The organism is Cohnella sp. LGH, from assembly GCF_017671885.1.
In the GTDB taxonomy this organism is placed as follows: Bacteria; Bacillota; Bacilli; order Paenibacillales; family Paenibacillaceae; genus Cohnella; species Cohnella phaseoli.
Map to the genome: position 1 here is coordinate 2,819,092 of NZ_CP072117.1, position 57,671 is coordinate 2,876,762.

54 protein-coding genes (2 of these 54 only partly in view) are annotated in these 57,671 nt (G+C 55.8%); 36 read left to right on the top strand and 18 right to left on the bottom strand.

What is annotated here, in order from left to right:
- Window positions 1-194: the 5' portion of a helix-turn-helix domain-containing protein gene (locus tag J4772_RS11805; RefSeq protein WP_116061027.1), read on the bottom strand. The gene continues 154 nt to the left of window position 1, outside the view; only the first 194 of its 348 coding nucleotides appear in the window; its start codon is at window positions 192-194; its stop codon lies off the left edge, out of view.
- Window positions 195-339: 145 nt separating this feature from the next.
- On the opposite strand from J4772_RS11805, the gene J4772_RS11810 reads away from it, so the two are divergent.
- The 8 genes from J4772_RS11810 (at window position 340) to J4772_RS11845 (ending at window position 9,715) form a co-directional block, all read left to right on the top strand.
- Window positions 340-609, top strand: a complete 270-nt coding sequence (locus tag J4772_RS11810) for a hypothetical protein (protein WP_209075356.1) — start codon at window positions 340-342, stop codon at window positions 607-609.
- A 147-nt stretch (window positions 610-756) separates the two neighbouring features.
- Window positions 757-2,013: a serpin family protein gene (locus tag J4772_RS11815; protein ID WP_209075357.1), complete on the top strand. Its 1,257-nt coding sequence runs from the start codon at window positions 757-759 to the stop codon at window positions 2,011-2,013.
- 191 nt (window positions 2,014-2,204) lie between these two features.
- Window positions 2,205-3,716, top strand: coding sequence for an MFS transporter (locus tag J4772_RS11820; protein WP_209075358.1), 1,512 nt, complete (start codon window positions 2,205-2,207; stop codon window positions 3,714-3,716).
- Window positions 3,717-3,817: 101 nt separating this feature from the next.
- Window positions 3,818-4,429: an acyl-CoA-like ligand-binding transcription factor gene (locus J4772_RS11825; RefSeq protein ID WP_209075359.1), complete on the top strand. Its 612-nt coding sequence runs from the start codon at window positions 3,818-3,820 to the stop codon at window positions 4,427-4,429.
- Window positions 4,430-4,510: 81 nt separating this feature from the next.
- Window positions 4,511-4,861 (top strand): metal-sensitive transcriptional regulator, encoded by a 351-nt coding sequence (locus J4772_RS11830; protein ID WP_116061032.1) that lies wholly within the window; start codon window positions 4,511-4,513, stop codon window positions 4,859-4,861.
- Between the two features lie 339 nt (window positions 4,862-5,200).
- Window positions 5,201-5,404: a cation transporter gene (locus J4772_RS11835; RefSeq protein ID WP_209075360.1), complete on the top strand. Its 204-nt coding sequence runs from the start codon at window positions 5,201-5,203 to the stop codon at window positions 5,402-5,404.
- 28 nt (window positions 5,405-5,432) lie between these two features.
- Window positions 5,433-7,874 carry a heavy metal translocating P-type ATPase gene (locus J4772_RS11840; protein ID WP_209075361.1) on the top strand — a complete coding sequence of 814 codons (2,442 nt, stop codon included), beginning with the start codon at window positions 5,433-5,435 and terminating at the stop codon, window positions 7,872-7,874.
- A gap of 146 nt (window positions 7,875-8,020) precedes the next feature.
- Window positions 8,021-9,715 (top strand): methyl-accepting chemotaxis protein, encoded by a 1,695-nt coding sequence (locus J4772_RS11845; RefSeq protein WP_209075362.1) that lies wholly within the window; start codon window positions 8,021-8,023, stop codon window positions 9,713-9,715.
- Between the two features lie 161 nt (window positions 9,716-9,876).
- Here J4772_RS11845 and J4772_RS11850 read toward each other — a convergent pair whose 3' ends face one another.
- From J4772_RS11850 to J4772_RS11860, 3 genes are all read right to left on the bottom strand, one after another.
- Window positions 9,877-10,827 (bottom strand): substrate-binding domain-containing protein, encoded by a 951-nt coding sequence (locus J4772_RS11850; protein WP_209075363.1) that lies wholly within the window; start codon window positions 10,825-10,827, stop codon window positions 9,877-9,879.
- 102 nt (window positions 10,828-10,929) lie between these two features.
- A complete protein-coding gene (locus tag J4772_RS11855) occupies window positions 10,930-11,691 on the bottom strand; it encodes an MBL fold metallo-hydrolase (protein ID WP_209075364.1) in 762 nt (253 codons plus the stop codon).
- A 228-nt stretch (window positions 11,692-11,919) separates the two neighbouring features.
- Window positions 11,920-12,741, bottom strand: a complete 822-nt coding sequence (locus J4772_RS11860; RefSeq protein ID WP_209075365.1) for a helix-turn-helix domain-containing protein — start codon at window positions 12,739-12,741, stop codon at window positions 11,920-11,922.
- A 169-nt stretch (window positions 12,742-12,910) separates the two neighbouring features.
- On the opposite strand from J4772_RS11860, the gene J4772_RS11865 reads away from it, so the two are divergent.
- The 5 genes from J4772_RS11865 to J4772_RS11885 all read left to right on the top strand — a co-directional run bounded on the left by J4772_RS11865 (window position 12,911) and on the right by J4772_RS11885 (window position 18,803).
- Window positions 12,911-13,741: a phytanoyl-CoA dioxygenase family protein gene (locus tag J4772_RS11865; protein WP_116061039.1), complete on the top strand. Its 831-nt coding sequence runs from the start codon at window positions 12,911-12,913 to the stop codon at window positions 13,739-13,741.
- Window positions 13,742-13,877: 136 nt separating this feature from the next.
- Window positions 13,878-14,579 (top strand): response regulator transcription factor, encoded by a 702-nt coding sequence (locus J4772_RS11870; protein ID WP_181917662.1) that lies wholly within the window; start codon window positions 13,878-13,880, stop codon window positions 14,577-14,579.
- The gene (locus J4772_RS11875; RefSeq protein WP_209075366.1) at window positions 14,573-16,195 is read left to right on the top strand and encodes a sensor histidine kinase; all 1,623 of its coding nucleotides are present in this window, start codon (window positions 14,573-14,575) and stop codon (window positions 16,193-16,195) included. Before J4772_RS11870 ends, J4772_RS11875 begins: the two co-directional genes overlap by 7 nt.
- A gap of 101 nt (window positions 16,196-16,296) precedes the next feature.
- Window positions 16,297-17,430, top strand: coding sequence for a TolB family protein (locus J4772_RS11880; RefSeq protein WP_209075367.1), 1,134 nt, complete (start codon window positions 16,297-16,299; stop codon window positions 17,428-17,430).
- A gap of 110 nt (window positions 17,431-17,540) precedes the next feature.
- Window positions 17,541-18,803 (top strand): FAD-binding protein, encoded by a 1,263-nt coding sequence (locus J4772_RS11885; protein WP_209075368.1) that lies wholly within the window; start codon window positions 17,541-17,543, stop codon window positions 18,801-18,803.
- Between the two features lie 223 nt (window positions 18,804-19,026).
- On the opposite strand, the gene J4772_RS11890 is transcribed toward J4772_RS11885, so the two are convergent.
- A complete protein-coding gene (locus J4772_RS11890) occupies window positions 19,027-19,965 on the bottom strand; it encodes an aldo/keto reductase family protein (protein WP_209075369.1) in 939 nt (312 codons plus the stop codon).
- 148 nt (window positions 19,966-20,113) lie between these two features.
- Here J4772_RS11890 and J4772_RS11895 point away from each other — a divergent pair, with 148 nt between their 5' ends.
- From J4772_RS11895 to J4772_RS11905, 3 genes are all read left to right on the top strand, one after another.
- Entirely contained in the window at window positions 20,114-20,458 is a 345-nt protein-coding gene (locus J4772_RS11895; RefSeq protein ID WP_116061045.1) for a winged helix-turn-helix transcriptional regulator, read from the top strand.
- Window positions 20,459-20,562: 104 nt separating this feature from the next.
- A complete protein-coding gene (locus tag J4772_RS11900; RefSeq protein WP_209075370.1) occupies window positions 20,563-21,033 on the top strand; it encodes a DinB family protein in 471 nt (156 codons plus the stop codon).
- A gap of 16 nt (window positions 21,034-21,049) precedes the next feature.
- On the top strand, window positions 21,050-21,577 hold the full coding sequence (locus J4772_RS11905) for a DinB family protein (protein WP_209075371.1): 528 nt from the start codon (window positions 21,050-21,052) through the stop codon (window positions 21,575-21,577).
- Between the two features lie 95 nt (window positions 21,578-21,672).
- Here the strand turns inward: J4772_RS11905 and J4772_RS11910 are convergent, their stop codons facing one another.
- Window positions 21,673-22,095 carry a hypothetical protein gene (locus J4772_RS11910; RefSeq protein WP_209075372.1) on the bottom strand — a complete coding sequence of 141 codons (423 nt, stop codon included), beginning with the start codon at window positions 22,093-22,095 and terminating at the stop codon, window positions 21,673-21,675.
- A 366-nt stretch (window positions 22,096-22,461) separates the two neighbouring features.
- Between J4772_RS11910 and modA the strand changes: the two genes are divergently transcribed.
- The 3 genes from modA (at window position 22,462) to J4772_RS11925 (ending at window position 25,619) form a co-directional block, all read left to right on the top strand.
- Window positions 22,462-23,265: a molybdate ABC transporter substrate-binding protein gene (modA, locus tag J4772_RS11915; RefSeq protein ID WP_209075373.1), complete on the top strand. Its 804-nt coding sequence runs from the start codon at window positions 22,462-22,464 to the stop codon at window positions 23,263-23,265.
- The gene (gene modB / locus J4772_RS11920) at window positions 23,262-23,933 is read left to right on the top strand and encodes a molybdate ABC transporter permease subunit (protein ID WP_116061049.1); all 672 of its coding nucleotides are present in this window, start codon (window positions 23,262-23,264) and stop codon (window positions 23,931-23,933) included. Before modA ends, modB begins: the two co-directional genes overlap by 4 nt.
- Before the next feature lie 171 nt (window positions 23,934-24,104).
- Window positions 24,105-25,619, top strand: a complete 1,515-nt coding sequence (locus J4772_RS11925) for a nitrate/nitrite transporter (protein ID WP_209075374.1) — start codon at window positions 24,105-24,107, stop codon at window positions 25,617-25,619.
- Window positions 25,620-25,754: 135 nt separating this feature from the next.
- Here J4772_RS11925 and J4772_RS11930 read toward each other — a convergent pair whose 3' ends face one another.
- From J4772_RS11930 to J4772_RS11950, 5 genes are read right to left on the bottom strand one after another with little or no spacing between them, the layout of a single operon-like run.
- Window positions 25,755-26,057: a metal-sulfur cluster assembly factor gene (locus tag J4772_RS11930; RefSeq protein ID WP_209075375.1), complete on the bottom strand. Its 303-nt coding sequence runs from the start codon at window positions 26,055-26,057 to the stop codon at window positions 25,755-25,757.
- Between the two features lie 23 nt (window positions 26,058-26,080).
- On the bottom strand, window positions 26,081-27,313 hold the full coding sequence (locus J4772_RS11935; RefSeq protein WP_209075376.1) for a heme-copper oxidase family protein: 1,233 nt from the start codon (window positions 27,311-27,313) through the stop codon (window positions 26,081-26,083).
- A gap of 13 nt (window positions 27,314-27,326) precedes the next feature.
- Entirely contained in the window at window positions 27,327-27,878 is a 552-nt protein-coding gene (locus J4772_RS11940) for a DUF2249 domain-containing protein (RefSeq protein ID WP_209075377.1), read from the bottom strand.
- A gap of 6 nt (window positions 27,879-27,884) precedes the next feature.
- Window positions 27,885-28,223 (bottom strand): hypothetical protein, encoded by a 339-nt coding sequence (locus tag J4772_RS11945; RefSeq protein ID WP_209075378.1) that lies wholly within the window; start codon window positions 28,221-28,223, stop codon window positions 27,885-27,887.
- A complete protein-coding gene (locus J4772_RS11950; RefSeq protein WP_116061056.1) occupies window positions 28,223-28,456 on the bottom strand; it encodes a DUF2249 domain-containing protein in 234 nt (77 codons plus the stop codon). The genes J4772_RS11945 and J4772_RS11950 overlap by 1 nt, the downstream gene beginning before the upstream one ends.
- A gap of 214 nt (window positions 28,457-28,670) precedes the next feature.
- On the opposite strand from J4772_RS11950, the gene moaA reads away from it, so the two are divergent.
- The 5 genes from moaA (at window position 28,671) to narI (ending at window position 36,209) form a co-directional block, all read left to right on the top strand.
- Window positions 28,671-29,675, top strand: coding sequence for a GTP 3',8-cyclase MoaA (gene moaA, locus J4772_RS11955; RefSeq protein WP_209075379.1), 1,005 nt, complete (start codon window positions 28,671-28,673; stop codon window positions 29,673-29,675).
- Window positions 29,676-29,804: 129 nt separating this feature from the next.
- A complete protein-coding gene (locus J4772_RS11960) occupies window positions 29,805-33,494 on the top strand; it encodes a nitrate reductase subunit alpha (protein ID WP_209075380.1) in 3,690 nt (1,229 codons plus the stop codon).
- The gene (gene narH, locus J4772_RS11965) at window positions 33,484-34,953 is read left to right on the top strand and encodes a nitrate reductase subunit beta (RefSeq protein WP_209075381.1); all 1,470 of its coding nucleotides are present in this window, start codon (window positions 33,484-33,486) and stop codon (window positions 34,951-34,953) included. The genes J4772_RS11960 and narH overlap by 11 nt, the downstream gene beginning before the upstream one ends.
- A 17-nt stretch (window positions 34,954-34,970) precedes the next feature.
- Complete coding sequence (narJ, locus tag J4772_RS11970; protein ID WP_209075382.1) at window positions 34,971-35,537, top strand: nitrate reductase molybdenum cofactor assembly chaperone; 567 nt, start codon at window positions 34,971-34,973, stop codon at window positions 35,535-35,537.
- Window positions 35,538-35,540: 3 nt separating this feature from the next.
- Entirely contained in the window at window positions 35,541-36,209 is a 669-nt protein-coding gene (narI, locus tag J4772_RS11975; protein WP_209075383.1) for a respiratory nitrate reductase subunit gamma, read from the top strand.
- A gap of 210 nt (window positions 36,210-36,419) precedes the next feature.
- Here narI and J4772_RS11980 read toward each other — a convergent pair whose 3' ends face one another.
- Window positions 36,420-37,142: a Crp/Fnr family transcriptional regulator gene (locus J4772_RS11980; protein ID WP_247741075.1), complete on the bottom strand. Its 723-nt coding sequence runs from the start codon at window positions 37,140-37,142 to the stop codon at window positions 36,420-36,422.
- Window positions 37,143-37,320: 178 nt separating this feature from the next.
- Between J4772_RS11980 and ric the strand changes: the two genes are divergently transcribed.
- Complete coding sequence (gene ric / locus J4772_RS11985; RefSeq protein WP_209075384.1) at window positions 37,321-38,034, top strand: iron-sulfur cluster repair di-iron protein; 714 nt, start codon at window positions 37,321-37,323, stop codon at window positions 38,032-38,034.
- A gap of 20 nt (window positions 38,035-38,054) precedes the next feature.
- On the opposite strand, the gene J4772_RS11990 is transcribed toward ric, so the two are convergent.
- Complete coding sequence (locus tag J4772_RS11990; protein WP_209075385.1) at window positions 38,055-38,750, bottom strand: Crp/Fnr family transcriptional regulator; 696 nt, start codon at window positions 38,748-38,750, stop codon at window positions 38,055-38,057.
- Between the two features lie 261 nt (window positions 38,751-39,011).
- Here J4772_RS11990 and J4772_RS11995 point away from each other — a divergent pair, with 261 nt between their 5' ends.
- Window positions 39,012-39,671 carry a molybdenum cofactor guanylyltransferase gene (locus J4772_RS11995; protein WP_209075386.1) on the top strand — a complete coding sequence of 220 codons (660 nt, stop codon included), beginning with the start codon at window positions 39,012-39,014 and terminating at the stop codon, window positions 39,669-39,671.
- 13 nt (window positions 39,672-39,684) lie between these two features.
- The gene (locus J4772_RS12000) at window positions 39,685-40,419 is read left to right on the top strand and encodes a YwiC-like family protein (RefSeq protein WP_209075387.1); all 735 of its coding nucleotides are present in this window, start codon (window positions 39,685-39,687) and stop codon (window positions 40,417-40,419) included.
- A 65-nt stretch (window positions 40,420-40,484) separates the two neighbouring features.
- Here the strand turns inward: J4772_RS12000 and nrdD are convergent, their stop codons facing one another.
- Together nrdD and J4772_RS12010 are read right to left on the bottom strand one after the other, a co-directional pair.
- Window positions 40,485-42,413 carry an anaerobic ribonucleoside-triphosphate reductase gene (nrdD, locus tag J4772_RS12005; RefSeq protein WP_209075388.1) on the bottom strand — a complete coding sequence of 643 codons (1,929 nt, stop codon included), beginning with the start codon at window positions 42,411-42,413 and terminating at the stop codon, window positions 40,485-40,487.
- Window positions 42,414-42,428: 15 nt separating this feature from the next.
- Window positions 42,429-43,115: a 4Fe-4S cluster-binding domain-containing protein gene (locus J4772_RS12010; protein WP_116061067.1), complete on the bottom strand. Its 687-nt coding sequence runs from the start codon at window positions 43,113-43,115 to the stop codon at window positions 42,429-42,431.
- A gap of 259 nt (window positions 43,116-43,374) precedes the next feature.
- Between J4772_RS12010 and J4772_RS12015 the strand changes: the two genes are divergently transcribed.
- Window positions 43,375-45,075, top strand: coding sequence for a methyl-accepting chemotaxis protein (locus J4772_RS12015; RefSeq protein WP_209075389.1), 1,701 nt, complete (start codon window positions 43,375-43,377; stop codon window positions 45,073-45,075).
- A gap of 527 nt (window positions 45,076-45,602) precedes the next feature.
- Here the strand turns inward: J4772_RS12015 and J4772_RS12020 are convergent.
- Window positions 45,603-46,028, bottom strand: coding sequence for a YlbF/YmcA family competence regulator (locus tag J4772_RS12020; protein ID WP_116061069.1), 426 nt, complete (start codon window positions 46,026-46,028; stop codon window positions 45,603-45,605).
- Between the two features lie 244 nt (window positions 46,029-46,272).
- Here J4772_RS12020 and J4772_RS12025 point away from each other — a divergent pair, with 244 nt between their 5' ends.
- From J4772_RS12025 to J4772_RS12035, 3 genes are all read left to right on the top strand, one after another.
- Window positions 46,273-47,379, top strand: a complete 1,107-nt coding sequence (locus J4772_RS12025) for a TIGR04053 family radical SAM/SPASM domain-containing protein (protein WP_209075390.1) — start codon at window positions 46,273-46,275, stop codon at window positions 47,377-47,379.
- Window positions 47,380-47,415: 36 nt separating this feature from the next.
- Window positions 47,416-48,849, top strand: a complete 1,434-nt coding sequence (hemG, locus tag J4772_RS12030) for a protoporphyrinogen oxidase (protein ID WP_209075391.1) — start codon at window positions 47,416-47,418, stop codon at window positions 48,847-48,849.
- A gap of 73 nt (window positions 48,850-48,922) precedes the next feature.
- Complete coding sequence (locus tag J4772_RS12035; protein WP_209075392.1) at window positions 48,923-49,480, top strand: DUF309 domain-containing protein; 558 nt, start codon at window positions 48,923-48,925, stop codon at window positions 49,478-49,480.
- On the opposite strand, the gene J4772_RS12040 is transcribed toward J4772_RS12035, so the two are convergent.
- Together J4772_RS12040 and J4772_RS12045 are read right to left on the bottom strand one after the other, a co-directional pair.
- Window positions 49,443-50,024 (bottom strand): beta-class carbonic anhydrase, encoded by a 582-nt coding sequence (locus tag J4772_RS12040; protein ID WP_209075393.1) that lies wholly within the window; start codon window positions 50,022-50,024, stop codon window positions 49,443-49,445. The genes J4772_RS12035 and J4772_RS12040 overlap by 38 nt on opposite strands.
- A gap of 2 nt (window positions 50,025-50,026) precedes the next feature.
- Window positions 50,027-50,362: an iron-sulfur cluster biosynthesis family protein gene (locus tag J4772_RS12045; protein WP_209075394.1), complete on the bottom strand. Its 336-nt coding sequence runs from the start codon at window positions 50,360-50,362 to the stop codon at window positions 50,027-50,029.
- A 103-nt stretch (window positions 50,363-50,465) separates the two neighbouring features.
- Between J4772_RS12045 and J4772_RS12050 the strand changes: the two genes are divergently transcribed.
- The 5 genes from J4772_RS12050 to J4772_RS12070 all read left to right on the top strand — a co-directional run.
- The gene (locus J4772_RS12050; protein ID WP_116061074.1) at window positions 50,466-51,995 is read left to right on the top strand and encodes a carboxypeptidase M32; all 1,530 of its coding nucleotides are present in this window, start codon (window positions 50,466-50,468) and stop codon (window positions 51,993-51,995) included.
- Window positions 51,996-52,203: 208 nt separating this feature from the next.
- Window positions 52,204-52,767 carry an outer spore coat protein CotE gene (locus tag J4772_RS12055; protein WP_116061075.1) on the top strand — a complete coding sequence of 188 codons (564 nt, stop codon included), beginning with the start codon at window positions 52,204-52,206 and terminating at the stop codon, window positions 52,765-52,767.
- A gap of 189 nt (window positions 52,768-52,956) precedes the next feature.
- Window positions 52,957-54,390, top strand: a complete 1,434-nt coding sequence (locus tag J4772_RS12060) for a putative amidoligase domain-containing protein (protein WP_209075395.1) — start codon at window positions 52,957-52,959, stop codon at window positions 54,388-54,390.
- Window positions 54,391-54,706: 316 nt separating this feature from the next.
- Window positions 54,707-57,382: a DNA mismatch repair protein MutS gene (gene mutS / locus J4772_RS12065; RefSeq protein ID WP_209075396.1), complete on the top strand. Its 2,676-nt coding sequence runs from the start codon at window positions 54,707-54,709 to the stop codon at window positions 57,380-57,382.
- Window positions 57,379-57,671: the 5' end (the start) of a S41 family peptidase gene (locus tag J4772_RS12070; RefSeq protein ID WP_181917665.1), read on the top strand. The gene runs 1,135 nt beyond the window's last position; only the first 293 of its 1,428 coding nucleotides appear in the window; it begins with the start codon at window positions 57,379-57,381; its stop codon lies beyond the right edge, outside the window. The genes mutS and J4772_RS12070 overlap by 4 nt, the downstream gene beginning before the upstream one ends.

A 57,671-nucleotide genomic window follows, 5' to 3' on the forward strand; every position in this document is an offset into this window, starting at 1 on the left:
GATCCTTCAATGATATAATCGAGCGAAACGTCGAAGAAGGCGGCAAGCTTGATCAGAGTTTCATAGACCGGCTGTCTATTGTTAATCTCGTAATGGCTGTATGCGGAGCGCGTAATGCCGATATGGCGCGCCACTTCTTCTTGCGAGATTTTGCGCTGCAGCCGCAGCTTGCGCAATCTGTCTCCCATCGTCATTCGTCATATCTCCTTGATCGGAATTAAATGAACCTAAATTTAATTTATGATACAAAATGTATCATGTCAAGAGGAAGGGAAACGTTTTCTTAAGAAAATAGCTTTATTGATAGGTTTAATGAAACATTGCAGGGGAGGTGACGGTATGAAAACAACGATAATTAGCGCAACTATGACCCGGGACGAGGACAACGGTTACGTCGGACTGATCCGCTTCACAATCGAAAATCACAAACAAGGCTACGAAGTGACGATTCAGAGCGACAACGGTAAAAACAATTGGAGCTATGCGCTGAACTTTAGCGACGGAGCAGGCAGCGAAGAGGAGATACAAGTGGTGGACGAATGGTTGGAGGAGGACGACGCATTCTTCGAACAATTCGTTATTGCCGCTAAAAGCGCTTATCGCGAATAATCGCAGTACCGTAACAAGGGCTGTCGGCCGCGCATCTGAAAATGTGCGGGACGGCTCTTTCTTCTTTATTGAGCGCCGTAATTTTCCTGAACTGCAACTTCTTGCTTCCATTCAACGTCCTGTTGAGTAAGAAAGGGGGAGCGAGCAATGCGCAAAACAGCAATAGGCATAGGATTGGCGGCCGTATTGGCCTGCTCGGGCTGCGGCAATCGGGACGAAGGGGCCAGCCCGGAGGTGAAAAGCGAACGGAAGGCGAGTGCCTATACGGCTCAAGATGTCGACCCGGCTCTTGTGCAGGCGTCCAATGGCTTCGGAATGTCCTTGATGGAGAAACTGATGGCCGAGACGCCTGGCGAGAACGTGCTGCTGTCGCCTTTAAGCCTATCGTCCGCGCTGTCGCTGGTTGCGACGGGAGGCGAAGGGAAAACCGAAGAAGAGATGAGGGGGGCGTTAGGTCTCAGAGAGAAAACCAAAGACGAGATCGGAGCGGGCTACCGGGTACTGGTCGATTTGCTAAGCCATCCGGGCGAAGACGGCGTGGAGATGAATGTTGCCAGCTCCTTGTGGCTGAAGGAAGGCAAGCCGTTTCTCGATACCTTCGTTAACAGAAGCCGCAACGACTTTAGAGCGGAAGTCAGTCGAGTTAATTTTGCCGAGCCGCAAACGCTTGAAACGATGAACGAATGGGCGAAGGAAGCGACCGCCGGCCGAATCGAGCGTTTGCTGGAAGGCGTAGAAGCGGATGCGGCGATGTACGTTCTGAATGCGGTTTACTTTAACGGGGCATGGACGAAGCCGTTTAGCGCCGAGAAGACGACGGACGGGCAGTTCCATATTTCCGACGGAGAGACCGTTCCCGCGAAGATGATGGCCAACGGCGGCTATTATCCGTATGCGCAGAAGGAAGAGTACGAAGCAATCCGTCTTCCTTACGGCAAACGCGAATCAGCGTATATGACGATCCTGCTGCCGAGCAAAGACGTCTCGTTGTCCAAAGTAGCGGCTATGCTGGCCGCGGATCCCGACTTGCTTACAGAGGAATACGAAGTCCGCAAGGGAAGCATAGAAATTCCAAAGCTCCGTCTGGAGTATTCGACCAATGCGACGGACGCGCTGCGGCAGGCAGGGATCATCGAGGCGCTTGAACCGACGCGGGCGGATTTCTCGGCGATGGCCCCGGAGCCGCCGAACTTGTTCATCAGCAAGGTTACGCATCGTGCGACCCTCAGCGTGGATGAGCAGGGCACCGAGGCGGCAGCGGCGACCGTAATCGAGATGATGGCAGGGGCGGCGCCTGCCGACGACCCGTTCCAGATGAAGGTCGACAGGCCGTTTATCGCCGCGATCGTAGATCGCGCCACAGGCTGTATTTTGTTTGCCGGTGCGGTATCGGACCTCGGATGAGCTCGATCAATTGAGATAGGAAGAACTGTTTTGTCGATCTTCGCAAGAGGATCGCGGAATAGTTCTTTTTTTTGTCTAGCGCTGCGGAAATTCAATCGCACAAAGTGACATTAAATATATATTGACAGTTACTATCAAAAGATATTATATTTCATTATATTGAAAGTAACGCGAAGGAGGCGGTTGGTAAAATGGGAGGAAATAGGAATCGAAAGTGGTGGGTACTCGGATCGCTGACATTCGGCATATTGGCGATCTCGCTGGATATGACGATTTTGAATGTCGCTTTGCCGACCTTGGCAGAGGAGCTGCAGGCTTCGACAGGCGCTCTGCAGTGGATTATTGATTCATACACGCTGGTGCTGGCAGCGATTCTGCTGCCGGCGGGTATGCTGGGGGACCGATATGGGCGCAAAAAGTTTTTGCTGGCAGCGCTTATCGTCTTCGGATTGGCTTCCGCAGGCTGCGCTTTGGCGGATTCTTCTGCTCAACTGATTGCGATGAGATGTTTGTTGGGTCTGGGCGCCGCCTTCATTATGCCTCTGTCGATGTCGATTTTGCCTGTCCTGTTCGAAGGCGAGGAGAGGACTAAGGCGATGATGATCTGGACGATGGCGAACATGTTCGGCATTCCGATCGGACCGATTCTCGGCGGCTGGCTGCTAAAGCATTACGACTGGGGTTCGGTCTTCCTGATCAATCTGCCGCTTGTAGCGGTTGCATTGTTGGCCGTCGGCATGCTTCTGCCGGAATCGCGCAGCTCGTCGGCGCGACGCCCCGACTTCCCGGGCATTCTTACATCGAGCTTAGGTCTTGGGGGATTTACTTACGGCATTATTCGTGCCGGCGAGACAAGCTGGTCGGATCCGCTGGCGTTGCTGGCAATCGCGGCGGGACTGGCGTTGTTGCTTGTATTCGTTTTGTGGCAACAGAGGGCTTCGCAGCCGCTTATCGAACTCGACTTGTTTCGCTCCTCCCGTTTTACGTGGGGGGCCATACTCTCGACGATGGCCAACTTCGCGATGTTCGGAATCATTTTCGCTGTGCCGCAATTTTTCCAGGCGGTGCAGGGCGCCGATCCGCTGACTACCGGCCTCAGGCTTCTGCCTTTGATTGGCGGTGTCATTCTCGGAGCCAAGGCGGCTCAAAGCTTGTTGGCACGAGCGGGAACCCGCGCGATGATCGCTTGCGGCTTTGCTGCGTTAACGGCCGGACTTGCCGTCGGCGCGCTGACGACGGCGGACAGCGGATTCGGCTTTGCAGCGGTATGGACGACGGTAGCGGGTATCGGACTAGGCATGGCTTTGCCGACTTCGATGGATGCTGCATTGGGCGAGCTCACGGCGGAGAGAAGCGGCGTAGGCTCGGCTTTGATTACGGCGCTGCGCCAGTTCGGCGGCTCGCTGGGGGTCGCGCTGCTTGGCGCGGCGCTGAATGCAACGTACCGATCGCGGTTGGCGCTCGGCGATCTTCCGGAGGCGGCTGTGGAGAAGGCTCAGAAAAGCGTTGCGGCCGGGATGGCTGCAGCCCGGGCGGTCGGCTCCGAGCGGCTGCTGCAATCCGTCAAACATTCGTTTACGGGCGGGATGGGGGTCATGCTTGGTTTATGCGGCGGCATCACGGTGCTGGGAATCGCAATGGCCCTTGCGTTTTTGCCGAAACGAAGCGCGCGTCTCAGCACTTCTCGGGAACGGAGCGTCTGAAAGGTTGCACGACCGGGCGGCCTTAAGATTTGCTCGTCCTCCTGAAAATGGATACACTTATAAGAAAGCTTTGCGAGTGGACCGGGAGAGGAGACGGAACAGTGAAAGCGACAGATTCGGCCAAGCTGGGGCTTCGGGAGCGGAAAAAACTCAAGACAAGGGCCGCGATCCAGCATAATGCGATCCGGTTATTTCTTGAACAGGGTTATCACGAGACGACTGTAGAGCAGATTGCGGAGGCTGCGGAAGTTTCGCCAAGCACGTTTTTCCGCTATTTTCAGACGAAGGAAGCGCTTGTGCTGGAGGACGATTTCGATCCGATGCTGGTTGAGCTTTACAAGAGCCAACCGCGGGACGTTCATCCGATTCAAGCTTATCTGAACGTCATCAAAGAAAGCAAAGCGCGGATTTCGGCCGAAGCCAGGCAGGAGATACGGACCCGAATGGAGATAGTGGCCAAGGTGCCCGAACTGCAAGCGGCCTTGATGGGTCAGATGAACATTACGCTCGATTTGTTCGCAGAACTGGTTGCCGAAAGGCTGGAGAAAGGGAAGGACGATCTGGCCGCGCTGGCGATCGCGGGCGCGATGGTCGGAATCGTCATGGGGGCGAACGCCTATTTCTTGCGGCAGCCAGGCGTCGATTTTATCGATGCGATCGAGTCGGCAGTGGAACAATATTGCCGGGAAACATTGGGGATCAAGCAGGGTTAACGGAGGCGTCCGCTTGCGGACCGTTTACAATCATAGGGGATGGGAGTATATTAGTAAGAAAGGGCGAGGAGGGCGATCCGCATGAACATATCAATGGAAGAGCATCAGAATGGCTCGGAGCAAGGAGCGGAATGCTGTTCGGACGGGAGCTCGGGTCGCAAAAGCCATCACTCCGACAAAGTCAAAAACAGCCTGCTTAGCCGCTTGAACCGGATTGAAGGCCAAGTGCGCGGCATCAAAGGATTGATCGAGAAGGATACGTATTGCGACGACGTGTTAAACCAGATTGCTTCCATTCAATCGGCTTTGAACGGAGTGGGGAAGCTGCTGTTTGAAAATCATATGAAAAGCTGTGTCGTAGAGCGAATTCAAGAAGGCGACATGGACGTCATCAACGAATTGATGACGACGATGAATAAAATGATGAAGTAAGCAAACGGGGCTGAGCTACAAGGCAACCAAGCTTCCGGAAAAGATGATCGATGAACAAGGTACAAGGGGATGTACCTCCTTCCGATGCAATACGCTCCTGAAATGGGAAAGGAAACCCAGGACAAGGTCATTCAGGAGCGCATGAGGCATCTACAGGGGTACACCCCTTGTTTATTTATTGGTCAGCTCAAGCAACTCTACTTATGGGACAAACCCCTTTTGTTGATGGTACCAAGGTCATCATCGACATTTTTTCAAAAATGGTGTTGACTAAATATAGGGTAGAGGGGTATACTAAGTTCAAGAAAAACAAACACAAACGAAAGGTTGATGAACTTTATGGCTACAACAACATTAAAAGTCGAAGGCATGAGCTGCCAGCACTGCGTAAACTCGGTCGAGGGCGTTCTGAAGGAGATCGGAGCCGAAGGCAAAGTCGACCTGAAAAACGGTTCTGTGGAAGTTTCCTATAACGAAGGCAGCACGACAATCGAAAAAATCAAAGCGGCGATCGAAGATCAAGGATACGACGTAAAATCTTAATCAGCTGCGGATCAAGGAGTGAGCGACAGTGGAAACGACCGCGACAAGCGAAACCAAACAAACGTCTTGGCAGATTGCCGGCATGACCTGCGCCGCATGCGCCAATCGGATCGAGAAGGGGCTCGGCAAGCTGGATGGCGTCTCCGCTGCCAACGTCAATTTTGCGCTGGAGCAGGCGAGCGTGACATACGATCCGGAGAAGATCGGCGTCGACCGCATGGAGGAGACGATTCGCAAGCTCGGCTACGATACGGTTCAGGAGGTCGCGCAGTTCAAGCTGGAAGGCATGACCTGTGCGGCGTGCGCCAACCGAATCGAGAAAGGGCTGGCGAAGCTTCCGGGCGTGACCGGCGTTTCCGTCAACTTCGCGCTGGAATCGGCCCGCGTGGAATTCAACCCGGGCACCGTCTCGATCGGCGATATGCAAAGCAAGGTCAAGCAGCTCGGCTATCAGGCGCTTGTTCGCCAAGACGATGAGAATGCGGAAGCCAGACGGGCGAAGGAAACTCGCAAGCAGCTCAATAAGCTGATCTTGTCGGCCGTTCTTTCGCTGCCCCTGCTGTGGACCATGGTCGCCCACTTTTCGTTCACTTCCTGGATCTATTTGCCGAAGCTGTTCATGGAGCCTTGGTTCCAGCTTTTGCTTGCGACACCGGTTCAGTTCTATGTCGGCAAACAATTTTACGTCGGAGCGTTCAAGGCGCTTCGAAGCGGCAGTGCGAACATGGATGTGCTAGTAGCGCTGGGCACTTCGGCCGCCTATTTCTATAGCTTGTACTTAACGATCGATTGGTATGTCGCAAGCGGGATGCAGCATCACGGTCCGGCGCTGTACTACGAGACGAGCGCAATTCTGATCACCCTCGTGATTATGGGCAAGCTGCTGGAGTCTCGCGCCAAGGGCCGCACGTCGGAGGCGATCAAGTCGCTGATGGGGCTGCAAGCCAAGACGGCGCTTGTCGTTCGCGACGGCCAGGAGATGACCGTACCGGTTGAAGAGGTGCAGATGGGAGATATCGTTCTCGTTCGTCCGGGAGAAAAAATTCCGGTCGACGGGGAAGTGCTGGAAGGCGTATCTTCCGTAGACGAGTCGATGCTTACCGGAGAGAGCTTGCCGATTGAGAAGAGGGTCGGGGACTCGGTTATCGGCGCTACGATCAACAAAAACGGGGCCCTCCGAGTGAAGGCGACCAGAGTCGGCAAAGATACGGCTCTTGCCCAGATCATCAAAGTCGTCGAGGAGGCTCAAGGCTCCAAAGCGCCGATCCAACGGGTGGCGGACGTCATTTCGGGCATCTTCGTGCCGATCGTCGTCGGAATCGCCGTCGTTGCCTTCCTGGTCTGGTACTTCTTCGTCGCTCCCGGCGATTTCGCCGAGGCGTTGGAGAAGGCGATTGCGATTCTGGTTATCGCCTGCCCGTGCGCGCTTGGGTTGGCGACACCGACTTCCATTATGGCCGGCTCGGGTCGCGCCGCGGAGCTGGGCATCCTGTTCAAGGGCGGAGAGCATCTGGAGCAGACGCATAAAATCGACACCGTCGTTCTCGATAAAACGGGGACGGTGACGAACGGCAAGCCGGAGCTGACCGATGTGATCGCCGTTGGCGACGAAACGGAATTTCTCCGTCTTGTCGGAGCGGCGGAGCTTCAGTCCGAGCATCCGCTTGCGGAAGCGATCGTTGCCGGCATCCAGCAGAAAAATATCCGCATCGCCGCTGCCGAATCCTTCGAAGCGATTCCCGGATACGGCGTTGAGGCTGCGGCGCAAGGAAAACGGCTGCTTGTCGGAACGCGAAGATTGATGGAGCGCTTTAATATTGACGCAAGCGTTGCGTACGAGGCAATGTCCGCGCTGGAGGAGTCCGGCAAGACGGCGATGCTTGTGGCGGTGGATGATCGTTACGCAGGAATGGTCGCGGTAGCCGACACGGTCAAGCCGACGTCGGGAGAAGCCGTTCGTAGACTGAGGGAGCAAGGCATAGAGGTCATCATGATTACGGGAGACAACGAACGGACGGCCAAAGCCATTGCCGCCCAGGTCGGCATCGATCGCGTATTGGCGGAGGTGCTGCCCGAAGGGAAGGCGGAGGAAGTGCGCAAGCTGCAAGCCGAGGGCAAAAAGGTGGCGATGGTCGGAGACGGTATCAACGACGCTCCCGCGCTGGCGACGGCGGACATCGGAATGGCGATCGGCACCGGAACGGACGTGGCGATGGAAGCGGCCGACGTTACGCTGATGCGCGGAGATTTGTCCAGCATTGCGGATGCGATCTATATGAGTCGCAAGACGATGAGCAACATCCGGCAAAATCTATTCTGGGCGCTCGGCTACAATACGCTGGGCATTCCGATCGCGGCGATCGGCCTGCTGGCCCCGTGGGTAGCGGGAGCGGCGATGGCGTTAAGCTCGGTGTCGGTCGTGCTGAACGCGCTGCGCTTGCAGCGGGTCAAAATTAAACGTACCTCATGATCGTCAGAGGCGGCTGGAAAAATTTAATTGCCGCCTCTATCCCTCATTTTTACAATTTAAGGATTATTTCTAATAGTGTTTTGAGATTCTCCCTTCTATGATATCAATATGCAAAGCATAGGATATTTGTCGCGGGGGGAACTTTGATGAGATCGGTCAGAACAAAGCTGTTGGGATCATTCGCAATCGTATTGGGATTCGTGTTTGCGTTTGGTTGGGCAGGGCTGTCGCAAATTAAGCAAGTAAGCAACTATACGGACGAGGTCACCGATCAATGGCTGTTCGGGACGGAAGCCATCCTGCAGACGAACTTGAAGATTGAGCGCTTCCTCAGCAATTACTATCAGATACAGACCATAAAAGACGACGCGGAGCAATCGAAGCAGCTCGCCGATGCGAGAGCATTGCTCGTAACCGCGATTGAGGAAGATATCCAAAAATACGAGAGTACGATATCGGGAGAGCAGGACCAAGTTCATTACCAGGCGCTGGTTCAGGCGTGGAACCAGTTTCAGAGCGATCTGGCCAAGACGGCCGACCCCAGCGCTACCCAAGAAGAAGCCGCTGCAGCAATGGACACCGTATCCAAGTCCTTCGACTTATTAAAGACCCAAATCCAAAATCTTGTCGAGTTTAACCATGAAGGGGCCGTCAACAGCAAGAATGAAAGCGAATCGGTGTATGAAGCAACGTCCAGCGTTCTGTTCTTTCTGGGCATCGGCATTCTGATCGTCGTAGGCGTGCTCGCATGGCTGCTGATTGTCAACCTGACACGGCCGCTCAAAGCGACAACTGCGGTGATGAATAGAATCGCCGCCGGAGATCTTCGGGTCGACTTGCTTCGAAACAATCGTCGGGACGAGTTCGGCGTCATGATGGAGTCGGTAAATAAAACGCTGCTTGCGCTGAGGGACTCAACTCGGCGGATGCAGGAAGCCTCGACTTCGGTGGCGACGGCGTCAGTGCAGCTCAATGCAAGCTCCGAGCAAAATTCGGAAGCGGCCCGGCACGTATCGGAATCGATCAGCCAGGTAGCCGCCGACTCGGAGAAGCAAGCGAATACGGCTGCGGAGAGCGGACGGGTGATCGATGAAATGGCGGATGGCGTTCAAAGAATCGCGGAGACGACTGGAGAAGTGTCAGAGCTGTCTCAGCAGGCGGCGCAGCAAGCGAACAACGGCTCCGCCAAAATTCTCGAAGTGTCCGAACGTATTCAACGTTTGTCCGAAACAGTCGAGCAGGCCGGCGCAACGATCAAGCAGCTAGAAGAGCAATCGGCGAGGATCGGCAATATTTCCGGTTTGATCGGTGAGATCGCATACCGTACCAATCTGCTTGCGCTGAACGCGGGGATCGAAGCGGCCAGAGCGGGAGAGCACGGCAAGGGCTTTGCTGTTGTGGCGGGCGAGGTGCGTAAGCTCGCATCGCAGAGCGACGAATCCTCCAAGGGCATTATGGAGCTGATCGCCGAGATTCAGAAGGACACGCTCTTAGCCGCGGAGGCGATGAGGTTGAGCTTGCAGGAAGTGCAGGAGGGCGTCCTTGCCGTAGAGCATGCCGAGCAGGCGTTCCAAGAGATCGTCGTTTCGACGGGAGAGGTATCCACCCGAATTCAAGAAGCCGCTGCCGCTGCGGAACAGCTCGCCGCCAGCTCGGAAGAAGTTGCTGCCTCGATTTCCAGCATGGGACATACCGCCCGGCAGACGGCCGGCATGTCCCAGCAAGTGGCGGCTACGACGGAGGAGCAACTCGCATCGAGCGAAGAGATGACGCGTTCCTCGCAGACGCTGTCGGACATCGCCAATGATTTGCAGCAATTGGTACGGAAGTTTACGGTTTAGAGCGATAGAGTACGAAGAGGCTGTCTTAATAGTAGGTAAGCTCACTTAAGGCACAGCTCACTTGACCAGATCAGCGCGAAAATGAAGAAATGGCGACTGTAGGGATTTCATCCCTGAGTCGCCATTTCTTCATTTCGTCCCGCTAACACTTTAATACGCATTCACGTTTCCAGCAAAATGGTGCCGGTCGCCGACAGATCGTAGCCTTGAATCGCACGGAGCTCGTTTAAGTAAGCTTCGGACTTTAAGATGTCCAAAACCGCTTCGATCCAGCGAGTGTTGTCGGGAGATTTTCTCATTACGAGATCGTAACGCTCGCGAATCAGCGGTATAAAAGCGACGCTGCCTACGATAGCCGCCGCTTTTTCGATGCCGATGCCGACGTCCGCTTCACCCAGTCCAACTTTACCTGCTACGGCCAGATGATTGGATTCGATCGTGTTGTATCCGAGCAAGGAAGAAGGGGCGATCCGATGCAGGCGCAGCTGTTCGTCCAGCAGCACTCTAGCGCCCGAGCCGATCTCGCGGTTGACGAGGCGCAGGCCGGGCTTTTCTAGATCCTGCCAGCCTTTAAGGCCGAACGGATTGCCTTGCCGCACGTAAAACCCGGCTTGCCTGGCAAGCAGGTTAACGACAATGTAAGAGGACCCCACCAGAATTTTACGGATATACGGCAAATTATATTCTCCCGTATCCCCGTCAAGCAGATGAGTGCTGACCAGATCGGCCTGTCCCTGATACAGCGAGATCAAGCTGTCGAGCGATCCGGCGAAGGAACGCAAGGCTCGAAAACCGGCGGCCTGTTTCTCGATATGTTTCGATAAAATATCGAGGCTCATATCTTGCCCCGTAATAACAAGAGGACGGACGCCCGCGAGCTCTTTCGTCGCAGAACGAATGTGGGGAGGCTCGTCGGTCGAAGCGGCAGAGAGCCCGACGCCCCCCTTGGACTGTCGCTTGTAGGCTTCCAGATCCGTTGCGTCCACTCGCATCTGTTTGCCTACCCGATAGGCAGGGAGCTTGCCTTTTTTGATCAGGTCGTAGACGGTTAGCTTTGATATTTTCAACAATTGGGCGATTTCTTCGGTCGTATAGGATTGATCGCTCGGCATTTTCCGCGCAGGCCTCCCGTAAGGGCATGATTCACTTATTGTAACATACGGGAGCACAGCACGGTCTTCGGTTCTTGTACAAGGTAGGGGACCGGCTCGCCGTTAATTCCCCTCCGATTGCGCGAGCTTCAGCAGATTCTGCCGTACGTTTCCTTGGTACAGACCGCCGTGATAGCAGACGACCGTCGTAATTTCATAGTCGAGCAGCTTGGTCAACGAATGTCTCGCGAGCTCCGGATCAAGCGTTGTAACCGGGTCCGGTTCGCATAGCTCGCCCGCATCGTTTACCGTTAAAGCGTCGGCTGCAATTAGCGTTTTGCTGGCGCGGTGATACAGACTGAGATGTCCCGGCGTATGACCGGGGGTTGCGATGACAACGATGCCGCCGCAGATGGGCAGCTCTTGACCGTCCTCAAGAGTTTCATGAACGGGAGAGCTTGGCGGGTGCTCGAGCGAATGCCGAAACGCCTGTTTCCACTGGTCGGATACGTTCGCTGGAAGAGAGTTGACGGCTTGCTCAATCGCTTCGGGCGTTATTCTAAGCAGACGAAGGTTACCTTCAATGTAGGGTTTCTCGAACGGGCTGGACATGACCGCGATCTTACCCTCGGAACGTCGGACAAGAACGGGCAGCGAGCCGATATGATCGATGTCTTGGTGAGAGAGGATGATCCGACTTAGGCCGGAAGAGGGAAGGGCGTATTTCTCAAGCTCGGCGCCGATTAAATCGGCTTGGCCGGGATACCCCGTGTCGACGAGAACGGCCACATGTTCGTCCCATAGCAGAACGGGATAAATCGTGTTTGGCTTGCCCATAATGACGGCGGTTAGTTCAATTACAGCGATTCCTGGCGATAAAAGCATCGGTTGACTCCTCCTCGTTATCGCTCCGCATTCGCCTTTGCCGTGAACCGGCTTGCGAATGGCGGGTACTCGTAAAGATAACAGAGGAAAAGAGTCATGTAAATAGTATAAATAAATATCATAACACAATAATAATTATTTGTCAAGGTATAAAATCCATAGAAACAAAATGTAGCGGTCGAAACGCGTCGAAGCCTGATCCTCACCGGATGAACGGCGCTTTTTCGCTCAGTGCAAGCTTTTACGGCGATAAATAAGGGGCGATACGCCGGAGTGGCGCTTAAACGTTCGAGAGAAATGAAATTCGTCGTAAAAACCGAGTGCATTCGCAATTTCCTTGACCGACATACTTGTCGTTTCGAGTGAAACCTTTGCAGAAGCCAGCTTAAGCTCCAACATATAGCGATGAGGAGATTTGCCGGTCATTTCGCGAAATCGCTGAAAAAAAGCGGTGCGCGACAACCCGGATCCCAGGACGATCTCGTCGATTCGCAGCGTCATGCCGATGTTGCGGTGCATCAGGTGAAGCGCTTCGTCCAGCTCCGGATAACGGGTGCCATGGCCTCCGTACCGTTCCTGCGCGAGAAGCAGCATGATTTCCTGAAGGCGAAGATGCGCGCTGTAGCGGAAACCGGCAGGCTGGACGATTAACCCGTCAATCAAGCTTTCGCACAGACGGACGATCTCGGGCATTTTCCCCGTTATCATCGTCTCGCCGAGCGGCAGCTCCAAATGGCGGGCCATTCCGCTGTCGCGAAAGTCGATAAAGTAAAACCTCCAATCATCGTTCTCGCAGCGATAGGAGCATGGAATGTCAGGCTCAACAATGACGACGGTGCCGGCGGCAAGCTCGACCGCGCCCGAAGGAAGCTCAATTCGGCCCTGTCCCGCGAACGTCACGAACATGCCCGAATCCGGAAAACCGCGCGGATGGCGAGGTTGATAGGCGTCGTTAGCCTGGACTTTCCAGATCGAGCGAAATCGGCATTCCGGGAGCTCTTCCCTATCTTCCAATGCGTAGGGGATATCCATGTATGGTTTATGGTTCATGCGACGATCCGCTCCCTTTGATGTTCGATTATACATGTTAATTCGAATTATTGGTGTTTTATTTTATTTGTCTTGTATGATTATACATGTAATAAACACGGCGATCCATGGCTGGCGAACGCTCGGCCCCCTACAATGGAAGCATCAACCTTGAAGGAGTGCTGGATCTATGATGGTGAAAGTCGGCAATCGCGAGCTGGAATTGGGAGGAGAACATTTAACGTCATTAAGAAGCTCGAACGAGCTGTTGGGGGATATCGAGGCGCTGCGAGGACGGTTGGCGGAAGACGGCTATTTGCTGTTGAGGGATTTTCATGATCGGGATCAGGTGATGAAGGCGAGAAAGCGCATTTTGGAGAAAATGGATCGGATGGGCAAGCTTGATCGGGACACGCTGCTGGAGGAGGGTTACATGGCGGACGGCAGCAAAACGATTTTTATGGGGGGAACGAACGAGGATTTGCCGGAGCTGCTTGAAGTGCTGAATGGCGAACGCATCATGCGCTTTTTCGACGAGCTGCTCGGAGAGCAATCGCTGACCTATCATTACAAATGGTTGCGAGCGGTCGGCAAGGGGGATTTCACAGGTGCGCATTACGACATCGTTTATATGGGCAGAGGAACGCACAATTTGTACACCGTCTGGTCGCCGCTAGGCGATATCGATTATGCGATGGGCGGTCTGGCGATCTGTCTCGATTCCCATAACTTCGAGGAACTAAAGCGATCGTACGGCATGAAGGATTCGGATCGAGACGCTATCGGCCTCGGCCACTATACGGACGACCCGCTGCTTGTAACGGAGAAATTCGGCGGCAAGTGGGCGACTACGGAATATGGTGCCGGCGACGTCTTGATCTTCGGTATGTTCCTGATGCACTGCTCGCTCGAAAATACGACCAACCAATACCGTCTTAGCGTCGATACCCGATATCAGTCGGCAAGCGAGAAAGTCGACGAGCGCTGGATCGGAAAAAAGCCCCGAGGACATTTCAAGTAACAGTCGTACGAGTGGAGATATAGACCGTCCTTCGTTTCGGAGGAATAGAAGGCATTCGACTAATACGAGAAGGTTCATAAGTTGGCAATATTTATTTGCTATACTTGACCCATTAACGAATAAAGGAGCTTTGTCGTTGACGGGTGCAATCAAGGTGCTGGCAATTGAAGACGAGGAGTCGATTCGCGATATTCTCGTCTATTCGCTGCGGCGGGAAGGATTTCACGTCAAAGCCGCCGCGACGGGTGAGGAAGGCATGGAGCTGCTTGAGCGCTTCGCGCCAGACGTCCTTCTGCTGGACGTCAACTTGCCCGACGCGGACGGCTTTGATCTGTGTAAAAGGGTTTCTTCGAACATGCGGATTCCGATTCTTCTGCTGACGGCCCGCCATGATCTGGTAGATAAGGTGCTTGGCCTGGAGTTGGGTGCGGACGACTATATGACCAAACCGTTCGAAATTCGCGAGGTGATCGCCCGCATCAAAGCTGTGCTGAGAAGAAGGGATATTGAGCGGAACGGGGCCGCGCGGCCGCTTGGCCTTATCTCGCTGTCGGACAGGCTGGAGTTGGATCGCTCAGGTCACGCGGTATTCAGGGACGGGCAGCCGGTCAAGCTCAAGCCGAAGGAATACGAGCTGCTGCTGCTGTTCCGCGATCACCCTAACCGGGTGTTTTCCAGGGAAGAGATATTGGATCACGTCTGGGAAATGGACTACGACGGGGATTTGCGCACAATCGACGTTCACGTTCAGCGAATCCGCAAAAAGCTGGAGGAGTCTCTCATCGAGACCGTGTTTGGCGTCGGCTATAAGTGGCGGGGGAGGAGCCGGTCATGCTGACGAGGAAGCTGCGGCCTATGCTGTCCGGCGAACTGCTTCGTATGTGGCGGGATAAGCTGTCTCGCAAGCTGCCCCGCAGGTCGCGCCATAAGCCGCTTCGCAAGCTGCGCGAAGGCCGCAGCCTTCTACGGCGCAAATTTCTGCTCGGCTTCGCATTGCTGTTCTCGGTGGCGGCTTTCGGCTTTTACGGTTATATGTCCCATCTGCTAAAGCAGCATACGCAAGCGGCAATCCTCGATGAGATGAAGCGGCTGCAATTGTTCGTCTATGATCATATCGAGTATTATTTGGCGCTGAACGACGTTCGACCAAAGACGGCATCCGGGTATCCGGAGGAGCTTATTCGCGGGCTCAGTCTGAACGGCAGCGTTCGGACGGCTTATTATGATGCGAACGGGACGTTCCGGGCGGAAAGCGTGCCGATGGACGGCGGGTATGTGCTAGTGCAAACGAAACCGTCCCCGGTGCTGCTGCGATCGGGAGAGGCCGATCTGGCCGCCGCCGCACGCAACCAGTCCATCGTGAGCATCCATCATGATCGCGAATCGAGCATGGCTGTGCTCACGCTTCCGCTGTATGCGTTGGACGAGACGGCCGGGTTTCTGCGCTTGACTGCGGATTACACCGGGACGTTCCGCAGAGATGCGGTCGTGCTGCAAGGCTTAATCGGTTTCTCGCTTGTGCTGTGGGCGCTGCTGGTCGCACTCGCCTGGTCTTTCGCGCGCCGGTTAACCCGTCCGCTGTCGGAATTGGCCATCGCAATGCGGCAGTTCGGGGAAGGACAGGTCAGTTCGCTGCGCATCGCTTCCTCGAACAATGAAATCGCGGTGCTGACGAACAGCTTCGAGGAGATGAGAGCGAAGCTGGAGGAGCAGATGGAGGCGCTTGTGTCGGAGAGGAATAAGGTTGTTGCGCTAGAGAGCAACCGCCGGGATTTCTTTCGAAACGTTACACATGAATTAAAAACGCCGCTAACGACGATCTCCGGCTACGCGCAAATCTTGCAAGCGCCCGATTTCGACGATGCGGAATTTCGGCAGAACGCTGCGAGCCGCATTCATCGGGAATCCGGACGGCTGCACCGGATGATGCTGGACATTATCGAGCATTCCAGACGGGAGTTCGATGCGGACAGTCGCCGCAACGACGTTGTTCTGCTGGAAGATTCGTTCGGCGATGCGGCGGAAGACCTGCAGTTGAAGGCGCAGCGGCGAGGTCAGCGCATTCGCTGCCGGATGGAGCCGCTGACCGTCAGTGGAGACTCCGACGAGCTTCGCAAAGTATGGGACAACCTGCTGGACAATGCGATCAAATACGGCAAAACGGGCAGCGTAGTTGAAGTCGGGCTGTTTTCCGATGGAACCGAGGCTGTTCTGACGCTCGTTAACGAGATCGACCCAAGCCACCGCTTCGAAGCGGACATGGCGTTCGAGCCGTTCTATCGCAGCGGTTCGGCAAGCTCCAAGGAGCAGGGAAGCGTCGGACTTGGGCTGGCGATCTGCAAACGCATTGTCGAACTGCATCGCGGCTCCATCTTGCTTAGTCTGCAACCTTCCGCCGTCTTATTGGAGGTGCGGCTGCCTCTGCGGACACAAATCGGCAATAACTCCGCCTAATTTGTCCATATCTGCGCGGTAGATTGAAGATGCGGCTGGCAGCGGACGGATGTTCGCCTCACGCCAATCGCCGCAGAGGATGCCAGAAGGGATGGATAAAAATGACTAAGGGTTACAAACCACAAGGCGTGCGCGGACGCCGCATTGGCCGATGGATGGGAGCGGCTGCAGCTCTGGCGCTAGTTCTCTCGGGATGCACTGCACAGGCGACGGGGAATACAGGGGAGAGCAGCTTTGTTCTGAGCAGCGACGTCAAAGCGGAGCTTCAGGCGAAGAAGCTTCCCTTGATTCAGGGAGAGCAGATCGCGATGAAGGAACAGGTGCGGTTCGCGGACTTGCTGAACGTTCGCGAGGGCATTGTGCTGTACAACCGTGAGGACGGCGTATACAGAACAAGCTTGGCGAGCTTGGAGCAGGCCGAGAAGCTGACCGACGCGCGCGCCGAGGAGGTATCGGCAAACGGGCGAAGAGCGCTGCACAATCAGGACGGGCGACAGTACGTCAGCGATCTGGAGAGCGGGATGGAGTACGCGCTGGACGACGTGGAAGCGAACTCCCATTGGGTTTTCGCGGACGCGGCGGGCGAATATGTCATCGGCGGCGTTCCCGGAATGATCGGTCTGATCCATGTGACAACCGGACAAGCGAAATGGTTGAATGTGAAGGAGCGTCTCTATAAAGGGGAAAACGGATACAGCTATGGAAATCCTCGTTATTATGCTGGCGACATCTATGTGGACGGTTCATTTGATGACGAGGAAAACGCGATTTACAAATACTCGCCGGAAGAGAACAAGGTGGAGCTCTTCTTGGATTTTCCCGGAGGCAAGAAACGCGATTCGATCAATCAATATCGCTTTTTGCCTGACGGCAAGCTGCTGTTCGACGGAACCTATGACAGGCAGAACGGATTGTTTGTTTACGATCCTCAGACCAAGGCGGTCACGGCGCTTGTATACGGCACAATCGTAGACAATCTCTCCGTTGGCGTCTCCTACAGTCTCGCTCCCGACGGGAAAAAGCTGCTGTTTCATACCAGGGATGAAAACAACCATCACTTGTATCAAGCCGAGCTGGACGGGACGCAATTGACGAACAGCCGCTACATTTTGCGAGATGAGCTATACGCCTCTGTATCGAGCCTTGCGTACTGGAACGAGGATTCGGACTCCTATTATTTGAAGTACGTCCCTCCCGGCGGAACGGTCGAAAGTATCGTCTCTTACAAATTCTAAAGGGATAGCCCCCTATTGCGAGGAGCCGACACTTGATATACTAATGTTGGCGGCAGTGCCTCCCTGTATGGCGGGGAGAGCGTCCTAAGTCGGATAGGGAGCGTGAAAGCATGGCCAATGAACGGAACTGGGCCGGAAATTACACTTATGGCGCTTCGGAGCTCTATGTTCCCGACAACGTCGAACAAATCCAGGAGTTGGTCGCCCGCAGCGACAATGTCAAGGTGATCGGCACGCGTCATTCGTTTAACGGCATTGCCGATACCGAAGGCAGTCATCTGTCGCTTGCAAAGCTGAATCGGATCGTCGGTCTGGACCGGGAAAATAGTACGGTTACAGTCGAAGCGGGCATTCGTTACGGCGAGTTGTGCAGCTATTTGCACGATAACGGCTATGCGCTGCACAATCTGGCCTCGCTGCCGCATATTAGCGTGGCGGGCGCCTGTGCGACGGCGACTCACGGCTCGGGGGACGGCAATGCCAGTCTCTCGGCGGCAGTGAGAGAGATGGAGCTTGTCGCCGCGAACGGGGAGACGGTTAACCTGAGGCGCGGTGATCCGGACGGCAGCTTCGAGGGCGCGGTCGTCGGGCTTGGCGGCTTGGGGGTAGTGACGAAGCTGACGCTGGACCTCGTTCCCGCCTTCGAGGTCAGCCAGGTCGTCTACGAAAATCTGCCTCTAGCGAAGTTGGAGCCGCATGTCGATGCGATCTACGCCTCCGGGTACAGCGTCAGTCTGTTCACCAACTGGCAGGATGCGGCGATCAATCAAGTTTGGGTGAAGCGCAAGCTGATGGACGGCGCGGCGGCGGTTTCGATCGAACCCGAGCTGTACGGCGCGAAGCTGGCGACGAGTCCGCTTCATCCGGTGCCCGGACATCCGGCTCACAATTGCAGCGAGCAGATGGGCGTTCCGGGACCGTGGCACGAGCGGCTGGCGCATTTCAAAATGGAATTTACGCCAAGCGCGGGGGAGGAGCTGCAAAGCGAGTACTTCGTCCCGCGCGAGCAAGTATACGAGGCGATAGCCGCGTTGGCGGACTTGAGGAAGCGGATTGCTCCGCTGCTCTTCGTGTCCGAGGTTCGTACGATCGCGGCGGACGAGCTGTGGATGAGTCCGTGCTATATGCAGCGCTCGGCGGGCATTCATTTTACGTGGAAGCGGGATTGGGAGGCGGTGCGTCAGGTGCTGCCGCTGATCGAAAGCAAGCTTGAGCCGTTTAAGGCTCGTCCACACTGGGCCAAGCTGTTCACGATGGAGCCGTCTCAGGTGCAGGCTCACTATCGCATGCTGCCTCAATTTCGGGAACTGCTTGCGCGTTTCGACCCTGAGGGCAAATTCCGCAACGCCTTCCTAAATCGATACATTTGGTAAGGGCTGAATGCAAAGACGCAAGCTTGAAGGGGGCTGCCCCCGACAAACTTGCGTCTTTTTTCTACAGCTGACCAATTCGCATACATGAACTCGAAGGAAGAATGAAACACCACTCGAATAGACCTCTCCTGCTGCCCGGTATGCCAATACGCAGCGAACCGTTACCCGAGAAGACCAATGTATGCCGATTGGTCAGTCGTAGTTTTTTTTGCTTTGCAACCGTCTATTTCAAAATTTCTTCGATGCGGCTCAGAACGTCATCGCTAAGCTCGATGCCGGACGCTTTAGCGTTCTCCGTCACCTGCTCCGGACGGCTGGCGCCGACGAGCGCGCTCGCCACGTTGTTCAGCCGCAAAATCCAAGCAAGAGCGAGATTGCCCACGGAAACGTCCAGCTCCTTCGCAATGCCTTCCAACTGCTTAACCTTGGCGATTTTCTCCTCTGTAATGCCTTTGCGCACCCAATCGAGCTTCGCGGCGCGGCTGTCCTGAGGGATGTCCGATGCGGACGTGTACTTGCCGGTCAGCAAGCCTTGAGCAAGCGGGGAGAAGACGACTTGGCCGATGCCGGAGCGCTCGCTGAGCGGAACGACTTCCTTCTCGATGTAGCGCTCGAACATGTTGTACACCGGCTGGTTGACGACGATGCGATCGAGCAGGTAACGGTCGGCTACGCCGAGCGCTTCCGCGATCTGGGAAGCTTGCCATTCGCTGACGCCAACGTATAGCACTTTGCCCTGACGAACGAGATCGTCAATCGCGCGCAGCGTTTCGTACAGCGGTGTCTCCGGATCGTGGCGGTGGCAATAGAAAATGTCCACGTAGTCGTGACCCAGACGCTTCAAGCTGGCGTTAGCCTGCTCGACGACATGTTTGCGGGACAAGCCGCGATCGTTCGGACCTTCGCCCATCGGCCAGAAAGCTTTGGTCGCCAGCACGTACGATTCGCGCGGATACTCCTTCAGCGCTTTTCCTACCAGTTCTTCCGCCGCGCCTCTTTCGTATACGTTGGCCGTATCGAAGAAGTTGATGCCAAGATCGTATGCTGTCTTGATCGATTGCACCGCATTTTCCCGTTCCACGTAACCGCCATATGTAAGCCAGCTTCCCAAGCTGATTTCGCTGACTTTAAGTCCGCTGCCGCCTAATCTGCGATATTTCATTTTAACAGCCTCCTTGGATTGTTGTTGTCACCTTCTCATTCTATAAAAGTTCGTATACAATTTGAAGAAGTGAAATCTTTTTCACTTAATTATATCCAGATTAGCAACTATACTTGAGTATAGTTACAGGCATAGGGGGACCTCATTTATGAATACGGTTAAAAAGGCAAGCAGCTATATTCCGAAAAACCCGGTACATATCGAGTGCAATATCGAAAAAACGCTGGACGTGCTCGGCGGAAAGTGGGCGTTTCTCGTCATCCGCGAGCTGTTCTGCGGCACTCTGCGCTTTGGAGAGCTGCAGCGTAAAATTCCTACCGTCAGCCCTCGCGCCTTGACCAGTACGCTGCGTCACCTGGAGGAAAAGGGCGTGCTCGAAAGAATCGTATATCCGACCGTCCCGGTAACGGTGGAATATACGCTTACTCCGAAAGGGCAAGATCTGCATGTTATTTGCCACGAAATGAAGCTGTGGGCAGCCCGGTGGACTTAAGCGGAGAAAACGGGTTGCTCGAAGTTTTGCGATACGTCCTGCCCCTCGAGTTGAGGCATGGCATGGCGGATGACAATACTCGAAAATAATCGGGGGAATGAGCAATGCAAACGATTCGCCGGATGATGGATCACTTATACTGGGCCAATAAAGAGTTACTGAAGGGCCTTCGGGAGCTGCCGAACGAGAGTGGGGAAATTGGCAGGCTGTTTCGTCATATTTTAATTGCCGAGCTGGTATGGGCGACACGATTGGAGGGGGGAAGCAGCGCTCATCTGGCGTTATGGGAGGAGAGCGACATCGCTTCGCTGGAGCAGCTTGCCCGGGACAACGAGCAGCGCTACAAACGCTATATTGACGGATTGGCCGAATCCGATCTGGATTGTACATTCGAGTACGCGAACCAAAGCGGCGTCAAATTCCGCTCTTCGATTCGCGATATTCTGATCCACGTCGCACTGCACGGACAGTACCATCGCGGTCAGATCAACGCCGCGCTGAGGCGGCAGGCGGGCAGTCCGGTTGCTCTCGACTACATCTTGTTCTCCCGGCTGGACGAAATCCCGAATTCCTAAGTGAAGGAGCGTCATTATGAATTTCAAGCTGGAACAGGCTCTCGAAATTTTGGAGCGAACGCCGGCGACGCTGGAATCGCTGCTGATCGGCTTGTCGAATGACTGGTTGGTCTGTAATGAAGGAGAAGGAACATGGAACGCTTCCGAGGTCGTCGGACATCTCATTGAAGGAGAAAGGACAAACTGGATTCTCCGGCTGGAATGGCTTCTTCGGGAAGGGGAGAGTCAACCTTTTCCGCCTTTCGACCGCTATTCTCATTTATGCGCGGCTTCAACCGATTCGATCGAGTCGAAGCTGAGCGAATTCAAGGCGATCCGGCTGCAAAATACGGCCAAGCTGAGAACGCTGATCGATTCGGAGGAGCTGCTGGAGTCAGTCGGCGCGCATCCCGCCTTCGGTGCGGTCAAGGCGAGAGAGTTGGTGGCGACATGGGCTGTGCACGATCTGACGCACATCGCGCAGATCGTGCGCGTTTTGGCCGAACGTTATCGGCAGGATGTCGGACCGTGGGTCGCATATTTGGGCATTCTGAACAGAAGCTGATCGGTCCAAGGTCGGCAATATATGGACTCAAGTCCCTTATCGGCCTAGCAGCCGACAAGGGATTTTTAATTTGCAACGGACTAATTTGACGGATATCAGACGGATACCAGCCCAGTTTGAATTTTACTCACAACGGTCTGTGAGACCGTAAAAGGCAGGCAAACGCACGAATCCACCTGCGTAGAGGTCTGGGAGACCGTAAGAAGCAGGCAAACGCCCGAATCCGCCTGCGTAACGGTCTGGGAGACCGTAAGAGAGAGGCAAACGCCCGAATCCGCCTGCGTAACGGTCTGGGAGACCGTAAGAGAGAGGCAAACGCCCGAATCCGCTTGCGTAACGGTCTGGGAGACCGTAAGAGAGAGGCAAACGCCCGAATCCACCTGCGTAACGGTCTGGGAGACCGTAAGAAGCAGGCAAACGCCCGAATCCACCTGCGTAACGGTCTGGGAGACCGTAAGAGAGAGGCAAACGCCCGAATCCGCCTGCGTAACGGTCTGGGAGACCGTAAGAAAGGGCAAATTCGAGGGGCGTTACACGACTCATTGTGTAATCCGCCTTTGGGAAGCTCTCCAAGGTGTGTGCTCCGATAAGTAGATCGATCGATTATATTTAGATATAAATTAATATAATTGACATGGTTATAGTGAGGGGGATCACTTCTATTTTCAGATAAATGATTAAAAATAGAGTTCAGGCCGACAATATGCGCATGGCGTGAAGAGATGGTTTATCCAACTTGGGGAGCTTGCCGATCACAGGCTCCTAATCGAAGGGGGCAATCACCTAAATCGAGACAAATTAACCTGATTTACAATCTATTTGGGCAAGCGTATAATCATCAATTATGTCTATTTATAACCAAATATAGTTATGGGGGAAAGGGTATGTACAGATTTGCTAGAAAAAGTATGGTTTTGTTGTTGGCAGTCGCCGTATCCATTCTGGTTGCCGCATGCGGCTCCAATTCGCAATCGTCTTCGGCGAAGCAAACCGAACTGACCGTATCGGCGGCCGCGAGCTTAACCGACGCGCTGAACGAAATCCAGCCACTATTCGAGAAGGCGCATCCGGATATTAAGCTCGTATTCAACTTTGGCGCATCGGGAACGCTGCAGCAGCAGATCGAGCAGGGAGCTCCGTCGGACCTGTTTCTCTCCGCGGCTGTTAAGAACATGACGGCGCTGGCGGACAAGCAGCTCATTGACGAGGCTCATCAGACGAATTTATTGAACAACGAGCTGGTGGTCGTTGCGTCGACGGACGGCAAAGCCGGCATTACGGGCATAGCGGAGCTTGCCAAAGAGGAGATCAAGAAAGTCGCGATCGGCATTCCAGAGAGCGTGCCGGCCGGCAAATACGCGCAAGAGGCGCTGACGAACGCGCAGCAGTGGGACGCGCTGCAGCCGAAGCTGGTGCAGGCGAAGGACGTTCGCCAAGTTCTGCAATATGTAGAGACCGGCAACGCGGAAGCGGGCTTTGTCTACAAGACGGACGCGCTCACCTCGGACAAGGTTGGCATCGCATTCGCGGTTGATCCGCAGACATACTCGCCGGTCGTTTATCCGATCGGAATCGTCAAAGCGACGAAGAATGCCGAGCAAGCCGGCGTCTTGTACGATTATTTGCAATCGCAGGCCGCTCTGGACATTTTCATTAAATACGGATTCTCCGTGCCGGCGGCGAAATGATCGGAGAGGTGGACTGGCAGACGTTCTGGTCGCCCATTGCGCTGTCGCTGCGGGTCGCGCTCTTGTCCAGCATCGCGGCGATGGCGTTGGGCGTTGGGGCGGCAAGGTGGATGACCCGGCGTTCCTTCGCCGGGAAGACGCTGCTTGAGACGGCGTTCATGCTGCCGCTCGTCTTGCCGCCGACTGTCGTCGGCTTTCTGCTTCTCGTCGGCTTGGGGAGAAAAAGCTGGATCGGGCGCTTTGCGGAGTGGCTGTTTGCCGCTCCGATCGTCTTCTCCTGGTGGGCGGCGGTAATCGCTTCGGTCGTCGTCGCTTTCCCCCTCGTCTACCAGACGATGAAAACGGGATTCTTGTCCGTCGACAAAGGTTTGGAGGAGGCGGCGCGTTCAAGCGGAGCGAACGAGCGCCAAGTGTTTGCTTACATTACGCTTCCGCTAGCCTACCGTTCTTTCGTAACGGCATACGTGCTCGGGTTTGCCAGAGGGTTCGGCGAATTCGGAGCTACGTTGATGATCGCCGGCAACATCCCCGGCAGAACTCAGACGACGCCTACCGCGATCTATCTGGCCGTCGATGCAGGCAATGCGACGATGGCATGGTTGTGGACGTTGTCCATGATCGCCGTTTCCTTTCTTTTGCTTATCTTCGCCAGATCCAGAAACGACTAGCTTTGTCCGCTTGCGGCGAGCCGGTCGTTTTTTTGTCCGTTTTATGAACGATCCGGGCCGTAAAGCGGAACGCAAACAGCCAGGTGACCCGAATCACAGTGCGCCGCTTCCTATCGATGGTACATTGAATTACAAATTCGATCAGGTAGGCATATAGGAGGGGTTGCGCGAATGCAAGACGTAAAAAAGGTTCAATTGCCGCTGCAAACGGTAAGCCTGGTATTAGGATTTATGGTATGGGTAATCTTGTCCTCCTTGATGCCTTACATCAAAGAAGACATCCAGCTGACCTCTTCTCAACTCGCTTGGGTGACGGCAATTCCGGTTCTGGTCGGTTCGCTTATGCGTATTCCGTACGGATATTGGACGAACCGCCATGGGGCGAGAAAGCTGTTTATGATCAGTTTCTTGTTGCTGCTTGCGCCCGTTTTCTGGGTTAGCCAGGCGGACTCCTTCGCCGATTTGATTGTAGGAGGCGTATTCCTAGGAATCGGAGGAGCCGTATTCTCCGTCGGCGTCACGTCTCTGCCGAAGTATTATCCGAAGGAGCGGCATGGCTTCGTCAACGGTATTTACGGGATCGGGAACCTGGGCACGGCCATCTCCGCTTTCGGCGCGCCGGCGCTGGCCAGCTCGATCGGCTGGTCGAAAACAGTCATGCTTTACAGCGCAGTGCTGGTCGTGCTCGCCGGATGTAATTTCTTGCTCGGCGATCGCAAGGAAACGCCAGTCCACACGCCGATTATGGAGCAGATCAAAGCGGTATCCCGGAACGAGAAGCTATGGTTTCTTTGTCTGTTCTACTTTCTGACGTTCGGCTCTTTCGTTGCGTTTACCGTATATTTGCCGAACTTCCTGGTAAGCCACTTCGATCTGGATAAAGTGGACGCGGGTTTGCGCACGGCCGGTTTTATCGCGTTGGCCACAGCGATGAGACCGATTGGTGGCTGGCTCGGAGATCGTTACAATCCGTTCAAAATATTGATGCTCGTATTTTTGGGATTAACCGTATCGGCGATCTTGCTATCGTTCTCGCCCTCCATCGCGCTCTATACCGTCGGCTGCCTCACCGTGGCGCTGTGCGCGGGAACGGGCAACGGAACGATCTTTAAGCTCGTTCCGCTCTACTTCACCAAGCAAGCGGGGATTGCCAACGGCATGATTTCGGCGATGGGTGGCTTGGGCGGCTTTTTCCCGCCGTTGCTGCTTACCGCTATCTACAGCTTAACTGGACAGTACTCGATCGGCTTTATGGCGCTTGCCCAAATTGGGCTGGCCAGCTTCGTGCTTGTCAACTGGATGTTCTTCCAGGACAAGCTCGCACTGTCCGCCCGCATTCTGGAAAATACGATCGAAGCGATTTTGATTACGGACACGAACGGCGTTATTACTTCGGTTAATCCCGCTTTTACCGCGATTACCGGCTACACGCCGGAAGAAGCGATCGGCCGCAAGGCGAACCTTCTAAAATCCGGAAAGCAGGATAAGAGCTTCTACGATGAAATGTGGCGTTCCTTGAAGGAAAAGGGATATTGGCAAGGAGAGATTTGGAATCGGCGCAAAAACGGGGAGATTTATCTGGAGTGGCTAAGCGTTACGGCGATCAAGAACGATGCCGACGAAGTGAAAAACTATGCGGGAATGTTCAGCGACATCGGCTCGAACCGGCAAGCCGCCGGGATCTGACCGCTCACACGGGTGTTGGAGGAGACTATGCCTCTTATTGCTCGAACGAGGATATCATTATCGCGTTCCCCCGACGAGCGCAACGATAAATGGGGCTGTCCGGGACAGCCCCATTGGATCTGCTTTTGCTATGGCTCAGAAAAATCCGAGCATTTCTTTCGCTTCCGTCGTCATCATGCGAGGAGACCATTTCGGCTCCCAGACGATGTCGATGTCGACGTTCTCTCGGCCGGTCCGTTCCGCAAGCGCCCATCTGACGCCGCCGGCGATCGTATCGTGCAACGGACAGCCGGGCGTTGTCAGCGTCATTCGGACGTAGATGCGATCCGGTTCTTCGCGAACTTCATAGATGAGTCCGAGATCGACGATGTTGACGCCCAATTCAGGGTCGTAAACTTCCTTTAGCAGCTCACGAAGCTGCTCTTCGCTGTGTGCCATTGCAATCCACCTCGTTTCATAGGTTAGCGGGAAAATACGAGCGAGATCAACGAAATATAGGCGATAGACAGTACGGACAATGCCGTTCCGGCAATCCCGATCAATGCGGACGACTGCGCCGCAAGGCCCCCCAGAAGGACGAGACTGAAGGCGGCAATGAAGGCGAGCCCAACGTTTGTTTTCTGCTCGCTCAGCAGGTCAGCCATGACCGGAGTGCCTGGCTTGCCGGCCCGCTTGCCGTATTTGTACGTCCACCACAGGAAAGGAACGATTTTGGAGGCATAGCCGAGAATGGTGAACGATACCCAGCCGCCCAAGTAAGCCCAGCCTGCCACGGCAATGGCGGGGCCTTGAAGCGCCTGCTGCGGATAGATAACTGCATAAACAAAAGCGGCAATGGCCGCGCAGGCAAAGGCTTGGCTCGCGGATACCGTCCATTTGATCCCTGAGCCGGGAGTGCGCTTATGCCGTTTCTTTTTAATTTGCAGCAGATGAACGTTGTAGAGAACGACCGCAACCGCCAGCAGGAGGAGAGCCGTCTGAATTACCCATTCGCCCCAATCGGCCCAAAAAGCCAACGCTCCGGCGACAACGGAGGCGTTCCACAGCGCGAGCACGGCGGTTTGCAGCCTAGTCGGGTAGTCGTGCGCAAGATAGAACATCGGCAGCATTTTGTAGCTGAAGCCGGTAATGAGAAGGCCGAACCATCCGACCGTCCCGAGCCAGATGTGGGCGCCGAACAGATTGTCGTGATAGTTGGCCCAAATGCCGGTTGCGAAGTTCAGTCCCATCGCCATCCCGGTTACACCGGTCAGCAGCAGGAATACGACCGAGCTGGCCGCGCTGAGCGTAATTGCGTTCCATCTCGACGCGCGAACCAGTGTCGCGCCGATATTCCATGCGAACACGGCGATTCCGCAGAACGCGAGCGAAGCGAAGGCGGCGATCCAATAGATTTCGCCCCGAATGAAGCCGATGAGCAGACCCGACAAGCCGACGGTGAACAGCGCGTAATGAACATAACCTAAGCGTTCGCTGTACAACGAGGACTGCAGAATGACGTTAATCAACTGATAAACCGCGCCCATAGCCAGCATAGTCGCCCAGCCGAGCACGAACAGATGGATGTGAAACCAACCGCTCGGACCGCGCAGCTCCTCGCCCAGCCAACCGGACAGCGAAAACAGCGAGAGCGCATGGAATAGCACGAATCCGGCAATTCCGGTTACGATAAAAAGAAAGGGGAGACGGGACATCGTTCTCGCCTCCTTACGCTTTTTGTATTTTGACTTTGGCCGATCCGTCCGGCTGCTCCTCTACGGTATAGGGGTAGCCTAGGCTGTGCAGCTCCTCGATCAGGAACATCGGCATGCGGTCGTTATGAATGTGCACCTCGTCTCCCGGACGGCAGCGGTCAAGCGCGGACAGCGTGCGGATCATCGGCTGGGGCGGCTCCAAGCCGCGGTTGTCCAATGAAACCACTTTTGCCTCTCCATCCGGCACGGCTTCGCTTCCTGTTCCCTGAGCTTCATTTTCCCCGTTGTCCTCGCCTTCGCTTGATCCGTCGAGCCAGCTTTTATTTTTCTTGTTCACGAAAGTGGAAATCCAATGCTCGGGACCGATCCGTTCGGCTTTGCCCGCCAAGCCTTTCATCTTAAGCACGCCGAAGAGCGGCGTCGGCTTGAAGGTGGCGTGCAGGACGAAGATGTCGTCCTTGTCGAGACTTTTTACGGAATCCATGATCAGTTGAAACGGCTCCAGCTTCTTGCGAAGATGGGGCCTGACATCCAGTTCGACAACTTTGGCGTCTTTGCGTTCCATGCTCGTTCACCCCTCGACAGTTAAAGTCTCCCGCCGTTTAGCCTCTTCGTACAAACCCGCCATGCCGCCGTACAAGGAATAGAAAAAAGAATCGGGCGCATCGAGGGAGAAGGAGGTGTAGTCCTTCGGATCGACGCCCAGCATTCCTTCGAACAGACGGGCCGAGTCATAGGCGTAGAAGCAGAAATACGTATAGTGGAACTCGGGCATTTTCTCGTAGATGGTCACAATCTCGGAGGCATAGTCGTCAATCCGCAGGGAGGCTTCCCGAACCATCGAGATCGCATCCTCCAAGGCGACCGTAATTTTGATCGTCTTCTCATCGAGGACATCGACGCGAGCCATCAGATTTTCCCGATTCTGACCTGGAACACCGCAGGTCCGCGTTCGATGTAGTCCCACGTAAAACGCTCCGCATGATTCGCTTCGAACTGATAGCGGAGAGGGATCGGATCGTGATCGTTCACGAGCAGCATCGCCTCGTTCGGCGCTAGATTCCCGAACGTTTCGAATATGACTTTGTGCTTCAGATGCGGCGGGTACTCCGTGGCGTTGACGATAGCGGCAAATTGACTCATTTTACATTCCTCCTCAGGAGTGAATAGCTTTACGTCCCCGATTATAGAGCAGGCGATGTAAGGGCTGTGTGACCGCGGTCACATAATAGGGCGGATTTTCGCCAGTTCTGAATTGTCTGTGACAGATGCGTTATCGCCGTGCGGCGGTGATGTGAATCACAGCTGTCGAAGGCGCTCCTGCCTATACTTAGGAAGCCTAAGGGGAGTGAAGCGAGTGGAGAATCGATTGATTGACCGGTATGGCAGAGTTCACGATTACTTGCGGATATCGGTAACGGATCGCTGCAATCTGCGCTGCGTATACTGCATGCCGGAAGAAGGGGTGCAGTTCGAGCCGGGACATCGAATTATGTCTTACGAGGAGATCGTCGAAGTCGTGGCGACGCTTGCCCCCCTCGGCGTAAAGAGGCTAAGACTTACAGGCGGAGAGCCGCTGGTCAGAAAGGAGCTTGACCGGCTGGTAGCCATGCTGTCCGCGATTCCGGGCATCGAGGATATCGCCCTGTCTACGAACGGGATTTATTTGGCTGCATTTGCAGAACGTCTGAAGAAGGCTGGAATTACCCGCGTGAACGTCAGTCTCGATTCGCTTGACTCGGACAGATATGCGGCCGTCACGAGGGGCGGCGACGTTCGCAAAGTGCTGGCAGGTCTTCAAGAGAGCCGCCGCGTCGGCTTCGATCCGATCAAGCTGAACGTCGTGCTGATGAAAGGGACGAACGACGACGAGGTCGAGCGGTTTCTGCGCATGACCCAGGAGGAATCGATTCACGTCAGGTTTATCGAATACATGCCGATCGGGTTTGAGAGTCCGAGCTGGAAAACGGGATATTTGCCGTTGGAACACGTTCTGGACACTTGCCGGAGGAAGGGGTGGAGCTTCGCATCTTGCCGGGACGTGTACGGCAACGGACCGGCGAACAGCTACCGTCTGAATGGCGCGGTCGGCACCTTCGGGCTTATCCATCCGGTCAGCGAGCATTTCTGCGGAAGCTGTAACCGTCTGCGGCTTACGGCCGACGGGAATATCAAGTCGTGCCTGTACTGGTCGGACGAATACAACGTTCGCAAGCATGCCGGCGATCCCGCCGCAATCGAGGCGCTGTTCCGACGAGCGCTGGCCGCGAAGCCGGAGACGCACGAGATGGCTGCGGCGCTGGCCGGAGCAAGCCGGTCGCGAACCCCGACGGCGAGGAGGATGTCGCAAATCGGCGGCTAAAGGAAGTTGGCTTTTTCAAGGGAGGTGACGACCGTCACTGCTTGTCGAATTCGCCCGATGGTACATTGAACTACAGTTACGATCGGATCATCCGAGGGGAACCTTCGCATCCGGACAAGGAGGAGAACTATGGGCAAGTCGAGAACGCCGTTATTCCGCAAACTCAAATATTTTGCCAGACGGGAGCAGCATTCCGAGGGCTGGAGCGAGGTGTCGCCTGCCAGTCGCGATTGGGAGGACGTATATCGCCGACGGTGGCAGCATGACAAAGTCGTGCGCTCGACGCACGGCGTCAACTGTACCGGCTCGTGCAGCTGGCAAATTTACGTGAAGGACGGCATCGTCACTTGGGAAAACCAGGCGACGGATTATCCGTCCACAGGCCCGGATATGCCGGAATTCGAGCCGCGCGGCTGTCCGCGAGGCGCGAGCTTTTCCTGGTATTTGTACAGCCCGTTGCGTGTGAAATATCCTTACGTGCGCGGCGTGCTGTTGGAATTGTGGCGGGAGTCGCTGCGCCGGGAGGGCGGAGACCCGGTAAGAGCCTGGGCAAGCATCGCGGACAACCCCGAGCTCGTCAAGAAGTATAAAACCGCTCGAGGCAAAGGCGGCCTCGTCCGCGCCTCCTGGGACGAGGCGACGCAGATTATCTCCGCGTCCATGATTCATACGATTAAGCAGTATGGTCCCGACAGAATTATCGGCTTCTCACCGATTCCGGCGATGTCCATGGTCAGCTATGCCGCCGGCTCCCGTTTTCTATCGCTAATCGGCTCTCCGCTGCTCAGCTTCTACGATTGGTATGCGGACTTGCCGCCGGCCTCCCCGCAAATTTGGGGCGATCAAACCGATGTGCCCGAGAGCAGCGACTGGTTTAACTCCGGCTATATCATCGTATGGGGCTCCAATCTGCCGATGACGAGAACGCCTGACGCCCACTTCTTGGCCGAGGTTCGCTATCGCGGGACGAAGGTCGTTTCCGTCAGCCCCGACTACGCGGAGTTCGTTAAATTCGCGGACACGTGGATGTCGGTCAAACAAGGCACGGACGGCGCTCTGGCCATGGCGATGGGCCACGTCATCCTGAAAGAATTTTACGTGGAAAATCCGACCGCTTACTTTATTCAATATGCGAAGCAGTATACGGATTTCCCCAACCTGGTGCTGATCGAGGAGCAGGATGGAGCATACTCCGCCGGACGTTTCCTTGTCGCCGACGATCTGGGCGAGAAGGGCAACAACATGCAGTGGAAAACGGTCGTGTACGACGACAACAGCGGAGCTCTTGCCGTGCCGAAGGGCAGCCTTGGCTTTCGGTGGGGCGAAGAGGGCACATGGAATTTGCGAATGGAGACGGCGGACGGACAGCGACCGATCGATCCTCGGCTATCCCTGCTGGGCGTTCATAACGAGACGACGACAATCCGGCTTCCTTATTTCGACGATGACGGTCGCCATCTGATGGAGAGGACGATCCCGGTCAAACGCATTGTGAGCGGCGGCAAAACGCTTATCGTCACGACGGTCTACGACCTGGTACATGCCAAGTACGGCGTAGATCGCGGACTGGATGCGGGAGGAGCAGACCTGGACGAGGAAAGCAAGCCGTTCTCGCCGGCTTGGCAGGAGAGCATTACGGGCGTCGATCGGGACGCGGTCGTACAGATTGCGCGCGAATTCGCCCGCAACGCCGTCGAGACGCAAGGCCGATCCATGATTATCGTCGGAGCGGGCATTAACCATTGGTACAATTCCGACGTTATTTACCGGGCGATTCTTAACCTAGTCGTAATGACGGGCTGCCAAGGGGTTAACGGCGGGGGCTGGGCGCATTATGTCGGACAGGAGAAGCTGCGTCCTGCGGAAGGCTGGCAGACAATCGCGTTCGCCCGGGATTGGGGAGGACCTGCGAGATTGCAGAACGGAACGTCGTTCTTCTATTTTGCGACGGATCAATGGCGCTATGAGGAAATGTCGGTAGACAGTCTGGTTTCGCCGATGGCGGACAAGGCTCGGTATGCGCATGTGGCCGATTATAACGTGATGGCCGCAAGATTGGGCTGGCTGCCTTCCTATCCGCAGTTCGACCGCAATTCGCTTGAGCTGTATCAGGACGCCCGCAAGTCTGGAGCCGTCACGAACGAGGAGATTTCCGCCTATGTGGCGCGGCAGCTTCAAGAGAAAAATATCAAGTTCTCGATCGAGGCGCCCGACGATCCGGTTAACTTCCCGCGCGTGCTGTTCGTGTGGCGGGCGAATCTCATTTCCAGTTCGGGCAAGGGCCATGAGTACTTCTTAAAGCATTTGCTCGGAACGACCAACGGGCTGCTGAACGACGACGCCAACAGCTTCAGGCCGGAAGAAATCGCATGGGCCGAGCAAGCCCCCGAAGGAAAGCTGGATTTGATGGTTAATCTCGACTTCCGGATGGCCGGGACGGCGCTGTATTCGGACGTCGTGCTGCCCGCGGCAACCTGGTACGAGAAGAGCGACCTGAGCAGCACGGATATGCATCCATTCGTTCATCCCTTTAATCCCGCGGTGAATCCGCAATGGGAATCTCGCTCCGATTGGAACATTTTCAAGGAGCTGGCCCGGACGTTCTCGGAGATGGCCAAGCAGCAATTCGATCGGCCGCAGCACGACATCGTCGCGACTCCGCTGCTGCACGATTCGCCGGACGAACTGGCGCAACCGCTGGGTCGCATCCGGGATTGGAGCAAGGGGGAGTGCGAGCCGGTTCCCGGGCGCACGATGCCGCATTTCCATGTCGTGCAGCGCGATTATACGACCGTCTACGAGAAAATGGTTGCGCTTGGCCCGTTGGTCAGAGACAAGCCGATTGGCACGAAGGGCATCTCGTGGTCTGCCGCGCCGGAGTACGAGAAGCTGAAAGGAATGCTCGGCACGATAAGGCAAGGGCTGGCGGAGGGCTGTCCGGATCTGAGCACCGATCGCCGCGTAGCCGAGGCCATATTGACGCTGTCGTCCACGACGAACGGTCATATGGCGGTACGGGCGTGGGAGTCGTTGGAGAAGAAAACAGCCCTGCAATTAAAGGATTTGGCGGAAGAACGCGCGGAAGAATGCTTTACCTTCGAGGAAATTACGTCCCGTCCTAAGACGGTGATTACCTCCCCCGCATTCAGCGGCTCGGAGAAGGGCGGGCGCCGCTATTCCCCGTTCACGACCAATGTGGAGCGGCTCATTCCTTGGCGCACGCTGACAGGTCGTCAGCAGTTCTATATCGATCACGAGATGCTGCGCGAATTCGGCGAGACGCTGGCGACGTTTAAGCCGACGCTCAAGCATACGCCGTTTAATCGGAACAGTAAACGGCCTATCGAAGGCGGCAAGGAAATCGTGCTGAATTACTTGACGCCGCACAACAAATGGTCGATTCACAGCATGTATTACGACGCTTTGCCGATGCTGACGCTGTTCCGCGGCGGTCCGACGGTATGGATGAACCACGAAGATGCGGCGGAGGCCGAAGTGGTCGACAACGACTGGATCGAGTGCTTCAACCGCAACGGCGTCGTCGTCGCCCGCGCCGTCGTCTCGCACCGGATTCCGCGCGGCATGGCGTTTATGTACCACGCCCAGGACCGGCATATCAACGTGCCGGGCACGCCGATTTCCCAGACGCGGGGCGGAACCCACAACAGCCCGACCCGCATTCATGTCAAGCCGACGCATATGATCGGCGGCTACGCGCAGCTCAGCTACGGCTTCAACTACTACGGTCCAACCGGCAATCAGCGGGACTTGCATGTCATCATTCGGAAGCTGCAGGAGGTGATCTGGCTTGAAGATTAAAGCGCAGGTCGGCATGGTCATGAATCTGGACAAATGCATCGGCTGCCATACGTGCAGCGTAACGTGCAAAAATACGTGGACGAACCGTCCTGGTGCAGAGTACATGTACTTTAACAACGTCGAGACGAAGCCGGGCATCGGCTATCCGAAGCAATGGGAAGATCAGGAGCGCTACAAAGGCGGCTGGGAGCTGAAGAACGGCAAGCTGGAATTGAAATCGGGCGGCCGAGCCAAAAGGCTGCTGAATATTTTCCATAACCCGGACCAGCCGACGCTTGACGACTATTACGAGCCGTGGACGTACGAATACGAGAAGCTGACGAACAGCCCGGCCAAAAAACACCAGCCGGTAGCGCGGCCGAAATCGACTGTGACCGGACGTTATATGAATATTGAATGGGGGCCGAACTGGGAGGACGACCTGGCTGGCGCGCATGTAACCGGAATGGAGGATCCGAACATGCGCGGCTTGGAGGAAGAGATCAAGATGGACTTCGAACAGGTGTTCATGATGTACTTGCCGCGCATTTGCGAGCATTGCATCAACCCGTCCTGCGTCTCATCCTGTCCATCGGGAGCGATGTACAAGCGGGAAGAGGACGGAATCGTGCTGGTTGACCAGAATGCCTGCCGGGCGTGGCGGTTTTGCGTATCCAGCTGCCCGTACAAGAAAGTGTACTTCAATTGGCAGACGAACAAGGCGGAGAAGTGCACGCTCTGCTTTCCGCGCATTGAGGCCGGCTTGCCGACGATCTGCTCGGAAACCTGCGTCGGTCGCATTCGGTATCTTGGGCTGATGTTCTATGACGCGGACAAGGTTGAAGCCGCCGCTTCGGTCGAGAACGAGCAAGACCTGTATGAATCGCAGATGGGCATCTTTCTTGATCCGCACGACCCTGAAGTGATCAGGGGAGCGCGCAAGGAAGGCATCCCGGAGGATTGGATCGAGGCCGCGCAGCGCTCGCCGATCTATAAAATGGTGATGGAGTGGCGGATCGCTCTGCCTCTGCATCCGGAATACCGGACGCTGCCGATGGTGTGGTATGTGCCTCCGCTCAGCCCGATTACGAATCGGATCGAAGGGCAGGGCAGTGCGCTGGACCCGAACGACATTTTCCCGGCGATCGACAGCATGAGAATCCCGGTCGACTATTTGGCCAACCTGCTGACCGCGGGAGATTCGAGGCTGATTCGGGAAGTCCTGCGCAAAATGGCCGTTATGCGGATTCATATGCGCAACAAGCAAACCGGGCGCGTCAGCGATCCGGCGATGCTGGAGGCGATCGGGCAAAGCGCCCAGACGGTGGAGGATATGTACCGGCTGCTGGCGATCGCCAAATACGACGACCGTTTTGTCATTCCGCCGGCGCATCGCGAGCAAGTTGCCGATTTGTTTAACGAACAGGGCAGCTGCGGGCTTGATTTCGTGGGCGGTCCGGGCGCGTGCGGCGTATTTTGACCAAGGAGGAGCTGCGGATGGATATCGAGACGAACCAGACGGCTTGCGGGATTCTATCCTATTTGTTTCAATACCCCGATCGGGCGTGGCGAGACCAGCTTCCGCTCTGCCGCGAGGAGGCGGAAGCCCTTCCCAATGCCGATGCCGGCCGAATTCTGATCGCCTTTCTGCAAGCGGCGGAGGAGACGGACGATATGCAGTGGCAGGACAGTTATGTGCGAACGTTTGATTTCGGCAAGGCGTCCAACCTGTATTTAACCTATGAGCAGCACGGCGAGGAACGCGACCGCGGACCGGCCCTGCTGGAGTTGAAGCGGCGTTATGCCGCGGAGGGCTTCGAGCTGGCGGGAAGCGAGCTGCCCGATTATCTTCCTCTGATGCTCGAATTTGCTTCGGCCGCTCCTTGGGATTCGTCGGGGGCGCTGCTTGCAGCGAGAACGAAGGAGCTGGAATCGATTCGGCGAAAGCTGGCGGAGGCGGCCAGCCCGTATGCGGCGTTGATGGAATTGCTCTTGCGAATGGTTCCCGCGATGCCTTCGGATGAAGCGCAGGAATCGATATTATCGGCGAGAGAGGGAGGATAGACGATGGAGGTACTGCTGTGGGGCGTGCTCCCTTACGTGGTTCTGACGCTTTGTATCTCCGGATTAGTCTGGAGGTACGTTACCAACCCGTTCAGTTGGACGTCCAAATCAAGCGAAATGCTGGAAAAACGCAAGTTGAGATGGGGCAGCCTGTTGTTTCATTACGGCGTTCTGGCCGTATTCTGCGGACATATCGCCGGCTTGCTCATTCCGGTTGAAGTGTACCGGGGGTTAGGAATCAGCGATGAGGCATACCATCTTGCGGCGATTGTCGGCGGGATGCCTGCGGGCATCGTCACGTTTGCCGGATCGCTTCTATTGCTGTATCGCAGATATGCCGATGCTCGCATTCGTGCAACCAGCAGTCTGGGAGACCGGGTGGCGCTGATCGTGCTGATCGTCGTTCTGTTCACCGGACTGGCGGCGACGGCGGCCAGCTCGATGAGCCATGGCGATTTCGATTACCGGACAACGATCAACCCGTGGCTGCGGGGAGTACTGGCGTTCCAGCCGAACCCCGAGCTTATGGAGACAGTGCCGATCGGGTTCAAGATTCATATTTTGACGACGTTTGCGCTGTATCTCGTGTTCCCGTTTACGCGGCTCGTTCATGTGTTCAGCTTGCCCTTGGGCTATTTAAGAAGAAGTTATGTGCTGTATCGTCGTAGATAATCGACATTAAGGTGAAAGGGGCATGTACCTCCCTTCGCTGCTAGACGCACCTGAAATGGCAATGGGTAAACCCGTTGCATAGTCATTTCAGGTGCGTATAAGGCAGTCTCCGGAGAGGTGCATCCCCTTTTTTTACTCTATCGATCATCTCAAGCAGCTCTGCTTATGGGATAGCCCGTTGGTCGATTATCCGTCCGTTGTCCGCTGGATTTACATCCGGCACAAGTTCTTGGGGCACAATTCGCACCGGCACATCGCTTGCAGGTAACTCAAATTCGTAATGGTGATCATTCCGCCGTTCATGAGAATGGCGCCCGCTCTGCGCAGATCTCCGAGCATCCGGTTTACGCTTTCCCGCGCGCAGCCGATATAGTCGGCCAATTCGGAATTTGTCAGCTTCATAGTAATATGGATGCCTTTCTCGTCTTTACGCCCGTAGGTGTTGGACAGGCGAATCAAGGTGGAGCAGAGCGCGCCGGGCTTGCCCAGCATGACGAGGTCGCGGAACTTCGTCTGGGTCAGCCGATGCATGAAGCTCATCCAATTGACGAATTCGATCGCTAAATCGCCGTGCTGCCAGAGCAGCACTTCCAGATCGCTCTTTTGAAATACGCCTACGACGCACTTCTCGATCGTTGCGGCGGTGAACTGATGGAACGCTTTGGGGGAAGGGTCGAGCTGGCCGAAAAAGTCCCCTTCATGAAACAAGGACATAATGTATTCCTTGCCTTCCTCCGACAGCTTCGTCAATTTGACCTTGCCCGATTGAATAAAATATAGACTCCCAGCGGAATCTCCTTCGCGGAATACGTTAACGTTCGCGTTCAGATTTTGGAAGTACATAATTTGCTGCAGTTTCTGCAGATTATCGTCGGAAAATAAGGAAGAGTTGCAGATCGAGCGGCATTCGGTTTGCTGGTGAGCGGTAGTCACATAAGCCACCTCCAAGATACGTTGGAGCAAGTATAGCAAAGGAATACAGCGTCAAGTGTGATACATCTCACATCTTGAGCCGTCCGGGCCGCTAAAGTGTGTTCTGCGTCACAGAGCAGGGCGGCGGTTATGCCTATACTGGGGGTGAACCTATAGAAAATGAAAGGAAGGATCGGATATGAGCCAGCAATTTAACGGAGAAGAGAAAATCGGCGACATTGTGGCCGATTTTCCGGGAGCCAGCCATCTGTTCAAGGAGGCGAAAATCGATTTCTGCTGCGGCGGGGATCGCCCGTTGGCGGAGGCCGCTCGCGGCCAGCAGCTGGATTTGGACGAGCTTCTGCGCCGCTTGAACGAAAGCTATGAGGAAGCAGCCGCGAGGAACGTAGCGGCAGAAGCGGACTGGAAGACGGCGCCGATCGCGGATTTAATCGATCATATCGTTACCCGCCACCACAGGTATTTGAAGAAGGAGCTGCCGTTGATCAGCGAACTGCTGACAAAGGTGCTCCGCGTTCATGGCACAGGGCATCCCGAGCTCGCCGCATTGCATAGACAGTTCCATCAAATGAAAATCGAGCTGGATCAGCATCTGATCGCCGAAGAAGAGGCGCTTTTCCCTCTGCTGAAGCGCTATGCGGCCGAGCCGAGCGCGGAGGCGCAACAGAAAGCGGTCGAAGGGCTGGACGACCTGGAGCAAGACCACAGCGTCGTCGGAGACTATCTGAAGGAAATGAGAGCGAAGTCGGACGGTTACGCGCTGCCTGCGGAAGCGTGCACAACCTATTCGCTCGCATTCGGCAAGCTGGTCGAGCTGGAGGCGGACCTGTTCGAGCACATTCATCTGGAGAACAACGTGCTGTTTCCAAGGGTCGAGCAGGGGCGAGTCTAAAAGCGCCACGAGGATTGGCGCTACTTGATCTCCTTCTGCTGCTTTAACGCTTCAAGATCGATAATGACGATCCGGCTGCGATCGACTTCGAGCAGTTCGTCTTTGTTGAACTGATTGAGCAGCCGGTTAATCGTCTCTCTCGTCGTTCCGATGGAGTTGGCGATCTCCTGGTGCGTCATCGGCAGATTGATCGTAATTTTGTTGTCCTTCATGTCCCCGTGATGCTCCGCAAGCTGAAGCAGGAACGACAGCACGCGATGTTTGACATCCTGTCCGGACAAGACTTGAAGCTTCTCCTGCAGCTCCCGAATCTTATCGCCCATCACGCGCATCAGCTTGATCGCGATGGACGGCGTATTCATCATCAACCGCTCGAACATTTTGACGGGAATCGCCAGCAGCTGCGTGTCGACGATCGCTTCGGCCGTTGCCGGATACGGGTTTTGATTGAAAAAGCCGGTATGCGGGAACATGTCGCCGGTCTTCAGGAAAGATACAATCTGCTCATGGCCGTTTTCGTCCGTCTTGAACGTCTTTACCAGACCGTTGCGGATGAAGTAGACGGCCTCTTTCTCGCTGCCTTCGGTGAAAACGACGGACCTTCTCGAGATGGAACGGGATATTGTAATTTCCTCGACTCTCGCCATTTCCTGCGGATTCAAATCGTGAAACAGCGGAACCTGATGCAGGAATGCGGACGCTTTATCCTTGCTCATGAACATCCTCCTTGCGAATCGGATTAACGAAGCGGCGCGAATGACGGCGTTCGGCCGAACGTAAGGCGGGCAATTGTTTCTAGTTTAAATTCTAGCGAAAATCGAATCAATAGCTATCCGTTAATGAGATCGATTTTCAACAGAATAGCGAACTTTTGCCCGCAAGGCTGTGAGTTATGTCATAGAGGAATCGATTGGCGAGGACAATAATGGGAGAACGGGGAAGAAGCGCAATATTCCATAGAAATCCGGAGGAATGCGATGTTGGATACGACCGATCGATTGCCGATTGACGAGCGAGCCTGCCTCTCCGGAATCATTCTGGCCGGGGGAAGAAGCCGGAGAATGGGAGGCGTTCATAAGGCGCTGCTGCCGTTTCGCGGAGAGAAGATGATTCATCGCCAACTGGGAAAGCTGAAGGAAATCTGCTCGGAGATTATACTGGTCACGAATGAACCGAGAACGTTTCTTCCTCTTGTCGACAACAATGTCAGAATCATTACCGACTTCTATCCAGATAAAGGCCCGCTCGGCGGGATTCACGCCGCATTGTCGCTTGCTTGTCATACTAACGTATGGGTCGTAGCTTGCGATATGCCGTTTATCTCTCCGCAAGCGGCCCGAACGCTGCTGGCTGTCAAGACCGAGGGAGACGGCGAGGCGGCGGTTCCGTACTTCCACGGACAAATGTATCCGTTTCACGGCATTTACGACAAAAGCTGCGTCGAACGAATTCCGTATCTATTCGGCAGAGGACAGTTTCGGGTCAACGGTTTTCTGGACGCGATCCGCTGCGTGAAGGTGGAGGAGGCCGAATTCAGGCGCAACGGAATCGATTCCAGGTTTGTTCTGAATTTGAATACGCCGGAACAGTACGAGAGCCTGCTTGCGCTCGATACGCAGGAGGCTGCGGACCGGTGACGGAGGAGTGGCAATGAAAAAGAAGAAAAAACTGGTGATTCCTCACGAACACGGAGGATGGGCGATGGTCAGCGTGCCGTTCTTGACCGGCATGGCGGTCGCAGCTCCGCAGTGGATTCATGCGCCGCTCTTCGTTGGGTGGCTGCTTCTATATTTGGCGTCGTATCCGCTCCTGCAAGCGGTGAAGCGAGCGTCTAACAGAGCTTATATGTTGAAGTGGGGCGCGGGTTATGCGCTGGGCGCGCTGGCATGTCTAATTGTGCCGCTGATCGATCGTCCGCAGCTGGCCTACTTCGGAATTCCGTTGGTAGCGCTGCTGGCCGTAAACGTCTGGCACTCGAAGCGGAAGACGGAACGAGCATTGTTGAACGACCTATGCGCCATCGTCAGCTTTTCGCTTGCCGCCGCTGCCGCTTACTTGGCGGGAGGGGGAGAATGGGGCGCTAAAATGGCTGCGCTCACGGCGTTTAACTTGATCTATTTCATGGGGACCGCCTTTTTCGTCAAAACGGTGTTCAGAGAACGGCAGAACTCCCGTTGGACCGCTTATGCGCGTATCTACCATCTATTGGCTTTAATCGTTCCCTTGGCGTTGGGCTCCCCGTTAATGACGATTCCGTTCGTATTTCCGGCCGTGCGAGCGTTCGCCTACGCCGGCAAAGCGATGAGGCCGGCCAAAGTCGGCATCATGGAAATCGTCGGCGCTTTGCAATTTCTAATCCTGACCGTCCTTCTATTTCCTGAATAGCGAAGAGGCCCGATTCCGCCGCATGAAGATGCCGGCAAGTCGGGCCTCCTTGTTTTTGCTGCTGCTTACTGAAGGGTTTCCTCCTTCAGCCGTTTGCGCGTATTCCAGTCGAAGCGTCTTGCCTTGCTCCAGAAGTTGAACTGCCCCGAGTAGCAGCCCTCTTCGTCAACGCGGATTTTTTTGCGAGCGATCATTTTAACATAGCCGATCACCCTGCTATATGTCGCCAGATCGTCGCTGCCGCATACGGGGCAGGTCTCGAGATTTTTGCCGTCGTCGGCGACGATCTGCCGGCTGCAGGCCAGGCAACTGGTCAGAGTCGGGGTCAAGGTGATGTACTGGATCGGCTTATCGAAAATTTTCCGCAAATAATCGGCCAATCGCTCGGGAGACACTTTACTTTCCAGGAAATGGTGCAGAATGCTTCCCGAAGTGGCATACGCTTGAAACTCCGCGCTATTCTCGATCTGCCGGGTAAAGTCATCTTCGCTAAAGGGCAGCATGCACCCGGACGTCAAGTAAACGTGATCTCCCGAACCTTGCACGAAGATGTCTCGGTTTCGGCTACGGGCCCACTTGACGTCGTGGCGGGCCAACTTGATCGCCGCGTTCTCTCCAGGCGCGTACTCGATGCCGCAGGCTACGCGATCCCGCACGATAAATTCGTTGATCCGTTCGGTAATAAACTGCATAATCCGATGCGCCAGCCGCTTGCCGGCCTCACTGCTCATACCGCCCGTATATCCGCAGTTAATCAGGCCTTCGTGCATGCCGGCAACGCCGAACACGTTGAAATAGTTGGACAGATCGCGATTAAAGGCAAAGAAGGTCGGATACAGCTCCTTGTTCCGCTCGATCCATTTTCGCTTGGCCATATGTCCTTCCTGCATAACGTTCAAAAACTCGGCGATCTTGGAGAACAGCAGATCTTCGTTATGGCCGTATTCGAGCAGCATCCGATTCAGGTTCAAGTTCAGCACCTGCACCGCGCCGGTCGAGCCGGTCGAGCTGCCGAAGATACCGCTGCCGACTCTGGACAACACGTTCAAGTCGATCTGTAGACGGCAGCATAGACTGCGGCTCGCCTCCGGGTCGCGCGGCTTCATGAACGGGTTAAGCCGTCTGTAGCGCTCGTCTTGAAACGGGGCGGTACGGAAATTCTCGAAGTAGACGCCGCCCCAGCGGTACATGCCGTCGAGCAGCTCCAGAAACAGCCGGTTGCCGTAGTCGAATTCATCGTCGATCGGTACGGTGAGCAGCGGGAAGGTGAACGGAATGCCGTTGCCCGTGCCTTGCTTCATCACTTCGATGACGGCGCTGTTGATCCGGTCGAAGTAATCGGCGGGAATATCGCGATAACGAATGTCGAGCGGCGCACCGCCTATGATGACCAGTTCGTCCTTGATCTCGTCGGACGGTTTGCCGAATTCGAGCGTGATGTTGGTGAACGCAGACTGTGAGCCGCCGCGCAGCGGCATGTTCATCTCCCAGATCAAGCTCTGGAATAGCTGTATCAGCTCGTCCACCGTGAATCGACGGCCGTGGATGCATTCCTCCGCATACAGGTAGGAGGCGGAGATCGTCGTCATCTGCGACAGCATGACCGCTCCGGACACCTGCTGGGACATGAGCACGACAACGTTGCTGAAATGCCGGAGCAGCGTATCCAGCTTGCGAGTCGGCTTGGAGCTCATCATATTTTTGGCCAGCGTGGGGATGCCTTTGGCGGCAATATCTTTGCACGATACGCTTAGGCAATAAGGGCTGAGCTGCTTGTCGTGGATATAGACGACTCCGTCCCGGTACAGCTCGGTCAGCTTGGCCGGGAGCACGCGTTCCAGAAGATAGCGCTCCTCCGAAAAGTTGGTCAGATTGTGCCGTAGAAGCGGAAGGGAGTAGACGAAATTGCTGTTCTCTCGTTTCAAGTAATCGGCTTGCTTGGTTTCCGACGGGGAAGTAAACGTATCGATAATTTCTTCGGTGCGGTTGAACATGGATATCCCTCCAAATTAATGGTGCTGATGCGGCCGCTTCGATTGCGGCGGATGGTACGGATTGAGAAAGTAAGGAACACGGCTGCCGTGCTTGGCGTTTAATCCGTTCACATAAGCGCGAATCCGCTCAAAATATTCATCGCTTAACTGCGGATACCGCACGGTCCGCACTTGACTGTTCGCGCCGTTGTGCCGGATGACGGCTTCCACGGATTCCAGCATGTTCCGGCACAAGCTCCGGGATGGAACCGTTCCGATAATCGTTTCATAGACGTCGGAGTCCTCGTCAGGATCCAGAAGATGATAGGGCAGCTTCATATCGATATGTACGCCGTCGATCAGTCGCCAATCCAGCAGCATTTGCAATTTTCGCGGATAGGTGCCGTTCGTGTACACGATAACGACGCCCTCGAACGCATCGCGGACACGACGGAAGAAGTCGGAAAGGTCGGAGGCGTTGTTCATTAGAAGCTCCCCTCCGCTGACGAGCAGAGCGTCAAACAAACCGGCATTGGCATGAATGCGTTCGACGGCCTGCGTCGCGGTGAGCCGACGCGCATCCGGCTTGGTCGCGATCAACTCGTCGTAATTGTGGCAGCCGAAGCAGCGCATGTTGCAGCCGTTCCAGCTATGGATCAGCAAGGATACGCGCCCCGGGAGATCGTCGAACGTACGAATGAAACCGGGATAAAACGCGAGCATACCGAAATCACTCCTTTAATAGTATTGCGATTAACCGTATCACCTCCTGTTTTCACTTTCTATATGTGGGCGATGAAATGAATTTTAATACAATATGTAGTGTTTATTAAGTGATTTTAATCACAATTCGGGCGGTTTTCGGTCGATTTCCACAGAATGTTTGTTTCCGTCCTCCAAAGTGACTTTTCTCACTAACCGGAATTTCTTTTCTTGCTATAATTTAGCAGTCCTTAATAGTCCAATTCTATCGGAGGGAATTATGAAAGCCGGGATCACTGGGAAAATGACCGCTATCGTCCTGTCCATCGTCCTTGCCAGTTCGGCCATCGTCATCTTTGTCAGCTACTGGAACAGCTACAATCAGATTAAGGCCGCGGCAGGAGAGGAATTGATCGGCTGCGCCAACATTACGCTCGGCATTTTCTCCTCCGGCGAGGTCAAGCGACTGGCGGACGGCGATGCCGCCCCGCTCGATCGGGTGCAACGAGACATCGGCTGGACGATTGCGCACAAGCCGATCTTCAAAAATCAATATATTTTGTCGCTGGACGGTAAGGTGTTGGCGGCAGATGCAGCGCTGCAAGCGCAAGGCGTAAAGGCGGGGGACTCCTTCTATCTGGATGAGAAAGCGCTTGATATGATCCGTACGATGAAACATCCCGCTTACTCCGATGTGTACGAATTTGCCGGCAGCAAGCGAATAACGGGCTATGCGCCGATCTTCGAAAATAACGATCCGAACGGGACGTTGATTGCGCTGAACGCGATCGATTTCGACGCCGCCATTTTGAGCGAGCGGACGTGGACAATGATCAAGGACTTAATGTTAATCTGTTTGGCGCTGCCTTTTGCGGCCGCGGCGATCACAATCTGGTTCGTGCGAAGAACGATCGCGCCGCTCAAAATCGTCAATGAGGAGGTCCGACGCGTCGCGGAAGGAGATTTCACCGCGATGACGGGAAAGATCAAAAGCCGGGATGAAGCCGGGCAGTTGTTCAAGAGCTTCGGCAGCATGGTCGGCGACTTGTCCGCATTGGCACGGGGGATGATGCAGACGTCGGCGCAATTGTCCGATGCCAGCCGCGAATTGACGTTGACGGCCGCCCATACGGGCGAAGCCTCCCGGCAAATTTCTCTGGCCGTGGACGAAGTTGCGGCAGGAGCGATGCGGCAGTCGGAGCGGGCCGGCTCGGTTATGGAGCTGGTGGAGCGCGCCAAGCGCGAGATCGTGAACGGGGAGGCCAAAGCCCGCACGGCCGCTTCCGTCGCCGGCCAGTCCACGGAAGAGGCGAAAAGAGGCGAATCGGCGATCGGGGAAGCCGTCGCGCATCTTGACTCCGTTATGGAGTCTGTCAAACGGTCCGTCGGTTCGATTCATACGCTGGGCGGACGATCCGAGGAGATCGGCGGGATCGTGACGGTTATCTCGCAAATTGCCTACCGGACGAACCTGCTCGCGCTGAATGCGGCGATTGAAGCGGCTAGAGCCGGACAGCAGGGCAAGGGCTTTGCGGTAGTGGCCGGAGAAGTGCGCCAATTGGCGGAGCAATCGAAAGCATCCGCAGAGCAAATCGCGGACATGATCGGAGAGATTCGGGAAGAGACGGCGCTTACCGTCGCCGCGATGGAGAACACGCTGGTCGCTGTCGAGCGGCAGACGATTTTTATGGTTCAAGGGAGAGAAGCGCTTGCTTCGATTACGGATCAAGTGCTTAGGACGGAACGAAGCGTGACGGAGCTGCAGCAAATATCGGAATATATCGCGCGGTTTATTGAGGAGGTAGTCGAAGCGACGACGGAATTCGTTCATTTTATCCAACAGACGGCCGCGTCGGCTCAGCAAGTATCGGCGTCGGCTCACGAGCAGTCCGGTTACGTCGATCGAATTGCGACGCAGGCCGGCGTACTGGAGCAAGTATCGACCGGTCTGACCGAGAGGGTTCGCAAGTTCAAAGTGTAGCCCGCAATGTCAAGTCGCACCGAAAGAAAATCGATGTTAAAGGTGCAAGGCGTATTTCCCTTCCTCTGATGCTATACGCTCCTGAAATTGGAATAGGAAAACCCGTTACAATGTTTCAGGAGCGTATGGGGCAGTCTACGAGCTAATCATGATCCTTAACACTTCCAGATAATCGCCAATGGTTATCCGTATAATCATCGAAGACGCTTAGTGACGTACAACCCTTGGGTATTGGTCGCTTTGTACGGTTTTTCGAACAAACGTCGTCCGTATAAGCCTGATTGGAGTTGCATTGTACGATTTTTCGGACAAACGTCCGTCGTTTAAGCCTGATTGGAGTTGCATTGTACGATTTTTCGGACAAACGTCCGCCGTTTAAGCCTGATTTAAGCTGCGTTGTACGATTTTCCGACTACTTCCCTCGCGGAAGTTTCTTCGTAGGAGTCTGCGAGAAGTATATGGCTTCTTTTTTAATCGTTCATCTTAAGCAAGTCTGCGGTATGCGGTATGGTGGGGAATGATCGCCTTTAGTGCCCGTGGCCGCTGCCGCAGCTGCCTCCGCAGCCGCAATCGCCCTTCTTGAGGTCGCCCGGCTCAGGCAGACGATCGAGTTCGACCGTTTTCGTAAAATACTGGCTGATTTTGTTGTGCAGTTGACCGAATTCGCGCTGGGCGTACAAAAACTTGCGAATGATCGGGTTGTCATACAACGCGCGTTCTTCTTCCTCGTAGGCGGAAACCTCTTCGGGCGTCAGTTCCGCCTCCGCGTCCTCCTTCTGACGGAGATGCTGATGCTTCTCCATAAAGCGTTCATATTGCTGCAGCGACTGTTCGTCCGAAGCGAAATGGTCGATTGCATCGCGCAGTTCCTTGTATGCTTCTTGCCCGAGCAACGTCTCGCAGAGCTCTTTCATTTTCTCCATAATCGGATCGCTGTCCAGCTTAATAATCATAGGTTGTCCTCCTTGTCGTCCTGCTCTTTCTCACTTTAATCCAAACGTGGACGATCGACTGTGACGACCCTCACACATCGAATGATGGCAGGATGTTATGATGACGTGGATCACAGTGTTGTCTGACAGGACACGCCTTGGCGAATCAGTGGGCGACCGCATCGCAGCTGGCAGGCGGACAGAAGCAGCAGGGCGGCCATCGCGAGCGCGCTCAAAGAGTAGCCGAAACGAAAGGAGCATTCTCATGTCGTCGATCGTTCGCGAGAGAGATTACAATGTCAATCCGTTTATCGTGATCTGGGAAGTGACCAGAGCCTGTGCTTTGAAATGTCTGCATTGCCGGGCGGAAGCGCAGTATCGCGCCGATCCGCGTCAATTGACCTTTCAAGAAGGGACGAAGCTGATCGACAGCATTGCTGAAATGGACAACCCTTTGTTCGTGTTCACTGGGGGAGATCCGCTGATGCGCCCCGATCTGTTCGAGCTTGCCCAGTATGCGATCGAGGAGAAACGGCTTCCTGTCTCGATGACCCCGAGCGCTACGCCAAGAGTGACGCGCGAGGCGATCCGTAAAGCGAAGGAGGTCGGGCTGTCGCGCTGGGCGTTCAGCTTGGACGGATCGCGGGCGGAAATCCACGATCATTTTCGCGGCACCAAGGGCTCCTACGATCTGACGATGAGAGGGATCGAATACTTGCAGGAGATGCAAATTCCGATCCAGATCAACACGACGGTCTCGCAGTATAATCTTCATGATCTTGACGCGACGGCCGAGAAGGTGAAGGAGATGGGCGCAGTACTGTGGAGCGTCTTCTTCCTCGTACCGACCGGGCGCGGCATGGAGAAGGACATGATTTCCCCCGAGCAGCACGAAGAGGTGATGAAGTGGCTGTTCCAGGTGCAGCAGCGCATGCCGTATGGCGTGAAAGCGACGGAAGCGCCCCATTTTCGCAGGGTGTTTATGCAGGAGAAGCTGCGCGCGGGAGCGGGACAGGAGCAGGCGGGGGCAAAAAGAGCCGATTTGCTCGGGCGCGCGCAAAAAGGGGTTAACGACGGGGACGGCTTCGTCTTCATCAGCCATATCGGCGACGTGTATCCGAGCGGGTTCCTGCCGATCTCCTGCGGGAACGTTCGGGAGCGGCCGCTGCCGGACATTTACCGCACCTCGCCTATGCTGCAGCGGCTGCGCGATAAATCGCAGCTCAAAGGAAAATGCGAGGTATGCGAGTTCAAGGAGCTGTGCGGCGGCTCTCGGGCAAGAGCGTACGCAACGACCGGAGATGAGCTGGAAAGCGATCCGTACTGCGCTTATATTCCGAAGAAATGGCGGGAAATCAGCCCGGTCGTTTGAAGCGTTCAGCGACGGATGAAGAAAGGCGGGGACGCGATGGATGGGAAAAGGCTGAAGATCGTCGTGGCGGGCGGAGGAATTACGGGAATGAGCGCGGCTTTTTATGCCGTTAAATACTTTGCGGAACGACAGATGCCGGTCGACATCGTTCTAGTGGAGAAAAGTCGCAGGCTGGGCGGTCATATTCGTACGATTCATCGGGACGGCTTCATTATCGAGCAGGGTCCGGATTCCTTCCTGGCTCGCAAAGCTCCCGTCATGAAGCTGATTCGCGAGTTGAATTTGGAGGCGCGTCTGGCGGCGACCAATCCGGATCCGCAAGCGAAAAAAAACTACATCCTGCATAAAGGGAAGCTTCATGAGATGCCGCTGGGGCTCGTGCTCGGCATTCCGACAGCGCTGGCGCCTTTCGTCAAAACCGGCCTCGTATCCCCGCTCGGCAAGCTTCGCGCCGCGATGGATTTGCTGCTGCCGCGAAGGAAGGACGACGCCGACGAATCGTTGGGCGGTTTTATCCGGCGCCGGTTGGGCCGGGAGGTGCTGGACAACATTACGGAGCCGCTGTTGGCTGGCATATATGCCGGAGAAACGCAATCTCTGAGCCTGCAGGCGACCTTCCCGCAATTCCGCCAGATCGAGCGCGATTATCGCAGCCTGATGATCGGAATGCTGGCAGGCAAGAAAAGCGCACCGCCCGCATTGGCGGATGGGCCGGAGATCGCGCGAAAAAGCCTGTTTCTAACGTTCGATCAAGGGTTGTCGACGCTGGTGGAACGATTGGAGCAATCGCTGCCGACGGTCCGGAAGCTGACGGGAGAGGGCATTAATCGGATCGAAAAGGATGCGGAGGGATATCGACTGCTGCTAGAAAGCGGAAATGCTCTGCATTCGGACGGCTTGATTATGGCACTCCCGGCCGCGGAGGCTGCAAGACTAATGCCGGATGTTGCCGAGACCGAGTGGTTAGGGCGCATCCCGTATGCTTCGGTAGCGAACATAGCTCTGGCCTATCGCGCTGAGGACATCCCCGGCAAGCTGCAAGGCTCCGGTTTTGTAGTCCCTCGCAGAGAAGGCAGACTGATTACGGCTTGTACCTGGTCGTCTTCCAAGTGGCCCCATGCCGCTCCGCCAGGCAAAGCTCTGCTGAGAACCTATGTCGGAAGGGCGAATGCGCAGGAATGGCTGCTTATGTCGGAAGAGGAGCTGATCGCGAGCGTTCGGGCGGATCTTCAAGCGACGATGGGCATCGTCGCCGAGCCGCTGTTCATCGAAATCAGCCGCTGCCATCGCTCGATGCCGCAGTATCCGGTCGGGCACCGCGAACGCTTAAGGGAGCTGCGGGCTAATCTGGCGTTGGAGAAGCCGGGCGTATGGCTGTGCGGGGCGGGCTACGAAGGCGTCGGCATTCCCGACTGCATCGAGCAGGGACGACGAGCCGCCGAACAGGCGGTGTCGTACGCGCTGTCTTAATTTCCATGCAGAGCGCCCGAAATTGCGCTATGCTAGAGAAAGAAGGAAGAGACAGTAGAGGGGAAGAAGCAGGATGAGCGCGATCGAGTATCCTCAAGCGTACATCGATTTTTTGGCCGAATATTACGGCTCGCGGGATTATTTCGAATGTCACGAGATTATGGAGGAATATTGGAAGGAGGATGAGCTGCCGGCTTATCGCACGTGCTGGCTTGTGCTGATCCGTATCGCGGTGTGCCAGTATCATTCCCGCCGGGGAAATTGGGGCGGCGCGATCAAGCTGATGAGCAAAGCCGCGACGGAAGCGGAGCCCGCGCTGTTCGACCGACTGGGCGTCGACGGCGGCGAGCTGGCTGAGCTGCTTAAGCGTACGGCGCTGGAATGGAGCGGGCCGGGAGCCGCTTATCGCGACATCGATCTGCCGATTCGCGATGAGCGCTTGCTGGCCGCCGCGCGCCGTCGCTGCGCTGAGCTAGGCTATACGTGGGGCTTGCCGGGAGCGAGAGCGGGAGAGGATATCATCCACCGGCATCTGACGCGCGATCGGGAGGAAGTCGTCGCCGCGCGGGCGGAGTCGGCAAGGCGCAAGGCGCTCAGTCGTGAGCTTCCAGAGCCTGGTAGCCGTCCGTAACGACCTCGAGCTCCCCTGTATCGGGATGAATGATCAGGCCGTGCACAGGCGTACCCGGAGGGAGCAGCGGATGGTTGCGCATAAATTCCACGCTGTTCTCGACGCTCTCGCGGACGCTGTCGAAGCCGGTGAGCCAGCGGTACAGATTGATGCCGGAGTGGCGCAAGGTGTGGATGACATGCTCCGGTATGCCCCGAGCCTGCATATGCTTCACGACCTCGTTCGGATCGATGCCGGTCATGCCGCAGTCGTGGTGGCCGACGAGAAACACTTCGTCGGCATGCAGCTCGTACAGCGCCACAAGCACGCTTCGCATAATGTTGCCGAACGGGGAAGTGATGATCGCTCCGGCGTTTTTAATAATTTTGGCGTCACCGTTTTTCATATTCATCGCCTTCGGAAGCAGCTCCGTCAGACGGGCGTCCATACAGGTGACGATGATGACTCTTTTCTCAGGAGGCCGGTTCGTCGTCAAATATTGCTCGTAATCTTTGCCTTCGACGAATTGTTTGTTGAAGGCTAATATTTCGTCCATTTTACGCAAAGTCATTGCTCCTTTGGTCGCCGATCTTCCAGCCGAAGCTGATTGCTATAGATTTGGCCGTCGCTGGCCAGCTTAAACGCGCGTTTGGAAGGGGCGTAGGAAACCCGCATCCGCTCGTCAAAAAATACCTCGTGCCGCTTCTCGTACCACACTTCGACTCCGTTGCTCTCCGCCTGCAAATCTCCCTTTTCCGGTTTCCGGATCACCCACAGCGCCGCAACTCCGTTCATTGCGCAGCCGCAGCCCTCGGAGTCCGACACCAGCTTCAAGATTCGCGCCTCTTGACCGTACCTCGCCGCAATCTCCGCCAAGGCCGCTTCGCTCCACTCCACGATCATGTCGTTTCCTCTTTTCTGAAATAAACGGTAAAGTTGATTATAAAGATAGCGGAGAGTATGATCAAGATGACAATATCGAGTCGAGAAAGGTTGTGCCCATACGATGAGCAACGCAGAGCTGACCGTATCGTCGCCGCTGAAGCGGTTTCGGGAATTGACGGGTCAAATTAAACAATACGAGGAAATTCTGGGTCTGGTTTATTGGGATATGAGAACCGGAGCGCCGCGCAAAGGCGTCGAGCAGCGCTCGGAAGCGGTGGGAGCGCTGTCCGCGGAGACGTTTAAGCTGTCGACGTCCGAGGAGATGGGCGAGCTGTTGCAGCAGCTCAACAAGCCGGAACAATTGGCGGAGCTGGGCGAGATCGACCGTCGGCTTGTCGAGGAGACGACGAAGGATTACGAACGCAATCGGCGCATCCCTCCGGATATGTACCGCGAGTATGTCGTACTAACCTCTCAATCGGAGTCCGCATGGGAGGAGGCGAAGGCGAACGACGATTTCGCTAACTTCGTTCCTTATTTGGAGAAAATCATCGACTTTAACCGCAAGTTCATCGAACTGTGGGGCGTAAAGACGACTCCATACGATACGCTGCTGGATATGTATGAACCCGGACTGACGACGGAGGAGCTGGATCGGTTGTTCGGAGAGCTTAGGGCGCGGCTTGTGCCGCTGGCCGAGCAAATCGCTTCATCGGGCAATCGGCCCGATACCTCCTTCCTGGTCGGCGAATTTGCCAAAGAGGCCCAGAAGAAGTTCAGCAACCTGATTTTGAAGGAAATGGGCTACGATTTCGAGGCCGGCAGGCTGGACGAGAGCGTGCATCCGTTCGCAACGGGCTTGAACAAGAACGATGTGCGCATTACGACGCGTTATTTGCCTGACGATTTGACGAGCGCGCTGTTCGGTACGATTCACGAGTGCGGCCATGCGCTCTATGAGCAGAACATCAAGGACGAGCTGGCGACTACGCCGCTCTGCACGGGAACGTCCATGGGCATTCACGAATCGCAATCCCGTCTGTGGGAAAATATGGTCGGACGCAGCTTCGGGTTCTGGTCGCAATATTTGCCGGCTCTGAAGGCGCATTTTCCGGGGCAGCTTGACGATGTGTCGACGGAGGCGTTCTATCGAGGCATTAATGTGGTGGAGCCGTCTCTGATCCGAATCGAAGCGGATGAACTGACCTACAACCTCCATATTATGATCCGCTACGAGATCGAGAAGATGCTCTTTAATGAAGGTTTGAATCCGCGCGATCTGCCGGAGGTGTGGAACCGCAAGTACGAAGAAGCTTTGGGCGTTACGCCTCCGAGCAATGCGCAGGGCGTTCTTCAGGACGTGCACTGGTCGGGCGGGGCTTTCGGTTATTTTCCGTCCTACTCGCTCGGCAATATGTACGCGGCGCAGATTATGGACATCGCGCGCCAAGAAATTCCCGATCTGGACGATCAGATCGCCTCCGGGCAATTGTTGCCGCTTAAGGACTGGCTGACCGACAAGGTATACCAGTACGGCAAGCTGCAGCGTCCGGCCGAAATTATCGAGCGAATCAGCGGGAAGCCGCTGCAATCCTCGTATTTGTGCGACTATCTGGAAAATAAATACCGGGATATCTACCGTTTGGAGTAGGAAGGCCGAGCCGTACGCAAATAGGCCGATGAGTAGACTCCATTCATTTTTCATATGAATGAGAAAAAACGGAAGTCAATTTCCGCCCATGCGATCATACAATGAAACGAATAAGTTCAAGTCGGTGCATGGATACATTTTTGTCACTCTAGACGAATGTCCTGCATAGACTTTAAGTGACTTGATCGTATGGAGGAGGTCTATCGAAATGGCTATTGCGGATAAACGGCTGCAGCGCAGGGAAATCATCACGAAGGCAGTTTGCGGCAAAGGCCGTAAGTTCTCGACGATTACCCACACCGTAACGCCGCCGCACCACCCGACCAGCATACTGGGCGCGTGGATCATCAACCACCAGTATGAGGCGGTGAAATCGGGGAACGGAATCGAAGTCATCGGGTCTTACGATATCAACATCTGGTACTCGTACAGCAAAAACTCGCAAACCGACGTAGCGAAAGAGACGATCTCCTACGTGGAACACGTTCCTTTGTCTTACGTCGACCCGAGGCACCGCACTTCCACCGAAGAGGTTTCCGCGGACGCAACGCAGGAGCCCAACTGTGTGGAAGCGACGGTCAGCTCTAACGGGTCTTCCGTCCTGATCCGCGTCGAACGGGAATTCGCCGTGGAAATGGTAGCGGAGACGAAGGTATACGTCATCGTCGATCCGATCGGGGGAGACGACGACGGCAAAGACGTCGAATTTGGCGTGGGCGAGGATGCGGATTACGAAGACCTTGATTCCGATCTTCTGGAAGACGATTTGTGATCGGTTCGGTCATCGGCCGGTACTTAAGTCTATGCGGACGCAGATCAAAAGTCGAGGGCGGATGCCCTGTCGGATCAACGGGATAAGCCTGATTGCAGCAGGGGCAAACATGGGGAAGGGTCATTCGGCTTCGGCGTTTACGCGCCGCCTGCGGGACGGCCCTTCCCGTGTTTGAATGGAGGGAGCCGGATGGCGCACGGAGCCGGAACGTTGAAAATGTGGATTGCCGGCGGCGCCGGGGCGAATGCATGGAAGGAGCTCGCTCGCGAAGCGGGTATTCCTCTGCTGCGGACGCCGGAGGAGGCTGGGCCGAACGATTGCGTCGTCTTGACGGGGACGAAGCCGTTCGGAAAATCGGCCGCTTTGCCGCTATCCCCTTGGCTTATGAACGCGGCGGCAACCCGGCTGGCGGAACTGGATGGCCGGGAGCTGGAAAGACGGCTGCGTCGCGAAGGCATATCCGCGCGGATCGGGGAGAAAGGCAGTATGACGCTGACCGTATCCGTATGGGGCTTCCATGCGCTTGAAATGCGCAGAGACTTCGCCGGCGACAGCATGGGATATGGAAGGAATCGGCTGCAGGACGCAACCCGGAAAATGACAATTGCCCAAGAGCACGCGTTCTGGAAACCCGCCGAAAAAATGGCCGTTCGGGCGGTCTATGCACTTGGGCTCGATTTTGGACAAGTTGAGCTTAGAGTAAGCGACCAGGGCAGGCTCGCCGTCATCGCTGTTGATCCCCGGCTGACGCTGCATACGCTTGAAGCGAAGCAGAGATGGCGGGAGGCGGTGGAAATCTTCTCTGCCGGCTGGAGAGCCGAGACTGCATCGGCAACGAGCGTACGGGCGATGCTTGGGGCGGACCCGGAGTTTGTGCTGCTCTCGAGCGCCGGTCGGGTCGTGCCGGCCTCTCGCTATTTTCCGTATGGGGGAGAAGCGGGGTGCGACTCTATTCGCGTGCGCGGCGAGAAAATATGGCCGCTTGTAGAGCTGCGGCCGCGCCCGTGCCCAGAGCCGGCGCAGCTGACGGCTGAGCTGCATAGCTTGCTGAGGGAGGCGGCCGGGCGCACCGCCGGCGCCGGCTTGTCGTGGCGCGCCGGGGCTTTGCCCGTGCGAGGCTTGCCGCTGGGCGGGCACGTCCATTTAAGCGGAGCGGCTTTGCACGGCGAGCGGCTGCGCGCGCTCGACAATGCCGTTGCGCTGCCGCTTCGATTGCTGGAGCCCCCGGGAGCGGGAAGCCGCCGCCCGCGCTACGGTGCGCTCGGCGATGTGAGGCGACAGCCTCATGGCGGCTTTGAGTATCGGACGCCGCCAAGCTGGCTCGTATCGCCGCGACTCACGCTTGGCGTATTCTCGTTGGCGAAGATGGCTGCCGAGCATTCGCGAGAATTGGCGGCTTGCGGTCGTCCTCTGGACGAGGAACAGGTGCGCGAGGCATTTTATACAGGGGATCGGGATACTCTGCTGCCCGCCGTTAGACGTGTGTATGAGGCGATTGCCGGGACTGTGGGTTACGAGGCGTATCGCGAATCGGTCGATTTTGTCTTTGACGCGATCGAACGGGGAAAAAGCTGGAACGAAGGGGCCGATATCCGCGTGAAATGGCATATTCCTGTACGCTGACGAGAGACTGACGAGACGTGCGAGAATGCGAGCTAGTTGCGGATGAGGGCAAGCACGTTGCAGTTCTTGCGGATGGAATATAGAGCTGCGACTATCAAATTTTGACGGGGATAGGCGGTACTTGTGGCGCAACTCCGGAAAAGCGACTCTATTAATAAGCCCCTTAGTAGACTGCGACTATTAAGCATGTATGGCAACTTATCGGCATTAAGCCGGATTTTAGCCGAGTGGTTCCCCCGGGGTGTCCCGGTCCGTCTCGATTTGATATAATGAGATATTGAACTTTGCACTGCTGCAAAATATCGGGAGGAAGACCATGGCTGGATATACCCCCATGATGGAGCAATATTTGTCGGTAAAAGCGACGGCGAAAGATGCTTTGCTGTTTTTCCGTTTGGGCGATTTCTATGAAATGTTTTTCGAGGACGCGAACACGGCGTCGAGAGAGTTGGAGATTACGCTGACTGGGCGGGGCGCGGGCATGGAGGAGCGGGTTCCGATGTGCGGAGTTCCGCACCATTCAGCCGAAGGATACATAGCTAGATTGGTAGAGAAGGGCTATAAAGTCGCCGTGTGCGAGCAAGTCGAAGATCCGGCCAGCACGAAGGGCGTCGTACGGCGCGAGATCGTCCGCATCGTGACGCCGGGAACGGTGATGGATGCGAAGCTGGTCGGCGACGCATCCAATAACTTTATTGTCGGAACGGCGTCGCAAGGCGGTCGAATCGGCATTGCGGCGTGCGACTTGACGACCGGGGAGCTTTATTTGACCTCGTTCGGTCAGTCGTCGGAGGCGATCAACAATGTGCTGAACGTATACCGTCCGTCGGAAGCGGTCGGCGACGAGGCGGCGATCGCGGCCATTCGCGAGACGCTGCATCCGGCCGGCCGCGTTTTGTCGACGACGGTGCGCGAGGACGCCGGAACGGACAAGCTGGCCGAGCAATTTCCGGAGGAGCGATGGGACGCGCACGAATCGGTGCGTCAGCTTGCGGTGTCGCGTCTTGTCTCGTATTTGGAGGAGACGCAGAAGAGGTCGCTTGCGCATCTGCGCACCGTTAAAGCTTACGACACGGAAGCTTATATGTCCTTGGACGCGTTTACGCGGCGCAACCTCGAGCTAACGGAGACGATACGCGACCGTTCCCGCAAGGGTTCGCTGCTCGGGCTGCTTGATCGCACCCGAACGGCGATGGGCGCGCGTCTGCTGAAGCGCTGGATCGACCAGCCGCTGCTCAGCCGCGAGGAGACCGAGCGCAGGCTGGATGCAGTCGAAGCGCTTAACAAGGACTGGATCAAGCGCAAGGAGCTGCGCGACGAACTGGGCGAAGTGTACGATCTGGAGAGACTGGCCGGAAGAATCGCTTACGGAACGGCCAATGCGCGCGACCTGAACGCGCTAAAAAATTCGCTCAGACGCATTCCCGCCGTCCAGGAGCTGTGCGAGAGCCTCGGAGCGGTTCCGCTTGATTCTCTTGCGCAAGGGATGGACGCTTGCGAAGATATCGCGGACGCGATTGAGGCGGCGATCGCGGAAGAGCCTCCGACCACGATTAAAGACGGCGGCATTATCCGTTCGGGCTATAGCGAGAAGCTGGACGAGCTGAGAGAGGCGAGCCAGAACGGCAAGCAATGGATTGCCGAGCTGGAACGCCGCGAGCGCGAGGCGACGGGCATCAAGTCGCTCAAGATCGGCTTCAACAAAGTGTTCGGCTATTACCTGGAGGTGACTCGGGCGAATCTTGCTAGCTTACCTGAGGGTCGCTATGAAAGAAAGCAGACGTTGGCCAACGCCGAGCGGTTCGTCACGCCGGAGCTGAAGGAGAAGGAAGCGCTCATTCTGGAAGCGGAGGACCGAATGTTCGATCTCGAATACGAGACGTTCATCGCCCTGCGCGATCAGATCGCCGGGCAGATGTCGCGGCTGCAGCGTCTGGCGGAAAGCGTCGCTGCGCTCGACGTGCTGCAGTCGTTCGCCGAGGCGAGCGCAGAACGACGCTATACGCGGCCAGGCTGGACCGACGGCGCAGGCTACGACCTGTTAATTGAAGAAGGGCGCCACCCGGTCGTGGAGTCGGTGAACGAGAACGGCGTGTTCATCGCCAACGAAACCGCGCTTACGGAAGACGGAGGCTCGATCCTGCTGATCACCGGGCCGAATATGGCCGGGAAGAGCACGTACATGCGTCAGGTGGCGATGATCTGTCTGATGGCCCAGATCGGCTGCTTCGTTCCGGCGCGCCGGGCGGTGCTGCCGTTTGTCGACCGGATATTCACTCGGATCGGCGCGGCCGACGATCTGGTCGGCGGTCAGAGTACCTTTATGGTGGAAATGAAGGATATTCAGATTATGACCGAGCAGGCGACTTCCCGCAGTCTGATTATCATCGACGAGTTGGGACGCGGCACCTCGACGGACGAAGGAATGGCGATCGCTCAGGCGGTCATCGAATACGTGCATCATCATATCGGCTGCAAGGCGCTGGTCTCGACCCATTTTCACGAGCTGGCTCATCTCGAATCGTCCTTAAGCGGCCTTCGCAACGGCTGTATGGCAGTCAGAGAAAGCGCGGACGGAGTCACGTTCCTGCGCAAGCTCGTACCGGGCGCAGCCGACTCCAGCTACGGCATCTACTGCGCTGAGCTTGCCGGATTGCCGGAGACCATCGTCTCCCGCGCGTATTCGCTCCTGAATGATCGGGATACGGCGCCAGTCGCTGTCGCGCAGATGAAGTCGGAACCGATTAGCCCGCAAGCCCAAACGGTCAGAGAGACAGCGGCGACCGGCGTAGAGTCGTCCCCGCAGTCGATCATGCAGCTCAGCCTGTTCGCCGAAGAAGCGCCCCCAGCCAAGGCGGCAAAGCCGACTTCGGCCGACAAGGTACTGGACAAGCTCAGGAAGCTCGACGTGATGAGAATGACGCCGATGCAGGCGTTGGAATGGCTGAACGATGCAAGAAACCAATTAACGGAGAGCGGGGGCGCGTCATGAATTTGAATTGGGTCAGAAAAATCAAGCATTCTGTCGTACTGCTGCTTACGTTCTCGTTATTTTTCGTTTATATTCCTGCGGCGCTGGGCGCAACCGCTCAGCAGACTGAGGAAGTAAGAGAGCTTCTCGAACAATATCATTTGAAGAATCCCCAGGATACGGATCTCGCGAACAAGGAAATCGACGAAATGGTCGATTCGTTGAACGATCCGTATACGGAGTATTTCGACGATGACGAATGGTCGGCCTACAGCTCCGAGCTGGAGCAGACTTTCGTCGGCATCGGCAT

Bases quoted from the DNA above. Each gene is read 5' to 3' on its own strand.
- J4772_RS11810 (WP_209075356.1), top strand. From the start codon at position 340: ATGAAAACAACGATAATTAGCGCAACTATGACCCGGGACGAGGACAAC.
- J4772_RS11815 (WP_209075357.1), top strand. From the start codon at position 757: ATGCGCAAAACAGCAATAGGCATAGGATTGGCGGCCGTATTGGCCTGC.
- J4772_RS11820 (WP_209075358.1), top strand. From the start codon at position 2,205: ATGGGAGGAAATAGGAATCGAAAGTGGTGGGTACTCGGATCGCTGACA.
- J4772_RS11830 (WP_116061032.1), top strand. From the start codon at position 4,511: ATGAACATATCAATGGAAGAGCATCAGAATGGCTCGGAGCAAGGAGCG.
- J4772_RS11835 (WP_209075360.1), top strand. From the start codon at position 5,201: ATGGCTACAACAACATTAAAAGTCGAAGGCATGAGCTGCCAGCACTGC.
- J4772_RS11845 (WP_209075362.1), top strand. From the start codon at position 8,021: ATGAGATCGGTCAGAACAAAGCTGTTGGGATCATTCGCAATCGTATTG.
- J4772_RS11850 (WP_209075363.1), bottom strand. From the start codon at position 10,827: ATGCCGAGCGATCAATCCTATACGACCGAAGAAATCGCCCAATTGTTG.
- J4772_RS11855 (WP_209075364.1), bottom strand. From the start codon at position 11,691: ATGCTTTTATCGCCAGGAATCGCTGTAATTGAACTAACCGCCGTCATT.
- J4772_RS11860 (WP_209075365.1), bottom strand. From the start codon at position 12,741: ATGAACCATAAACCATACATGGATATCCCCTACGCATTGGAAGATAGG.
- J4772_RS11865 (WP_116061039.1), top strand. From the start codon at position 12,911: ATGATGGTGAAAGTCGGCAATCGCGAGCTGGAATTGGGAGGAGAACAT.
- J4772_RS11875 (WP_209075366.1), top strand. From the start codon at position 14,573: ATGCTGACGAGGAAGCTGCGGCCTATGCTGTCCGGCGAACTGCTTCGT.
- J4772_RS11880 (WP_209075367.1), top strand. From the start codon at position 16,297: ATGACTAAGGGTTACAAACCACAAGGCGTGCGCGGACGCCGCATTGGC.
- J4772_RS11885 (WP_209075368.1), top strand. From the start codon at position 17,541: ATGGCCAATGAACGGAACTGGGCCGGAAATTACACTTATGGCGCTTCG.
- J4772_RS11890 (WP_209075369.1), bottom strand. From the start codon at position 19,965: ATGAAATATCGCAGATTAGGCGGCAGCGGACTTAAAGTCAGCGAAATC.
- J4772_RS11895 (WP_116061045.1), top strand. From the start codon at position 20,114: ATGAATACGGTTAAAAAGGCAAGCAGCTATATTCCGAAAAACCCGGTA.
- J4772_RS11900 (WP_209075370.1), top strand. From the start codon at position 20,563: ATGCAAACGATTCGCCGGATGATGGATCACTTATACTGGGCCAATAAA.
- J4772_RS11905 (WP_209075371.1), top strand. From the start codon at position 21,050: ATGAATTTCAAGCTGGAACAGGCTCTCGAAATTTTGGAGCGAACGCCG.
- modA (WP_209075373.1), top strand. From the start codon at position 22,462: ATGTACAGATTTGCTAGAAAAAGTATGGTTTTGTTGTTGGCAGTCGCC.
- modB (WP_116061049.1), top strand. From the start codon at position 23,262: ATGATCGGAGAGGTGGACTGGCAGACGTTCTGGTCGCCCATTGCGCTG.
- J4772_RS11925 (WP_209075374.1), top strand. From the start codon at position 24,105: ATGCAAGACGTAAAAAAGGTTCAATTGCCGCTGCAAACGGTAAGCCTG.
- J4772_RS11930 (WP_209075375.1), bottom strand. From the start codon at position 26,057: ATGGCACACAGCGAAGAGCAGCTTCGTGAGCTGCTAAAGGAAGTTTAC.
- J4772_RS11935 (WP_209075376.1), bottom strand. From the start codon at position 27,313: ATGTCCCGTCTCCCCTTTCTTTTTATCGTAACCGGAATTGCCGGATTC.
- J4772_RS11940 (WP_209075377.1), bottom strand. From the start codon at position 27,878: ATGGAACGCAAAGACGCCAAAGTTGTCGAACTGGATGTCAGGCCCCAT.
- J4772_RS11945 (WP_209075378.1), bottom strand. From the start codon at position 28,223: ATGGCTCGCGTCGATGTCCTCGATGAGAAGACGATCAAAATTACGGTC.
- J4772_RS11950 (WP_116061056.1), bottom strand. From the start codon at position 28,456: ATGAGTCAATTTGCCGCTATCGTCAACGCCACGGAGTACCCGCCGCAT.
- J4772_RS11960 (WP_209075380.1), top strand. From the start codon at position 29,805: ATGGGCAAGTCGAGAACGCCGTTATTCCGCAAACTCAAATATTTTGCC.
- narJ (WP_209075382.1), top strand. From the start codon at position 34,971: ATGGATATCGAGACGAACCAGACGGCTTGCGGGATTCTATCCTATTTG.
- narI (WP_209075383.1), top strand. From the start codon at position 35,541: ATGGAGGTACTGCTGTGGGGCGTGCTCCCTTACGTGGTTCTGACGCTT.
- ric (WP_209075384.1), top strand. From the start codon at position 37,321: ATGAGCCAGCAATTTAACGGAGAAGAGAAAATCGGCGACATTGTGGCC.
- J4772_RS11990 (WP_209075385.1), bottom strand. From the start codon at position 38,750: ATGAGCAAGGATAAAGCGTCCGCATTCCTGCATCAGGTTCCGCTGTTT.
- J4772_RS11995 (WP_209075386.1), top strand. From the start codon at position 39,012: ATGTTGGATACGACCGATCGATTGCCGATTGACGAGCGAGCCTGCCTC.
- J4772_RS12000 (WP_209075387.1), top strand. From the start codon at position 39,685: ATGAAAAAGAAGAAAAAACTGGTGATTCCTCACGAACACGGAGGATGG.
- nrdD (WP_209075388.1), bottom strand. From the start codon at position 42,413: ATGTTCAACCGCACCGAAGAAATTATCGATACGTTTACTTCCCCGTCG.
- J4772_RS12010 (WP_116061067.1), bottom strand. From the start codon at position 43,115: ATGCTCGCGTTTTATCCCGGTTTCATTCGTACGTTCGACGATCTCCCG.
- J4772_RS12015 (WP_209075389.1), top strand. From the start codon at position 43,375: ATGAAAGCCGGGATCACTGGGAAAATGACCGCTATCGTCCTGTCCATC.
- J4772_RS12020 (WP_116061069.1), bottom strand. From the start codon at position 46,028: ATGATTATTAAGCTGGACAGCGATCCGATTATGGAGAAAATGAAAGAG.
- J4772_RS12025 (WP_209075390.1), top strand. From the start codon at position 46,273: ATGTCGTCGATCGTTCGCGAGAGAGATTACAATGTCAATCCGTTTATC.
- hemG (WP_209075391.1), top strand. From the start codon at position 47,416: ATGGATGGGAAAAGGCTGAAGATCGTCGTGGCGGGCGGAGGAATTACG.
- J4772_RS12035 (WP_209075392.1), top strand. From the start codon at position 48,923: ATGAGCGCGATCGAGTATCCTCAAGCGTACATCGATTTTTTGGCCGAA.
- J4772_RS12045 (WP_209075394.1), bottom strand. From the start codon at position 50,362: ATGATCGTGGAGTGGAGCGAAGCGGCCTTGGCGGAGATTGCGGCGAGG.
- J4772_RS12050 (WP_116061074.1), top strand. From the start codon at position 50,466: ATGAGCAACGCAGAGCTGACCGTATCGTCGCCGCTGAAGCGGTTTCGG.
- J4772_RS12055 (WP_116061075.1), top strand. From the start codon at position 52,204: ATGGCTATTGCGGATAAACGGCTGCAGCGCAGGGAAATCATCACGAAG.
- J4772_RS12060 (WP_209075395.1), top strand. From the start codon at position 52,957: ATGGCGCACGGAGCCGGAACGTTGAAAATGTGGATTGCCGGCGGCGCC.
- mutS (WP_209075396.1), top strand. From the start codon at position 54,707: ATGGCTGGATATACCCCCATGATGGAGCAATATTTGTCGGTAAAAGCG.